50 protein-coding genes and 1 pseudogene (2 of these 51 only partly in view) are annotated in these 57,275 nt (G+C 72.1%); 27 read left to right on the top strand and 24 right to left on the bottom strand.

Features of this window, described 5'->3' with window-relative positions; genetic code table 11:
- Positions 1-1,540 carry the 3' portion of a beta-ketoacyl synthase N-terminal-like domain-containing protein gene (locus ACZ3I4_RS25765; protein WP_465384574.1) on the top strand. The gene continues 779 nt to the left of window position 1, outside the view, so 1,540 of the gene's 2,319 nt are visible here — the last part of the coding sequence; its start codon lies beyond the left edge, outside the window; the stop codon is at positions 1,538-1,540.
- A gap of 28 nt (positions 1,541-1,568) precedes the next feature.
- Here the strand turns inward: ACZ3I4_RS25765 and ACZ3I4_RS25770 are convergent, their stop codons facing one another.
- The 6 genes from ACZ3I4_RS25770 to ACZ3I4_RS25795 form a co-directional block, all read right to left on the bottom strand.
- Positions 1,569-2,588 (bottom strand): aldo/keto reductase, encoded by a 1,020-nt coding sequence (locus ACZ3I4_RS25770; protein ID WP_465384575.1) that lies wholly within the window; start codon positions 2,586-2,588, stop codon positions 1,569-1,571.
- 113 nt (positions 2,589-2,701) lie between these two features.
- Complete coding sequence (locus ACZ3I4_RS25775) at positions 2,702-3,118, bottom strand: VOC family protein (RefSeq protein WP_465384576.1); 417 nt, start codon at positions 3,116-3,118, stop codon at positions 2,702-2,704.
- Positions 3,111-4,661, bottom strand: a complete 1,551-nt coding sequence (locus ACZ3I4_RS25780; RefSeq protein ID WP_465384577.1) for a GMC family oxidoreductase — start codon at positions 4,659-4,661, stop codon at positions 3,111-3,113. Before ACZ3I4_RS25780 ends, ACZ3I4_RS25775 begins: the two co-directional genes overlap by 8 nt.
- A complete protein-coding gene (locus tag ACZ3I4_RS25785; RefSeq protein ID WP_465384578.1) occupies positions 4,658-5,026 on the bottom strand; it encodes a nuclear transport factor 2 family protein in 369 nt (122 codons plus the stop codon). Before ACZ3I4_RS25785 ends, ACZ3I4_RS25780 begins: the two co-directional genes overlap by 4 nt.
- 79 nt (positions 5,027-5,105) lie before the next feature.
- A complete protein-coding gene (locus ACZ3I4_RS25790) occupies positions 5,106-5,738 on the bottom strand; it encodes a nuclear transport factor 2 family protein (RefSeq protein ID WP_465384579.1) in 633 nt (210 codons plus the stop codon).
- A gap of 47 nt (positions 5,739-5,785) precedes the next feature.
- Complete coding sequence (locus ACZ3I4_RS25795) at positions 5,786-6,247, bottom strand: nuclear transport factor 2 family protein (protein WP_465384580.1); 462 nt, start codon at positions 6,245-6,247, stop codon at positions 5,786-5,788.
- 315 nt (positions 6,248-6,562) lie between these two features.
- Between ACZ3I4_RS25795 and ACZ3I4_RS25800 the strand changes: the two genes are divergently transcribed.
- Positions 6,563-8,455, top strand: coding sequence for an MFS transporter (locus ACZ3I4_RS25800; protein ID WP_465384581.1), 1,893 nt, complete (start codon positions 6,563-6,565; stop codon positions 8,453-8,455).
- A gap of 53 nt (positions 8,456-8,508) precedes the next feature.
- Here ACZ3I4_RS25800 and ACZ3I4_RS25805 read toward each other — a convergent pair whose 3' ends face one another.
- The 5 genes from ACZ3I4_RS25805 to ACZ3I4_RS25825 all read right to left on the bottom strand — a co-directional run bounded on the left by ACZ3I4_RS25805 (position 8,509) and on the right by ACZ3I4_RS25825 (position 13,383).
- On the bottom strand, positions 8,509-8,931 hold the full coding sequence (locus ACZ3I4_RS25805) for a PPOX class F420-dependent oxidoreductase (RefSeq protein ID WP_465384582.1): 423 nt from the start codon (positions 8,929-8,931) through the stop codon (positions 8,509-8,511).
- Positions 8,928-9,500 carry a carboxymuconolactone decarboxylase family protein gene (locus ACZ3I4_RS25810; RefSeq protein WP_465384583.1) on the bottom strand — a complete coding sequence of 191 codons (573 nt, stop codon included), beginning with the start codon at positions 9,498-9,500 and terminating at the stop codon, positions 8,928-8,930. The genes ACZ3I4_RS25805 and ACZ3I4_RS25810 overlap by 4 nt, the downstream gene beginning before the upstream one ends.
- A gap of 65 nt (positions 9,501-9,565) precedes the next feature.
- Positions 9,566-11,050: an MFS transporter gene (locus ACZ3I4_RS25815; RefSeq protein ID WP_465384584.1), complete on the bottom strand. Its 1,485-nt coding sequence runs from the start codon at positions 11,048-11,050 to the stop codon at positions 9,566-9,568.
- Complete coding sequence (locus ACZ3I4_RS25820) at positions 11,047-11,733, bottom strand: NADPH-dependent F420 reductase (protein ID WP_465384585.1); 687 nt, start codon at positions 11,731-11,733, stop codon at positions 11,047-11,049. The genes ACZ3I4_RS25815 and ACZ3I4_RS25820 overlap by 4 nt, the downstream gene beginning before the upstream one ends.
- A gap of 153 nt (positions 11,734-11,886) precedes the next feature.
- The gene (locus ACZ3I4_RS25825; protein WP_465384586.1) at positions 11,887-13,383 is read right to left on the bottom strand and encodes a sensor histidine kinase; all 1,497 of its coding nucleotides are present in this window, start codon (positions 13,381-13,383) and stop codon (positions 11,887-11,889) included.
- A gap of 249 nt (positions 13,384-13,632) precedes the next feature.
- On the opposite strand from ACZ3I4_RS25825, the gene ACZ3I4_RS25830 reads away from it, so the two are divergent.
- From ACZ3I4_RS25830 to ACZ3I4_RS25880, 11 genes are all read left to right on the top strand, one after another.
- Entirely contained in the window at positions 13,633-14,082 is a 450-nt protein-coding gene (locus tag ACZ3I4_RS25830) for a hypothetical protein (protein WP_465384587.1), read from the top strand.
- A 134-nt stretch (positions 14,083-14,216) separates the two neighbouring features.
- Positions 14,217-15,044: a type 1 glutamine amidotransferase domain-containing protein gene (locus ACZ3I4_RS25835; RefSeq protein WP_465384588.1), complete on the top strand. Its 828-nt coding sequence runs from the start codon at positions 14,217-14,219 to the stop codon at positions 15,042-15,044.
- Positions 15,041-16,642, top strand: coding sequence for a thiamine pyrophosphate-binding protein (locus ACZ3I4_RS25840; RefSeq protein ID WP_465384589.1), 1,602 nt, complete (start codon positions 15,041-15,043; stop codon positions 16,640-16,642). Before ACZ3I4_RS25835 ends, ACZ3I4_RS25840 begins: the two co-directional genes overlap by 4 nt.
- Before the next feature lie 17 nt (positions 16,643-16,659).
- A complete protein-coding gene (locus tag ACZ3I4_RS25845) occupies positions 16,660-17,334 on the top strand; it encodes a DJ-1/PfpI family protein (RefSeq protein WP_465384590.1) in 675 nt (224 codons plus the stop codon).
- Positions 17,331-19,139 (top strand): AGE family epimerase/isomerase, encoded by a 1,809-nt coding sequence (locus ACZ3I4_RS25850; RefSeq protein WP_465384591.1) that lies wholly within the window; start codon positions 17,331-17,333, stop codon positions 19,137-19,139. Before ACZ3I4_RS25845 ends, ACZ3I4_RS25850 begins: the two co-directional genes overlap by 4 nt.
- An 8-nt stretch (positions 19,140-19,147) precedes the next feature.
- Positions 19,148-19,492, top strand: coding sequence for an STAS domain-containing protein (locus ACZ3I4_RS25855; protein WP_465384592.1), 345 nt, complete (start codon positions 19,148-19,150; stop codon positions 19,490-19,492).
- Positions 19,489-21,609 carry a glycogen debranching protein GlgX gene (glgX, locus tag ACZ3I4_RS25860; protein ID WP_465384593.1) on the top strand — a complete coding sequence of 707 codons (2,121 nt, stop codon included), beginning with the start codon at positions 19,489-19,491 and terminating at the stop codon, positions 21,607-21,609. Before ACZ3I4_RS25855 ends, glgX begins: the two co-directional genes overlap by 4 nt.
- 9 nt (positions 21,610-21,618) lie before the next feature.
- Positions 21,619-21,942, top strand: a complete 324-nt coding sequence (locus tag ACZ3I4_RS25865) for an STAS domain-containing protein (RefSeq protein WP_465384594.1) — start codon at positions 21,619-21,621, stop codon at positions 21,940-21,942.
- Entirely contained in the window at positions 21,939-22,412 is a 474-nt protein-coding gene (locus tag ACZ3I4_RS25870; protein ID WP_465384595.1) for an ATP-binding protein, read from the top strand. Before ACZ3I4_RS25865 ends, ACZ3I4_RS25870 begins: the two co-directional genes overlap by 4 nt.
- Positions 22,381-23,610 (top strand): PP2C family protein-serine/threonine phosphatase, encoded by a 1,230-nt coding sequence (locus tag ACZ3I4_RS25875; protein WP_465384596.1) that lies wholly within the window; start codon positions 22,381-22,383, stop codon positions 23,608-23,610. The genes ACZ3I4_RS25870 and ACZ3I4_RS25875 overlap by 32 nt, the downstream gene beginning before the upstream one ends.
- A 1-nt stretch (position 23,611) precedes the next feature.
- The gene (locus tag ACZ3I4_RS25880) at positions 23,612-24,346 is read left to right on the top strand and encodes a MinD/ParA family ATP-binding protein (RefSeq protein WP_465384597.1); all 735 of its coding nucleotides are present in this window, start codon (positions 23,612-23,614) and stop codon (positions 24,344-24,346) included.
- Positions 24,347-24,364: 18 nt separating this feature from the next.
- Here ACZ3I4_RS25880 and ACZ3I4_RS25885 read toward each other — a convergent pair whose 3' ends face one another.
- The 3 genes from ACZ3I4_RS25885 to ACZ3I4_RS25895 are packed head-to-tail and all read right to left on the bottom strand — an operon-like array spanning position 24,365 to position 27,251.
- A complete protein-coding gene (locus ACZ3I4_RS25885; RefSeq protein WP_465384598.1) occupies positions 24,365-25,975 on the bottom strand; it encodes an RICIN domain-containing protein in 1,611 nt (536 codons plus the stop codon).
- A 2-nt stretch (positions 25,976-25,977) separates the two neighbouring features.
- Complete coding sequence (locus tag ACZ3I4_RS25890) at positions 25,978-26,625, bottom strand: type II secretion system protein (RefSeq protein WP_465384599.1); 648 nt, start codon at positions 26,623-26,625, stop codon at positions 25,978-25,980.
- A complete protein-coding gene (locus ACZ3I4_RS25895) occupies positions 26,622-27,251 on the bottom strand; it encodes a type IV pilus modification PilV family protein (protein WP_465384600.1) in 630 nt (209 codons plus the stop codon). Before ACZ3I4_RS25895 ends, ACZ3I4_RS25890 begins: the two co-directional genes overlap by 4 nt.
- A gap of 88 nt (positions 27,252-27,339) precedes the next feature.
- Here ACZ3I4_RS25895 and ACZ3I4_RS25900 point away from each other — a divergent pair, with 88 nt between their 5' ends.
- The gene (locus ACZ3I4_RS25900; protein ID WP_465384601.1) at positions 27,340-28,431 is read left to right on the top strand and encodes a DICT sensory domain-containing protein; all 1,092 of its coding nucleotides are present in this window, start codon (positions 27,340-27,342) and stop codon (positions 28,429-28,431) included.
- A 51-nt stretch (positions 28,432-28,482) separates the two neighbouring features.
- Here the strand turns inward: ACZ3I4_RS25900 and ACZ3I4_RS25905 are convergent, their stop codons facing one another.
- Both ACZ3I4_RS25905 and ACZ3I4_RS25910 read right to left on the bottom strand, forming a co-directional pair.
- Complete coding sequence (locus tag ACZ3I4_RS25905) at positions 28,483-28,767, bottom strand: hypothetical protein (protein WP_465384602.1); 285 nt, start codon at positions 28,765-28,767, stop codon at positions 28,483-28,485.
- Between the two features lie 34 nt (positions 28,768-28,801).
- Positions 28,802-29,248 carry an Hsp20/alpha crystallin family protein gene (locus tag ACZ3I4_RS25910; RefSeq protein ID WP_465384603.1) on the bottom strand — a complete coding sequence of 149 codons (447 nt, stop codon included), beginning with the start codon at positions 29,246-29,248 and terminating at the stop codon, positions 28,802-28,804.
- A 119-nt stretch (positions 29,249-29,367) separates the two neighbouring features.
- Between ACZ3I4_RS25910 and ACZ3I4_RS25915 the strand changes: the two genes are divergently transcribed.
- The 4 genes and pseudogenes from ACZ3I4_RS25915 to ACZ3I4_RS25930 form a co-directional block, all read left to right on the top strand.
- Positions 29,368-30,018 carry a hypothetical protein gene (locus ACZ3I4_RS25915; protein WP_465384604.1) on the top strand — a complete coding sequence of 217 codons (651 nt, stop codon included), beginning with the start codon at positions 29,368-29,370 and terminating at the stop codon, positions 30,016-30,018.
- A 37-nt stretch (positions 30,019-30,055) separates the two neighbouring features.
- Complete coding sequence (locus ACZ3I4_RS25920) at positions 30,056-30,487, top strand: dienelactone hydrolase family protein (protein ID WP_465384605.1); 432 nt, start codon at positions 30,056-30,058, stop codon at positions 30,485-30,487.
- A gap of 166 nt (positions 30,488-30,653) precedes the next feature.
- On the top strand, positions 30,654-30,953 hold the full coding sequence (locus tag ACZ3I4_RS25925) for a hypothetical protein (RefSeq protein WP_465384606.1): 300 nt from the start codon (positions 30,654-30,656) through the stop codon (positions 30,951-30,953).
- Between the two features lie 109 nt (positions 30,954-31,062).
- Positions 31,063-37,707 (top strand): annotated as a pseudogene (locus ACZ3I4_RS25930) (beta-ketoacyl synthase N-terminal-like domain-containing protein); the annotation flags it as partial.
- Positions 37,708-37,730: 23 nt separating this feature from the next.
- On the opposite strand, the gene ACZ3I4_RS25935 reads toward ACZ3I4_RS25930, so the two are convergent.
- Positions 37,731-38,171, bottom strand: coding sequence for a hypothetical protein (locus tag ACZ3I4_RS25935; RefSeq protein WP_465384607.1), 441 nt, complete (start codon positions 38,169-38,171; stop codon positions 37,731-37,733).
- A 185-nt stretch (positions 38,172-38,356) separates the two neighbouring features.
- On the opposite strand from ACZ3I4_RS25935, the gene ACZ3I4_RS25940 reads away from it, so the two are divergent.
- On the top strand, positions 38,357-40,939 hold the full coding sequence (locus ACZ3I4_RS25940; protein ID WP_465384608.1) for a PKD domain-containing protein: 2,583 nt from the start codon (positions 38,357-38,359) through the stop codon (positions 40,937-40,939).
- A gap of 83 nt (positions 40,940-41,022) precedes the next feature.
- On the opposite strand, the gene ACZ3I4_RS25945 is transcribed toward ACZ3I4_RS25940, so the two are convergent.
- Genes ACZ3I4_RS25945 through ACZ3I4_RS25955 form a run of 3 tightly spaced genes read right to left on the bottom strand, consistent with a single transcriptional unit; the run spans position 41,023 to position 42,405 of the window.
- Positions 41,023-41,976 (bottom strand): hypothetical protein, encoded by a 954-nt coding sequence (locus ACZ3I4_RS25945; RefSeq protein ID WP_465384609.1) that lies wholly within the window; start codon positions 41,974-41,976, stop codon positions 41,023-41,025.
- 37 nt (positions 41,977-42,013) lie between these two features.
- Positions 42,014-42,274, bottom strand: a complete 261-nt coding sequence (locus ACZ3I4_RS25950) for a hypothetical protein (RefSeq protein WP_465384610.1) — start codon at positions 42,272-42,274, stop codon at positions 42,014-42,016.
- Complete coding sequence (locus ACZ3I4_RS25955) at positions 42,253-42,405, bottom strand: hypothetical protein (protein ID WP_465384611.1); 153 nt, start codon at positions 42,403-42,405, stop codon at positions 42,253-42,255. Before ACZ3I4_RS25955 ends, ACZ3I4_RS25950 begins: the two co-directional genes overlap by 22 nt.
- A 189-nt stretch (positions 42,406-42,594) precedes the next feature.
- Here ACZ3I4_RS25955 and ACZ3I4_RS25960 point away from each other — a divergent pair, with 189 nt between their 5' ends.
- The 3 genes from ACZ3I4_RS25960 to ACZ3I4_RS25970 all read left to right on the top strand — a co-directional run bounded on the left by ACZ3I4_RS25960 (position 42,595) and on the right by ACZ3I4_RS25970 (position 45,593).
- A complete protein-coding gene (locus ACZ3I4_RS25960; protein WP_465384612.1) occupies positions 42,595-43,119 on the top strand; it encodes a hypothetical protein in 525 nt (174 codons plus the stop codon).
- Positions 43,116-44,114, top strand: a complete 999-nt coding sequence (locus ACZ3I4_RS25965; protein WP_465384613.1) for a glycoside hydrolase family 16 protein — start codon at positions 43,116-43,118, stop codon at positions 44,112-44,114. The genes ACZ3I4_RS25960 and ACZ3I4_RS25965 overlap by 4 nt, the downstream gene beginning before the upstream one ends.
- Positions 44,115-44,315: 201 nt before the next feature.
- Entirely contained in the window at positions 44,316-45,593 is a 1,278-nt protein-coding gene (locus ACZ3I4_RS25970) for a hypothetical protein (RefSeq protein WP_465384614.1), read from the top strand.
- Positions 45,594-45,626: 33 nt separating this feature from the next.
- Here the strand turns inward: ACZ3I4_RS25970 and ACZ3I4_RS25975 are convergent, their stop codons facing one another.
- Entirely contained in the window at positions 45,627-46,289 is a 663-nt protein-coding gene (locus tag ACZ3I4_RS25975) for a response regulator transcription factor (RefSeq protein WP_465384615.1), read from the bottom strand.
- Positions 46,280-47,914 carry a sensor histidine kinase gene (locus ACZ3I4_RS25980; RefSeq protein WP_465384616.1) on the bottom strand — a complete coding sequence of 545 codons (1,635 nt, stop codon included), beginning with the start codon at positions 47,912-47,914 and terminating at the stop codon, positions 46,280-46,282. The genes ACZ3I4_RS25975 and ACZ3I4_RS25980 overlap by 10 nt, the downstream gene beginning before the upstream one ends.
- 259 nt (positions 47,915-48,173) lie before the next feature.
- On the opposite strand from ACZ3I4_RS25980, the gene ACZ3I4_RS25985 reads away from it, so the two are divergent.
- Positions 48,174-49,604: a type 2 periplasmic-binding domain-containing protein gene (locus ACZ3I4_RS25985; RefSeq protein WP_465384617.1), complete on the top strand. Its 1,431-nt coding sequence runs from the start codon at positions 48,174-48,176 to the stop codon at positions 49,602-49,604.
- A gap of 15 nt (positions 49,605-49,619) precedes the next feature.
- Here the strand turns inward: ACZ3I4_RS25985 and ACZ3I4_RS25990 are convergent, their stop codons facing one another.
- Together ACZ3I4_RS25990 and ACZ3I4_RS25995 are read right to left on the bottom strand one after the other, a co-directional pair.
- Positions 49,620-51,134, bottom strand: coding sequence for a sensor histidine kinase (locus tag ACZ3I4_RS25990; RefSeq protein WP_465384618.1), 1,515 nt, complete (start codon positions 51,132-51,134; stop codon positions 49,620-49,622).
- 24 nt (positions 51,135-51,158) lie between these two features.
- A complete protein-coding gene (locus ACZ3I4_RS25995) occupies positions 51,159-51,512 on the bottom strand; it encodes a response regulator (RefSeq protein WP_465384619.1) in 354 nt (117 codons plus the stop codon).
- Between the two features lie 121 nt (positions 51,513-51,633).
- Between ACZ3I4_RS25995 and ACZ3I4_RS26000 the strand changes: the two genes are divergently transcribed.
- The 4 genes in view from ACZ3I4_RS26000 to ACZ3I4_RS26015 are tightly spaced (at most 37 nt apart) and all read left to right on the top strand, a layout consistent with a single transcriptional unit that may run on beyond the window.
- Entirely contained in the window at positions 51,634-53,121 is a 1,488-nt protein-coding gene (locus ACZ3I4_RS26000) for an ADP-ribosylglycohydrolase family protein (protein WP_465384620.1), read from the top strand.
- A 37-nt stretch (positions 53,122-53,158) separates the two neighbouring features.
- Complete coding sequence (locus ACZ3I4_RS26005; protein WP_465384621.1) at positions 53,159-54,013, top strand: hypothetical protein; 855 nt, start codon at positions 53,159-53,161, stop codon at positions 54,011-54,013.
- Positions 54,010-55,203, top strand: coding sequence for a fumarylacetoacetase (gene fahA, locus ACZ3I4_RS26010; RefSeq protein ID WP_465384622.1), 1,194 nt, complete (start codon positions 54,010-54,012; stop codon positions 55,201-55,203). Before ACZ3I4_RS26005 ends, fahA begins: the two co-directional genes overlap by 4 nt.
- 24 nt (positions 55,204-55,227) lie before the next feature.
- Positions 55,228-57,275, top strand: partial view of a helix-turn-helix transcriptional regulator gene (locus ACZ3I4_RS26015; RefSeq protein WP_465384623.1) — the 5' portion only. 613 nt of this gene lie beyond the right edge of the window; 2,048 of the gene's 2,661 nt are visible here — the first part of the coding sequence; it begins with the start codon at positions 55,228-55,230; its stop codon lies beyond the right edge, outside the window.

Raw genomic sequence — 57,275 nt, forward strand, 5'->3', positions numbered from 1 at the left:
GGCGCGGGCCGACGGCGACCGCGTTCATGCCGTGATCCGGGGCAGCGGCGTCAGCAACGACGGCCGCAGCGGGCGCAGCCTGGTCGCGGCCAGCTCGGCCGGGCAGGCCGCGGCCCTGCGGCAGGCCTACCACGACGCGGCCGTCGCGCCGGCCGGCGTCGACTACATCGAGGCGCACGGCACCGGCACGCCGGTGGGTGACCGCGAGGAGCTGACCGCACTGACCGAGGTGGTCGGGCGCACCCGCGACCCGCGGCAGCCGTGCCTGGTCGGCTCGGTCAAGACGAACATCGGGCACACCGAGGCCGCCTCCGGCCTGCTCGGGCTGATCAAGGTGGCGCTCGCGATGCGCCAGGGCGTGATCCCCCGCAGCCTGCACGTCGGCCGGCCGCAGCCGTTGCTGGCCGGGGGCGGGCTGCGCCCGGTGCCGGTCAACACCGCCTGGCCCCGCGGCGACCGGCCCCGCCGGGCCGGGGTCAGCTCGTTCGGCCTCTCCGGCACCAATGTCCACGTCGTCCTCGAGGACTGGGCGGACGACCGGGCCCCCACGGGCAGCGCGATCGTCCGCCGCCCGTTGCTCGGCTATGTGCTGCCGGTCTCGGCGCGCTCACCCGGGGCCCTGCGCGAAACCGCCCGCGATTTCGAGCGGCTGCTCGCCGGCGGCGCGGCCCTGGACGACGTGTGCCACAGCGCGGCGACCCGGCGCGACCACCATCCGGTACGCGCGGCGGCCGTCGCCGCCGACCGCAACGGGCTGGTCGCGTCGTTGCGCGAGATCGCCGCGGCGCCGATACCGCCGGTCGAGCCGGAATCCGGACCGGCCCGGGTCGTCTATCTGATGGCGGGCGAGGCCCCGATGGGGGAGCGGGTGGCGCGGGCGCTGACCCGGGCCGTGCGCCCCTACCGCACCGCCGCGGCCGAATGCGCGCGACGGGTCCGGGCCGCCGGGGTGGCCGACTCGGACGACCTGGCGGCGTGCTGGACCCAGCAGGTGGCGCTGGCCTCCGTCTGGCGGCACTGGGGGCTCGCCCCCGACCTCGTCGTCGGCGCCGGCTCGGGCCGGTACGCGGTCGCCTCGGTGACCGGAGTGCCCGCCTCGGCCTGGCCGGGGGACCGCCGGCCCGAGCACGCCGGCGCCCGGCAACCCCGGCGGGCCGCGCTGCCGGGCGTGGAGGACGGGCTCGGCCTGGTGGCCGCCGGACCCGCCCGCGCGGTGGCCGGTGACCCGGCGGCGGCGCTGCGAGATCTGGTCGCGCCGGACGGGCGGGTGGTCGTCATCGTGCTGGGCTCGGCCGGCCCCGAGGCGGCCGAGGTGCAACGTCAGATCAAGCTGGCCGGCGGCTCGGCCGAGGTGCTCGACCTGCACGAGCTGGCCGGCCGGGACGATCCGCTGTGGCTGCTCACCGCCCTGGGCCGCGCCTATGCGGCCGGCGCCGGCCCGGACTGGCGGCGGGTCCTGCCCGGCGGCCGCTACGTGGATGTGCCCACCACCGCGTGGCAGCACAGCAAGTACTGGCTGACCGACGCGCTCCCGGCCTGACCGTGCCGGAGCAGGGGCGCGCCCGGTCTCAGCGCCGGGCGCGCACCGGCACGTCGATGCGGTCGCGGAGGCCCGGGCCGTGCACCAGCGAGCTGATCTGCCCCAGGAACTCGGCCGGGAAGCCCAGTTCGAACGCCGACGCCGCGTCGAGCGCGTCCAGCTGGGCCCCGGGCAGCTCGACGTCGACACAGCCCAGGTTGTCGGCCAGCTGGGCCGCCGTGCGGGCGCCGACGATCGGGACCACACCGCGGGTGAGCAGCCAGGCCAGCGCGACCTGGGCCGGCGACGCCTTGACCTGCTCGGCCACCTCGGCCACGGCGCGGGCCAGGGCCAGCCGCTCGGCGGACTGCGCGCCCATCCGGCGTGGCTCGTCGGCCGCGCCCGGCAGGTATTTGCCGCTGAGCAGGCCCGCGCCGAGCGCCTCCCACACGCAGACGGTCATGCCCATCGCGCGGGCCATCGGCAGCTGCTCTCGTTCGACGTCGCGGCGGCTCAGCGAATACGGCGCCTGCAATGCGGCGAACGGGGTGAGCCCGCGCGTCTCGGCGATCGCCTGCCCGTACGCCCCCACCCAAGCCGGCGCGTCGGACAGCCCGACATAGAGCACCTTGCCCGCGCGGACCTGGTCGTCGAGGGCGCGCATGACTTCCTCGACCGGGGTCAGCCCGTCCCACGCGTGCACCCACAGCAGATCGAGGTAGTCGGTGCCCAGCTGACGCAGCGACCGGTCGAGCGAGCGCACCAGGTTCTTACGGTGGTTGCCGGCCGCGTTGGGGTCGCCCGGGCGCGCGCTCACGGTGTATTTGCTGGCCACCACCCAGTAGTCGCGGTCGGCCGCGACGGCCTGGCCGACCACCTGCTCGGACCGGGTCTGTGCGTAGTTGCTGGCCGTGTCCAGGAAGTTGCCGCCCGCCTCGGCGAACAGCTCGATCTGCCGCTGCGCCTCCTTCTCGGGCGTGCCGAAGGCGCGCTCGTCGCCGAAGGTGATGGTGCCCAGGCACAGCTGGGACACCCGCAGACCGGTGTTGCCGAGCAGTGTGTAGCGCATGCTTCTCCCTCGTCCAGCCCGGCGGCCCGCGCCACCGGGCAATCTGGACACTATCCGGGCCGGACGAGGGAGGGCGCCAGCACGAGTGCACGAAGTGTGCCGGGAAAACTTTTTCAGGAGTCGTGATATCCCTGGCTGACCTCGACCACCACACCGTCCGGGTCGGTCAGCCACACACTGCGCCAGCCGGGGATGAAGTCGTCGAAACTCAGCGGGCCCAGCGCGACCGGCACGTCTCCGGCCCGGTCCAGGAACGCGTCCAGGTCGTCGGTCTGAAAGGCCAGATGCCGTACGGTCCCGGGCGCGACCGGGCCGTCGTCGGTGCGCGGCGGCCGGTGGCCACCCGGCGGCACCCGGAACAGCTCGAGATAGACGTCGCCCTGGCGCAGGAAGACGATCTCGTCCTCGCCCAGCGGCACCACTCGCGCCGTCCGGAAGCCGAACAGCCGGCTGTAGAAACCGGCCGTCGCGCTCGTGTCGCGGCAGTTGAGCGCGACGTGCGACCAGTGCAGGGTGGCGGTCTCAGGCATGGCGGTCCTCCCGGATCAGATCGGCGGCCCGCTCGGCGATCGCGACGATCGCGGTGTGGCAGTTGCCGGAGGGCACGGCCGGCATCACGCTCGCGTCGACGACCCGCAGGCCGTCCACGCCGCGTACGCGCAGATCGGGGCCGACGACGGCGAGCTCGTCGACGCCCATCCGGCACGAGCCGGCCTGGTGGTGGTAACTGTCGGCCCGCTGCCGCACGAAGTCGCGCAACGCGGCGCGGCCGGTCACCTCGCTGCCGGGCAGCAGCTCACCCTTGAGCGAGGAGGAGAACGCCGCGGTCGCGAAGATGTCGCGGGCCAGCTCGACGCCCTGCACGAGACGGTTCACGTCGGCCGGCTCGGCCAGATAGTTGGGGTTGACCAGCGGGGGCGCGAACGGGTCGGTGCCGGCCAGGCGTACCCACCCGCGCGACTGCGGCCGCACCACACCGGGCAGGATGCTCACCGCGTTCGGGTGGCGGGCGCCGACGATGATGTCGAACGGCACGTGCACGAAGGCGATCTGGAGGTCGGGCGCCTCCAGGCCGGGCGCCGACGTGGTGAACAGCGCGGCCTCCGACAGGTTCTGCCGGCCCGGCGGCACCGGCTCCACCGTCTCGGCGATCAAGCCGGTGAGCACGTGGTTGTGGAAGTTCTCGCCGACCCCGCGCAGCGGTGACACGACGCCGATGCCGTGCCGGGCCAGCAGCTCCGGGTCGCCGATGCCGGAGAGCTGCAGCAACTTCGGCGACTCGATGGCGCCCGCGCACACCAGCACCTCGGACGCGCGTACGGAGACGACACCCGTCCCGTCCGGGGAGGCCACCGCGACCCGTCGCCCGTCGCCGTCGGCCGCTGCCGGTTCGCCCTGCCGATAGGTGACGCCGACACAACGGCCGTCGCGCACATCGAGCCGCATCACCTGCGCGTCCGGGCGCACGACCAGGTTGGGCCGGGCCAGCGCGGGCTCCAGATAGGACGCCAGCGCGCCCTGCCGCTTCCCGTCCCGCACATCCAGCTGGTGCCAGCCCGACCCGCTCATCGGCCCCGAGTTGAAGTCGTCCAGCCGGGGGAAGCCGAGCTCGTCGCAGGCCTCGAGGAACGTACGGGAAAGGGGGTTGGGGTCGTGGTCGCCGGCGCCGGTCACCGGTTGCGGGCCCTCGAGCCGCTCGAAGTAGGGCAGCAGATCCGCGTACGCCCACCCGGCCGCCCCCTGCGCGGCCCAGCCGTCGAAGTCCGACGGGTGCCCGCGCACGTGCATCATGATGTAGAGATTGCTGCTGCCGCCGGGCATCCGGCCGCGCGGCTCGTACGTCGCCCGTCCACCCAGCCCGGCCTGCGGCACGCTCTGGTAGCCCCAGTCCACACCGGACCCGAGCAGCGTGAACCACAATGGCGCCTGGTCGACCGCGGCCGGGATCCAGCCACCGCCCGCCTCCAGCACCAGCACCCGTACGCCGGGGTCCTCCGAGAGCCGATGCGCGAGCACCGATCCGGCCGTCCCCGCGCCGACGACGATGTAGTCGAACTCCTCCACCTCGCTCACCCCACGACCGCGGCGAACGGCTTGGTGTCGTGGAAGTTGGCCATGTACGTGATCCGCCCGCCGGTGATCCGGAAGTAGTTCACGACATCGGCCTCCACGGTCTCCCCGCCGGGCGTGCGGGCGGAGATGTGCGAGACGACCGCGGCCTGCTCGCCCTCGATCACCACGTGGCGGGGCTCGTTGCGGAACGCGGCGTACATGGCGGGGAAGCCGGCCATCATCTCGCGCAGTGTCTCGCGGCCCTCGACGTGACCGGCCAGCTGCTCGTCCATCACCTGATCGGCCGCGAACAGGTCGGTCCAGGCGTTCCAGTCGCCGGAATTGGCGAGCTCGTAGTAGCGGGTGACGACTTTCCTGGTGTCCATGAGATCTCCTGGATGTGGGACGGCGCCGGCGGCGGGCTGTGCACCCGCGGCCGGCGCCGTCATGCCGTGAAGCGTTGTGTCAGGCCCAGAACTGGTTGAACTCGGTCGTCCCCGAGCCGAAGATGGCCCCGCGGCCCTCGACGATCCGGCCCTCTTTCCACCGCAGCACGTGGGCCACCTCGATGGAGAGCTTGCGGCCGGCGTCACCGGCGCGCGTGGCCGAGTTGTGGCTCAGGTCGATCGACTGGTCGCCGCTGAGGAAGACGCCCGTACGCGTCATCTCGAACGACCCGCCGGACAGCTCACCCACGACCTTCATGAAGCCGAGGAAGTCGTCCAGGCCCTTCTTGGTGCCCGAGACAGCCGACTCGCCCGGCACGAGCCACTCGATGTCCGCGTCCCAGTACTGCTCGATCTCGGCGCGGTCACCGGTGGCCAGCGCGTCGTAGGCCTTGGCGACCCGGTCGGTGGTGAGCTTCTTGGCCAGGTCGGCCTGCGAGATCTGCACGCCGTTGGCGATCATCTCCTCGTTGGCCACGTTGCCGCCGATCGACCAGGCGCCCGGCTTGACCTCGTCGACGATCGAGAAGATGTACGGCTTGGTCACGTCGCCGAAGATGTCGACGAGCGTGTCGGCGAGCCGGGTGCAGATTTCTTCGCGCTGCTCCCGGGTGCTGAATCCCTCCAGCAGAGTGGTGCGGATGACCGGCATTTCCTGCTCCTTTTTCTTGGTTTTCCTCGAACGATCGGCGCGGTGGCTCAGGAAGCCCAGCGCTGCGGGATCGGTGCCAGCGAAATGGCGGTCCAGAAGAAGTTGTCGGCGCCGTACTGGTCGCTCAGATAAACCTGCACCTCGGCGATCCGGTCGTCCCGGATGATGTAGTGGGTGCAGTTCAGCGCGTCGAGCGTGGCGCCCTTGGCGGTGCCGTGGCCGCGGTGCACCTCGACGACCGTGTCGTCGCCCCACGAGTCGATGCGGATCAGGTCGACCTTGATCCCGCTCGCCACCAGGCCGCCGAAGAACGCGATGACCTCGTCCGGCCCGTTCTTGGCGCCGCCCACGGGGCTGCGGCCAGGCAGGTTCCACACCAGGTCGGGCGCGAACACCTCGTCCTTGATGGTCTTCATGTCACCGCGGTTGAAGCATTCGTACATCTTCTCGACCAGGCCGACGTTGCGGCGGCGGAGGTCGGCGGTGGAGTCCAGCACTGTCTCGGTCACGACTGCTCCTCGATCGACTGACGTTGGGCGGCGGTGAAAGCGTCCCGCCATTCGAATGCGGGCGCCGCCGACGGGAACAGTCAACTGAATGCCGGTCGGCAGCGGCAATGCGAAACGGCCGGGTGCCCGGCACTCTGCGATGTCCGAGCGATTCCGGACAGCCTCGCCGCGATATTCCGTGCACTCGCCGGAGCGCGGCCCGCGGGCGTTTCCTGGAATTGCCGATACCACCGTCGGCGCGACCTGGATAAGACCGCCGGACTCGCGGAGGCTGAGTCGCGTACGCACGAGGAGAAACAACGAAAGGACAAGGCCGTGACCGTAAGAAACGGGCACTGGACGGTGCTCTCGGTCGTGCTGGCCGGCGCGCTGATGGCCGTGATCGACGTGGCGATCGTCAACGTGGCGATCCCGAGTGTCAGCGCCGATCTGCACGCCGAGTACTCGCTGGTCGAGCTGGTCATCTCGGCCTACACCGTCACCTACGCCAGCCTGCTCGTCACGGGTGGCCGGCTCGGGGACGCGTACGGGCGCAAGCGTCTCTTCCTGCTCGGTCTGGCCGTCTTCACGGTGGCCTCGGCCGCCTGCGGACTGGCGCCCTCGATCGGGCTGCTCATCGCCGCCCGCGCCGTGCAGGGGGTCGGCGGCGCGCTGCTCTATCCCCAGGTGCTGGCCCTCATCCAGGTCACCTACGCCGGTTCCGAGCGGGGGCGGGCACTCGGCGTCTTCGGCTCGGTGGTCGGCATCGGCGCGATCGCCGGGCAGCTGCTCGGCGGGCTGCTGCTGGCGGCCGACGTGCTCGGGCTCGGCTGGCGCCCGGTGTTCCTGGTCAACGTTCCGCTGGGCGTGGTGGCGGTGGCGGTGGCCGCCCGTCTGCTGCCGCCCGACGGCCCGCCGAGCCGCACCCGGCTGGACCGCGGTGGCCTCGTCCTGGTGCCTGTGATGCTGGCCGCCCTGATTCTTCCTCTCGTCCGCGGCCACGACACCGGCTGGCCGATGTGGACGATCGTCTCGCTGGCCGCCGTGCCCGTGCTCTTCGCCGTCTTCCTGCGCCACGAACACCGGGTGGCCGCCGCCGGGGGTGAGCCCCTCGTCCGGCTCGACCTGTTCCGGCAGCGCGGATTCTCGGCCGGTGTGCCGATCGCCGCGCTGTTCGCCGCCTCGTACGCGGGCTTCCTGCTCTTGCTGGCCGTCTATCTGCAGGTCGGTCTGGGCATGCCGGCGCTGCGGGCGGCGCTCGTCTACACCCCCAACGCGGTCGGCTTCTTCGCGGCGTCGCTGGTCGCGGCGCCCGCGGCCCGGCTGCTCGGCCGCAACGTCCTGGCCCTCGGATACGGCCTGGGCGCGCTCGGCCTGCTCGGCGCGGCCGCCGTCGCCGCGACCTCCGGCAGCGCCCTGTCGGGCTGGGAGCTCGCCGCGCCGCTGCTGATCGCCGGCCTCGGCCTGGGGCTGGGGATGACCCCGCTGATCGGCACGATCCTGGGCACGCTGGAACCGTCGGACGCGGGCGCCGGGGCCGGCACGGTGACGACCACGCTGCAGGTGGGCAACGCGCTCGGCGTGGCCCTGCACAGCGTTCTGTTCTTCGGCCTGCTCGGCGTCGACCGGACGCCGGCCGGCTTCGCCCGCGCGTACGCCTGGACCGTCCCGGTGACCGCGCTGCTGCTGGTCGGGGCCGCGTTCCTGGCGCTGCGGCTGCCCGCGACGGCGACCCGGCCCAGCCACCGGCTGCTGGGCGGCCCGTACGCCGTCTATCTGGCCACGGGGGGCCGCCTGGGCGACCGCTCGTTCCGCCGCCTGCTCCGCCACGAGATCGATCGCCGCGAGGAGCGGATCGGCGAGGCGCCCGCGTCGCTGGGACCGTACCTGGCGTACCACTTCGCCGAGGCCGGCCGCCACCGCGAATGGCTCACCTACCTGGAGCACGAGGCCCTGACCGCTCCGGGAGCCGTGCCGCACGAGCAGCTGCGCCAGCCCGCCATCGACGCCCAGGTGGCCGAGATCCGGGCCCGGCAGGCGACCGGTGACCTGCCCGGCGGCATCGACCCGGGCCTGCTGCGCCTGCTCGTCTTCGCGCTGGCCAACTACCCGTACCTGCTGCCCCAGATCACCCGGATGGTGACCGGCCGCGATCCCGCCGACCCGGAGTTCGCCGCCGAGTGGTCCGCGCTGCTGCACCGGGTGGGCGCCCAGATCACCACGCCGTAGACGGAACCGGCCGGCTCCCCGTGAGGGGGAGCCGGCCGGACGGTGGGGTGGGGTCAGTCCTCGTGCCAGGGACCGTATCCGACCACCCGCTCCACCGTGGTGCGGATGACGAACCCGGGGGGCGGGTTGTCCATCGGGGGCCACACCACGTCCGGGCCGAGGTAGACACCGGCCAGGCGTTGCAGCAGCTCGGGGCAGCCGCCCTCGACCACCTTGGCCGTGCCGTGCAGCACGAAGTGGTAGGGCAGGCCGTCGGGGCTCCCGCCGCCGGGAACCATCGACATCGAGATGCGCGGATCCCGGCGCAGATTGCGGATCTTCTGCTGTTCGAACAGGTGGCCCGACACGATGTCGTCGCCTTCGAGACCGACCCACACGCAGGCCACCTGCGGGCTTCCGTCCGGGTTGAGGGTGACCATGTGAGCCAGATGGCCGCCCTCGATGGCCTCCCGTACGGCCGTCGACAGGGCGCTCACGACGCCACCCGCACCGGGAACCGGGCCGCGAAGTCCTCCAGCGGCGTCCGGGTGGCGTTGGTGGTGAAGCAGTTCAGCAGGTACCACCCGATCAGGGCGACCAGTTCGAGCGCCTGGCTGTGGTTCAGGTGCACCAGCAGCCCGTCCCAGGTGGAGTCGCTGAGCGTGGTGGTGTCCAGCAGCTCGTCGACGGCCCGGATGATCGCCCGGTCCCGCTCGTCCCAGACCGGGTCGTCGGCCGAGCCCCAGACCGAGGAGGCGCGCTGCTCCTCGGTGAAGCCGGCCGCCTCGCCGAAGACGACCTGGTGCACGCCCCACTGGTATTCGCAGTCGGCCTTGGCGCAGGTGCGGGCGACCGCGACCTCGCGGACCCGCACCTCGAGCGTGCTCAGCTCGGGGTCGAGGAAGAACCAGGCGAACGGGCGCATCCGCTCGCCCATCTCGGGGTGGTTGGCCAGCATCGTGCGGACCGTGTTGAGCGGCTGCACGTCGACGTTGGGCGGCACCCAGCGGGCCACACGTTCGGCGTCCTCGCCGGTGTACGGGGGGTTGAGCATCTCCAGACGCATGTCGGTTCCCTTCGGGTTCGGTACGCCGGCCCGGGCTCGGCATCGGGGCCCGGGCCGGCGGGCGGCTAGGTAGCCTCTTGCGGGGACGGCTCGAGCGCGCCGGGGACCGGTTCGACCGGCGGCGCCTCGACCGGTGGTGCCGTGGTGGCGCCCGGCCGCAGCATCAGCCACGCCGGGACGGCTGCGGCAACAACCAGCCCGGCGGCGATGAGGAATCCGAGCCGGAACCCGGAGGTCAGCGCGGAGGCGGCGGCCACGCCGTCGCCCAGCAACTGGTCGGTGCGCCACACGGCCAGCGTGGACAGGCCGGCGAGACCGATCGCGCCGCCCACCTGCTGGCTCATGTTGATCAGACCGCCGGCGATGCCGCCGTCGCGCATCTCGATGCCGGTGGTCGCGGTGACGAACAAGCCGACGATGGTGAAACCGCCGCCGACCGAGAGCAGGATGACCGGGCCGAGCAGGTCGGCCAGGTAGGTGCCGTTGGGTGAGATCATCGCGAACCAGAGGAACGAGATCGCCGATGCGGCCAGGCCGATCAGCATCGTGTTGAGCACGCCGAGCCGGCCGATCACCTTGGACGCGACGTTGGAGAACACGATTTGGCCCAGCGCCATCGGCAGGAACGCGAGACCGGCCTGGGTGGCGTCGAACTCCAGCACCTGCTGCAGATAGAGCGTCATGAAGAAGTTCATCGCCACCACGCCGGCCGCGAAGGCCATCATGATGATGTTCGCGCTGCGCGGCCCGGCCGCCCGGAAGATGCGGAACGGCACGATCGGGTCGGCGACCCGGCGCTCGATCATCACGAACGCGGTGAAGAGCACCACCGCGGCGGCCAGCGGCACGATGACCCGCGGTGAGCTCGCGCCCGCCTCGGCGATCTCGACCAGGCCGTAGATCAGCGCGGTCAGGCCGAGCGTGACGGTGAACGCCCCGCCCAGGTCGAACCGCGACTCCCGGCGCTCGGGCCGGCCGCCGGGCAGCACCAACGGCGCCAGCGCCGCGCAGGCCAGCACGAACGGCACGTTCACCCAGAACACCCAGGACCAGCCGGGGCCGTCGGTCAGCAGACCGCCGAGCACCACGCCGGTCGCGCCACCGGCGCCGGCCACCGCGCTCCAGATGCCCATGGCCCGGTTGCGCTCGCCGCCGTCGGTGAAGGTCACGATCACCAGCGAGAGCGCGGCGGGGGAGAGGATCGCCCCGCCGAGGCCCTGGAAGGCCCGCGCGATGATCAGCGTGGTGTCGTCGCCGGCCAGACCGCAGGCGAACGAGGCCGCACCGAACACGATCAGGCCGGTGACGAAGACGGTCCGGCGGCCGAACAGGTCGGCCGCGCGCCCGCCCAGCACCAGGAAACCGCCGAACGCGAGCAGGTACGCGTCGACGACCCACTGCAGGTTCTCGCGCGAGAAGCCGAGCGCCGTCTGGATCGTCGGCAGGGCGATGTTGACGATCGTGATGTCGAGGACGACCACGAACTGGGTGACTGCCAGCAGGGCCAGGGCGAACCAGCGCCGGTCCCGCGCGGTCTGAGAATCGATCATTGGAGTACCTCCGCGAGTGGGGCGTCGGGCGCGCGCTGGATCGCGATGCTCAGATGCGCGGTCCGGTAGAGCAGGAAGAGCCGGGAGAAGAGCGCGAGGAACATCTCCGGGCCGCGGGCGCTGGTCACGTCGCCGAGGTCGACGACCCGGCTCTGTGGCCAGCCGAACGAGCCCAGCACCTCGCGGACGTCGGACTTGGCCCGCGGGTCGTCGCCGCTGAGAAAGACGACGTGGTCGCCGGGCACGCGGGCCGGGTTCACCATCACGTCGTAGTTGATGGTGTTGAGCGTCTTGACCACCTTGGCGTCCGGGTAGGTCCGCTGGATCCGCTCGGCCAGGCTGTCGGTGTTGCAGCCGTCCAGTGTGGGCGGTTCGATGCGGCCGGACACGACGACGGCGTTGGCCACGTCGATCAGCAGTTTGCCGGCGAGATTGGCCGCGCCCGCCTGGGCGAGCGCGTCGAGGGTGTTGACCCCGGCCGTGCAGTTGACCACGGCCTCCGCCGACGCGGCGGCCGCGGCGAAGGTGCCGCCGGAGGCCCGCTCGCCGTTGGCCTCGACCCACTTGGCCATCCGCTCGTTGCCGGACGACCGCGAGCCCATCATGACCTCGTGCCCGACCGCGACCAGCTTGGTCGCAATCGCCTGTCCCACCTCACCGGTTCCGAGCACGGCGAAACGCATGGCGGATTCCTCCTCTTGAATATCGTGCGATGCGCCGCACGTTTCCGGGTGTATTCCCGGTCGCGGTTCGTCCCGCGTCTGTGGGCACCGTTTCCTCCATTCATGAATAGCATTTGTTGAATCCCCGTGGTCCTTGGCCGGACATCTGCGGCGCTATTGCGTCAAGTGCTCGAGAACGCGTCCGGCCCGCGTCGCGCCGGACGCTTCGGCGGCCGCCGGTCCGGCGATCGGCAGGCGTACGGCGATGCGGGTGTCGCCGGGCCGCGACGAGACCGCGATGGACCCGCCGTGCCGGCGCTCGACGATCTCGTGCACCAGGTGCAGGCCCAGACCGGTGCCCCGGCCCACGTCCTTGGTGGTGAAGAACGGCTGGAACATCCGGGCCTGCAGGTCCTCGGGGATGCCGCCGCCGGTGTCGCAGATCTGCACCTCGACCGTGTCGCCCTCGCGGCAGGTGCGCACCGTGAGCGTGCCGCCGTCCGGCATGGCGTCGGCCGCGTTGATGATCAGGTTGGTCCACACCTGGTTGAGCTCGCGTGGGTAGCCGCTGACCGCCGGGATCCCCGGATGCAGTTGCCGGCGCACCCGCAGCCGGGACAGCCGCTCGGCCAGGATGGTCAGGGTCGCCTCGAGGCCCTCGGTCAGGTCGAACTCGCGTTCCGGAGCCAGATCCAGGTTGGTGTAGGCCCGGGTCGTCTCGACCAGCGCGGTGATCCGGTGTGCGGCGGCCGAGATCTCGCCGGCCGAGCTGCGGGCGTGCAGGCGGGCCGCCAGCAGCTCGACGGCGGCGCTCAGCACCTCCGCGCGTACGCCCCCGGCCAGCCGGTCCAGCACCTCGGGCCGCACGCCGTGGTCGGCCAGGTCGTCGGCCAGCCCCTCCGGATCGTCCAGCCCGGCCCCGGCGAGCCGGTCGGCGAGTTCGTCGGCCAGGTCGGTGCCGGGCGCCGCGTCCGGGGTGGCCCGCAGCTCGCCCGCCACGGCGTCGAGCAACGCCCGCTCGTCCGGCGTGGCCCGGGCGCCCCACGCCTCGGCCGCGCCCAGGGCCTGCGGCAGCGACGCGCTCAGGTCGGCGGCCGAGCGCACCACGGCGGCGGCCGGATTGTTCAGCTCGTGTGCGAGCCCGGCGGCCAAGGTGCCCAGCGCGTTCAGCGTCGCGCGGTGCCCGGCCTGGGCCTCCGACGCGTGGATGCGCCAGGCCAGCACCGGCAGCAGGATGCGGCTGACCTGCGGGAAACGCGCGATCAGGGCGGCGAACTCGGCCTGGTCGTAGCGGGCCACGATGGTCGGGCCGATGGCCGTGGCGGTGGCGACGTATTCGATGCCCAGCATCAGCGGCATCTCGCCGGTGAACTGGTGGGCCGCCGCCGGCTTGCCGTCGTGCTGGGCGCCCGGCGCGGCCGCGGCCCGGTCGCGCACATGGCGGGTCAGGAAGCGTTCGGTGCCGTCGCCGGCGGTCACCGTGAAGATCAGCTCGCCGTGCAGCAGCACGAAGAACGCGCGCGCGGGCTCCCCGCGCGCGAACAGGACCTCGCCGTCGCTCAAGGTGTCGCGACGCCCGATCGTGATCAGCCAGCGGAGCTGCTCGTCCGTCAGCTCCGCGAAGAGGTCGACGTCCCGCAGGTCGCCGACGGTCAGCGCCTCCGCTGCCATCCGAGTTCCTCCCGGCGCGAGCTCAGGCGGCTCGCCGACCCATCCTCGGGCCATCCCGGCCGCGCATACAGAACGCGTTTGTGGTGGCACTGCCGGTACCAGGACGAGCGGGTGACCCGACGCAGTGCGGGCGCCGATCAGCCGGAGTACCACCGTGGACGCCGCCGCCTCTCGGCAGCGGCCCGCCACCCGGCTTCACTCGGCACTCGGGACGGCCCGCGCGGGGCCGTCGACGATGGAGGGAAACCGATGACAACCGAGACACAGCGCACGGCCGTACCGGCCCGGGAGATCGAGAAGTTCGTCGCCGACTGGTACCGGGCGCTCGATCAGCACGTGCCCTTCGACGAGGTGGCGGACTACCTGGACAGCACCGTGCGGTTCGTGTTCCCCGAAGTCACGGTCGACACCGTGGACGGTCTGCGGGAGTGGTACGAGCGGGTCACCCGCACGTTCTTCGACGAGGCCCACCGGGTCGATGTGGCCGAGGTGACCGGCGACGGCCCCGGCACGTACGCCGTGCACGTGGTCGTGAACTGGACGACCCGGGTCTGGGACGCGCCCGCGCCGGCCAGCCGGGTGCTCAGCTACGACGCCGACCAGAGCTGGGTCGTGACCCGCGGGGCGGACGGCCGGCTGGGTCTGCGCGACTACGTGGTCAACGGGCTGACCCCGGTCGGCGACACCCCGGCCTTCTGAGCGCCGGAGGTGACGAAGTGGTCGGCGCAGGCCCGGAAAAGGCCGGCCGACTTGTGCAAGTGAGTATCCCGCGCTTGCCGTTCCGCAAGCGCGGGAGTTCCACTTCCCGGGGCCAAACAAAAGGAGTGCGAGTCATGCCGAAAAGAATGCTGATCCTCTTGTCGGAATTCGGTTATTGGGGTGAAGAACTGCTCGGTCCGCTGACCCGGTTCGACGAGCAGGGCTACGAATCCGTCTTTGTCACCCCGACCGGCAAGCGGGCCCACGCGCTGCCGCCGAGCCTCGACCCCGGCTACGTCGACCCGCCGCTGGGCCGTGCGGTCACCACGGCCGAGGTGGCGGTCGGGGCCCGGGCGCTCGACGAGTCGACCCGGCTCGACGACCCGCTGAGCCTGGCCGAGCTGTTGCCCGAGCGGCCCTACAACAGCGCCGACCGCCCCCTGCGGGCGCTGGAGGCGTACTACCGCGATCTGGCGCTCGCCGTGGACGCGATCACCGCCGACTTCGACGCGCTCGTCATCGTGGGCGGCAGCGGCCCGATCGTCGACCTGGCCAACAACGGCCGCGTGCACGAGCTGATCCTTGCCTTCGTGCGGGGCGGCAAGCCGATCCTGGCCGAGTGCTACGGCGTGGCCTGCCTGGCCTTCGCCCGGGACTGGGAGGACCGCCGGAGCATCCTGTCGGGCAAGCACGTCACCGGCCACTGCAAGGAGTACGACTACAAGGACGGCACCGGCTTCCTCGGCACCGACTTCGTGATCGGCCCGCCGCCGTACCCGCTGGAGTACATCCTGCGCGACGCCACCGGACCCGACGGCGCCTACCACGGGAACGTGGGCCGCGAGACCTCGGTCATCGTGGACGCGCCGTTCGTGACCGCACGGTCCACCCCGGACTCGTTCCTCGGCGGCGCCAAGCTCGTCGAGGTGCTCGAGTCTGGCCTCGAGAGGTACGGCTGGTGACCGCGGCGCGCCCCGGCCGGGAGGCGATCTTCGAGCAGTTCGCGGCCGACGGCATCGACCGGATGTTCGGCAACCCGGGCACGGTCGAGCAGGGCTTCCTCGACGCGGCGAGCGAGGTGAGCGGGTTCGGCTACGTGCTGGCCCTGCAGGAGACGGTGGCGGTCGGGATCGCCGACGGGTACGCCCGGGCCCGGCAGGCCCCGGCGCTGGTGCAGCTGCACTCGGGCGTGGGCCTGGGCAACGCCATCGGGATGCTCTATCAGGCCAAGCGAGGGCACAGCCCGCTCGTCACCATCGCCGGCGAGGCCGGGGTGCGCTTCGACGCCCTGGACGCGCAGATGGCGGCCGACCTGGTCGCCATGGCCCGCCCGGTGACCAAGTACGCGACCCGGGTCCTGCATCCGGGCTCGGTGCTGCGGGTGCTGCGCCGCGCCGTGAAGATCGCGATGACGCCGCCGCGCGGCCCGGTCTTCGTGGCGCTGCCGATGGACGTGCTCGACGAGCTGACCGACGAGCCGGCCGTGGCCGGCAGCGTGCCGTCGCGCCGCTCGGTGCCCGTTCCCGACGAGCTGGGACGGGCGGCCGCGGCCCTGAGCGGGGCCCGCCGCCCGCTGATCCTGGCCGGCGACGGCGTCGCGGTCTCGGGCGCCCAGGCCGAGCTGACCGCGCTGGCCGAGCGGCTGGGCGCCCCCGTCTACGGGGTCGACAGCAGCGAGGTCAACATGGACAACACCCACCCGCTGTGGCGGGGGCAGCTGGGCCACATGTTCGGGGCGGCCAGCGCCCGCGTGGTCCGCGAGGCCGACGCGGTCGTCATCGTCGGCACCTACGTCTTCCCCGAGGTCTTTCCCCGGCTGGACAACCCGTTCGCCGAGGGCACCCCGATCGTGCACATCGACCTCGACGACTACGAGGTGGCGAAGAACCACCCGGTGACCGTCGGGCTGGTGGCCGACCCGAAACCGACGCTGGCCGCCCTGCTCGACATCATCGGGCGCGGGCCGCATCCGGCCGGGCCGCAGTGGCAGCTGCCGGTTCCGGCGGCCGACGCGAGCCCGCTCGAGGCGTTCGCCTACGAGCTGGCCCGGCAGAGCGGCGGTGACCTGACCGTCTTCGACGAGTCGCTGACCGCCTCGCCGGTGCTCGCCCGCTATCTGCCGGCCCGCCGTCCGGGCACCTTCTTCCAGACCCGGGGCGGCTCGCTCGGCGTCGGCATCCCCGGAGCGATCGGCCTCAAGCTGGCCCGCCCGGACGAACAGGTCGTCGGGTTCACCGGCGACGGCGGCAGCATGTACACGATCCAGGCGCTGTGGACCGCGGCCCGGCACGACGTGGCGGCCAAGTTCGTGATCTGCAACAACCACCGTTACCGGCTGCTCGACCAGAACATCGAGCAGTACTGGCGGGAGCGGGGGATCGCGCCGCACGCCGCCCCCGAGGGCTTCGACCTCTCGCACCCGGCGCTCGGCTTCACCGCCATCGCCGCCGGGCTGGGCGTGCCGGGCATGCGGGTCGAGAAGGCGGGCGACGCCGAGGAGGCGGCCGGCCGGCTGCTCGCCGCGGACGGCCCGTTCCTGGTCGACCTGATCACCGACTGACGACGGGAGGTACCGACATGGACGAGATCGTCCGCCGCGACGGCGGCCGCCTGGCCGGCCACACTGTCGCGATCCTGGTGGAGAGCGACTACGTCGAACCGGAACTGCACTACTACCAGCGCCGCTTCGCCGAGGAGGGCGCGCGCACGCTGCTGCTGACCCGGCTCTGGGGGCAGCCGCGGCTGACCTTCACCGGCCACGAGTACCGGGCGCCGATCGAGGTCGACGGCGACCTCGAGGCGGTCACCGACGACCAGCTGGGCCGCCTGGACGCGCTGATCGTGCCGTCCGGCATGGTCTCCGACCGGCTGCGCTACACCGAGGACGTGCGCTCGACCGCGCCTGCCGTGCGGCTGCTGAGCCGGGCGTTCGACCGGCCGTCGGTGCTCAAGGGCGTGATCTGTCACGGCATGTGGCTGGCCGCGCCGATCCCCGAGGTGGTGCGCGGGCGTCGCGTCACCTGCCACAACAACCTGATCGGCGACGTGCGCAACATGGGCGCGCTCTACACCGATCAGGACGTGGTGGTCGACGGCGACCTGGTCACCGGGCGCAGCGCGGCCCACTGCCACCTGTTCGCCCGCACGCTCATCGACCTGATGGCCGCCCGCGCGTCGCTCGCGTCGCCCGCCGCGCCGTCGTTCCCCCTGCACCGGCTGCCCCGGGCACGCACCCTGCGGAGCGCGACATGACCGAGCACTCCTACTCCGATCTCGTGGCCGGTTACGTGGCCGGCTACGACGCGGCGACCCGGACCGCCGAGCTGCGGACCAGCGACGACCGGACCGCTTGCGTGCGGATGACCGGCTCGACCGCCGCCGAGCTGCTGCGCAACCTCGGCGACCCGTACGCTGACGCGGCCCACGGCCTCGACGAAATGCTGGTGCCGGGCCGCTACCTGCTCGCGTACGGGACCTACTACCCCGACGACGACGGCCGCACCATGGAGGCCCAGCGCGTCATCCTGGTCGGCCGCCGCCCGTCGGAGTGGGAGTTCGAGGATCCGGACTGGTGGAGCCGGCAACTCGTGTCGATCGCCCGCTTCTACCGCCGGGCCCAGTTCGGCGCCGGCCCGATCGACTACCGCGACTACCGGACCGTGCTGCGGCTGGGCGGCGACAAGACCGGCGAGCACGTGCAGGAGACCGACACCATCTCGCGGCTGGTCTACGGCATGGCGGCGGCCTACCTGCTCACCGGCGAGGACGATTTTCTCGAAGTGGCCGAGCGGGGCACCGAATATTTGCGCGAGCACATGCGCTTCGTCGACCGCGACGAGGACGTCGTGTACTGGTATCACGGCATCCGGGCCGGCGGCGCCCGCGAGGAGAAGCTGTTCACCTCGGAGTTCGGCGACGACGCGGACGCCGTGCCGATGTACGAGCAGATCTACGCGCTGGCCGGCCCGGCCATGACGTTCCGGATCACCGGCGACCCGCGGATCGCCGAGGACGCGGCCGGCACCATGCGGCTGTTCGAGAAGTTCTTCCACGACGACGAGCAGGGCGGCTGGTACTCGCACATCGACCCGGTGCTGCTCGATCCCGATCAGGAGTCGCTGGGCGCCAACCGGGCCCGCAAGAACTGGAACTCGATCGGGGACCACGCCCCGGCGTACCTCGTCAATCTGTGGCTGGCGACCGGGGACGACCGCTTCGCCGACATGCTCGAGGAGAGCTTCGACCTGATCGTGCGGCACTTCCCGCGCGACGACAGCCCGTTCGTGCAGGAGCGCTTCCACCGCGACTGGACGCCCGACCGGCAGTACGGCTGGCAGCAGGACCGCGCCGTGGTCGGCCACAACCTGAAGATCGCGTGGAATCTGACGCGGATGAACGGGATCCGTCCCAAGCCCGAGTATCGCGACGCGGCCGAGCGCCTCGCCCGGACGATGCCGGCCGTGGGCAGCGACCGGCGCCGCGGCGGCTGGTACGACGTCGTCGAGCGGCAGGCCGAGCCGGGTGGCTCGCACCGCTACGCGTGGCACGACCGCAAGGCGTGGTGGCAGCAGGAACAGGCGATCCTGGCCTATCTCGTCCTGGCCGGGCAGGACGGTGACGACGAGTTCCTGCGCCACGCCCGCGAGGCCGAGTCGTTCTACAACGCGTTCTTCCTCGACCACGACGAGGGCGCCGTCTATTTCAACGTGCTGGCCAACGGCATGCCCTATCTGCTCGGCACCGAGCGGTTCAAGGGCAGCCACTCGATGAGCATGTACCACTCGACCGAGCTGTGTTTCCTGGCCACCGTGTACGGCCGGCTGCTGCTCCGCGGTGAACCGCTGACCCTGCACTTCAAGCCGCGTCCGGACGGGTTCGCCGACCGGGTGCTGCGGGTGGCGCCGGACGCCCTGCCGCCGGGCCGGGTGCGCCTGGAATGGGTCGAGATCGACGGCGAGCCGTACGGCGCGTTCGACCCTGTCGCGATGACGGTGAAACTGCCGGAGTCGGATCGCGACCTGATCGTGCGGGCACACCTGATGCCCGTCGACGACTAGGAGAACCGATGGCTGAAATGCGGATAGCCAAATACATGCGCGGGCCGGTCACGGTGGTCGAGCTCAGCGGCGAGCTGGACAGCGGCACCGCCTCGCACGGGCGCGAGGAACTGGTCGAGCTCGTCTCGCACGGCGGCATGGTGCTGCTGGACATGAGCCGGCTGGTCTACATGTCCAGCGCCGGCCTGCGGGTGATGCTGCTCATCTATCGGGAGGCCACGCGCAGCGGGACCCGGGTCGGGCTCACCGGCATCCTGCCCGACATCGAGTCGATCATGCTGGCCACCGGGTTCCTGCACTTCTTCACGGTGACCCGGACGCTCGACGAAGGCATCGAGGAGCTGGACGAATGACGCTGACCGAGCGCATCGACGCGTACCCGACCCACCGGATCGCCGGGCATCCCGTACGCGTCGGCCGGGCCCTGCCGTTCGGCGCCACGCTCGTGCCGGGCGGGGTGAACTTCTCCGTCTTCAGCAACCGGGCGACCGCCATGACCCTGGTGCTGATGCGGCCGGGGGAGCCGGAGCCGTACGCGGAACTGCCGTTCCCGCCCGAGTTCCGCATCGGGGGCGTGTACACCATGACGGTGTTCGGCCTCGACCCGGAGACGACCGAGTACGGCTTCCGCGCCACCGGACCCGACCCGGCCGGCCCGGCCGACCGCTTCGATCCCGGGCAGGTTCTCTGCGACCCGTACGCCCACGCGCTGTCCGGCCGGGAGACCTGGGCCGGGCGGGTCGGCGAGGCGGTCGGAGTGCCGTACCGGTCGAGGATCGTCTTCGACGACTTCGACTGGGAGGGCGACCGGCCGCCGCACCTGCCCGCCGAGGACCTGGTCGTGTACGAGACGCACCTGCGCGGCTTCACCCGGCACTCCAGCTCGGGCGTGGCCGCGCCCGGCACCTTCGCCGGTCTGGTCGAGAAGATCCCGTACCTGAAGGACCTGGGGGTGAACTGCGTCGAGCTGATGCCGGTGTTCGAGTTCGACGAGGGCGACAACGTCCGCACCGATCCGATCACCGGCGACCAGCTCGTCAACTACTGGGGTTACAACACGGTCGGCTTCTTCGCGCCCAAGGCCTCCTACGCCGCGACCGGGCGCTACGGCATGCAGTCCGACGAGTTCAAGAACCTGGTCAAGGAGCTGCACCGGGCCGGCATCGAAGTGATCCTCGACGTCGTCTTCAACCACACCGCCGAGGGCAACGAACTCGGGCCGACCATCTCGTTCCGCGGCCTCGACAACGGCACCTACTACATGCTCACGCCGGACGGGAGCTACTACAACTTCAGCGGCACGGGCAACACCTTCAACTGCAACAACCCGGTCGTACGGGGGTTCGTGCTGGACTGCCTGCGCCACTGGGTGTCCGAGTATCACGTCGACGGCTTCCGCTTCGACCTCGCGTCGATCCTGGGCCGCGCGCCCGACGCCAGCCCGCTGCCCAACCCGCCGCTGCTGGAGACCCTCGCCTACGACCCGGTGCTGCGCGACTGCAAGCTGATCGCCGAGGCGTGGGACGCGGCCGGGCTCTATCAGGTCGGCAGCTTCCCCGACTACGGCCGCTGGTCGGAGTGGAACGGGCGCTACCGCGACGCGGTCCGCCGCTTCCTCAAGGGTGACGAGGGCATGGCGGGCGAGCTGGCCACCCGGCTGGTCGGCTCACCCGACCTGTACGCGCCGCGCGGGGCCGTCGCGTCCGTCAACTTCGTCACCGCGCACGACGGGTTCACGCTGCGCGACCTGGTGTCGTACGACGGGAAGCACAACGAGTCCAACGGCGAGGACAACCACGACGGCGACGACTCCAACCACTCGTGGAACTGCGGCGCCGAGGGGCCGACCGGCGACCCGGCCGTGCTCGCGTTGCGGGAGCGCCAGACGCGCAACGCGCTGCTGATGCTGCTGCTCAGCCGGGGCGTGCCGATGCTGCTGGCCGGGGACGAGGTGGGCCGGACCCAGCACGGCAACAACAACGCCTACTGCCACGACGACGAACTGTCGTGGTTCGACTGGCGGCTGGTCGACGAGCAGAAGCCGCTGCTCGACTTCGCCCGGGCTCTCATCGCGTTCCGCCGCGCCCATCCGGTGCTGCGCCGCCGGTCCCACCCGACCGGCGAGATCACCATGGGGCACTTCCCCGAGGTGAGCTGGCACGGCATCTGGCCGTGGCAGCCGGACTGGTCGGAGCCGAGCCGCCTGGTCGCGATGATGCTCTACGCCGCCGGGCCGCAGGGCGACGACTGCGTCTATCTGGCCGCCAACGCACACTGGGCGCCGCATCGCGTCGAGCTGCCCGCGCTGCCGGCCGAGTGGCGCTGGCACCTGTTCGCCGACACCGGCGCCGGCGCCGTCCACCCGCCGGGCGACGAGCCGCCGGTCGAGGGCGGCACGGCCCTGCTGCACCCGCGCTCCACGGTTGTCCTGGTGGCCCGGGGTCCGGGCACCATCCGTACGAGGAAATGAGCCTTTGCCATGCCCTTTCACGCCAAGCTGTCGGTCGACGACGGCACCGTCACGATCCGGCTCACCGGCGAGCTCAGCTCGTCCACCGCCCCACGGCTCAACCAGCTCATAGCCGACGCGTCGGCGCACCCCGTCACCCGGCTCGTCCTGCTGGTCGACCAGCTCACCTACATCTCCTCGGCCGGCTTGCGCTGCCTGGCCGTCGCCCATCAGCGTTTCGGGCCGTCGGTGCCGATCGTGCTGGTCGGCGTGCGGCCCGAGGTGGCCGAGACGATCCGGCTGACCGGGCTGGACCGCACCGTGATCATGCAAGACGCCCTGGAACCCCGGTGAGACCCGGGCCGATCGTCGTGCCGAGCGGCACCGCGTCGGCCGGGGACGTCACCGCGTACGTCGGGCGGCTCGCCGACGGCGGCGAGCTGACCCGGCAGCAGGCGTACCGGCTGCGGCTCGCCGCCGACGAGATCACGACGAACATCGCGGTGCACGGGTACCGGGGCACGACCGGCCCGGTGCGGCTGGACGGCGGGTGGGACGTGCGGTGCGTGTGGCTGTCCATCGAGGACGAGGCGCCGCCGTTCGACCCGCGCAGCCACGACGCGTCGCCCCGCCTGGCCGAGGGCATCAGCGGCGGCCGGGAGGGCGGCTTCGGGCTGTTCCTGGCCCTCGGCGGGCTCGACGGCTTCCGCTACGAGCACGTCGGCGGCCGCAACCGCAACACATTGATCATGACCCGGTCCGCTGCGGCCGGGCACGGGGACGGAGACACCGATGAACACCAATGTCGCGTTGATCGTCGCTGAGGAGCGCGGCAGGCCGGTGACCGAACTGGAGGAGGCCCTCGGCCGCGACGGCTTCGAGGTGCACCACAGCGAACCGGCTCAGCTGCTGCTCGACCCCGAGATGAGCGCCCGGGCCGACCTGGTGCTGGCCTCGGCCGCGCTGGGCCTGCAGAAGGTCGCCATCATCGACCGGCATCTCACCGCCAAGCGCGGCCCGGCCACCCTGCTCGTCTTCCCGCAGGGCGACAACGCGCAACTGGAGACGTGCGTGCGCGGCGGATTCGACTTCGTGGCCCCGCCGTACCTGCCCGCGCTGCTGCGCAACCGCCTGTCCACCTGTCAGGACCGCACCCAGCTGGCCGTGGCGGTCGAGGAGATGGCCGCGGCCGTGCAACTTCAGGAGTACGAGCGTGAGTTGTCGATAGCGCGCGAGATCGCCTCCGGATTCCTGCCCGAGTCGCTGCCCAGCCGTCACGGATGGGAGTTCTCGGCCCGTCTGCGCCCGGCCCGTCAGGTGGCGGGCGACTTCTACGACGGCTTCGAGCTGGTCAACGGCCGCCGGCTCGGCTTCGTGGTGGCCGACGTCTGCGACAAGGGGGTCGGGGCCGCGCTGTTCATGGCCCTGATCCGCACGCTGCTGCGGCACACCGCCCAGCACACCGGCGCGTGGTCGCCGATGGACACCGACCTGCTGCCGTCCGACAGCAGCGACCAGCTCAGCGGCCCGGCGCTGTCGGTCGGGGCCGGCCCGCTGCAGCACGCCGTGCTCGGCACCAACCGGTACATGGCCTACAACCACCTGCGGCAGGGCTACTTCGCCACGCTTTTCTTCGCGGTGCTCGACCCGGCCACCGGCGGGCTGCTCTACATCAACGGCGGTCACAACCCGCCGGTGCTGTGCCGGGCCGGCGGCGAACTGGAACTGCTCGACCCGACCGGCCCGGCCGTGGGCGTGATGGCCGAAAGCACGTACGGCGTGGGCCGGGCCCATCTCGAGAAGGGCGACACCCTGCTCATCTACACCGACGGGGTGGTCGAGGCCCGCAACCTGACCGGCGGGCAGTTCGGGCTCGACCAGCTCTGCGGGCTGGCCCACGACCGGCCCGACTCGGCGCACGCGCTGCTCGACCACATCGACGACCGGCTGCGTGACCATGTCGGGGCGGCCGAGCAGTTCGACGACATCACCATGCTGGCCCTGCGCCGGACGGAGGGATGACATGCGGCCCAGCATCGTGGTCGTCCGCAGCTGGCGCGGCGGCACCGGCAAGAGCACAGTGATCAGCCGGCTCAGCCACACCCTGGCCGCGCGCGGCCTGCGGGTCGGTCTCATCGACGTCAGCCTGCAGGCGCCCGGGCTGCACGACACGGTCGGCGTCGGCGAGGAACGGCTCACCGGCAGCCTGCTCGACTATCTGATCGGCGACCGCGAGATCGAGGACGTCCACCACGACGCCAGCCACCTGCTGCAACCCGGGGCGGGCCGGCTCTTCCTCATCCCGGCGCTGCAGAACGCCAAGAACATCGGCAACCCCGCCTTCGGCCGGTACGACCCGGGGCTGCTGCACGACGGGTTCCGCCGGCTCATCACCCGGCTCGACCTCGACGTGCTGTTCGTCGACACGCACGCGGGCATCAACTACGAGGCCCTGTACGCCATCATCGCGGCCGACATCGACGTGCTGGTGGCCCGGGGCGACGCCCGGGAACGGCCGGGTGTCCGTCTCGCCGCGGCGATGTGCGCGCAGATCAGCCACCACCGCTCGATGCTCGTGCTCAACATGGTGCATCCGAGCGCCGACGCGGAGGCGCTGCGGGCCGAGGTCGAGGGAGACTGCGGCCTGCCGGTGACCGCGGTCATCCCGTACGCCCTGGAAACCGCGGACACCGACCGCGCGTACGGCGATCTGGCCGACGTCCTGACCGGCGCCATGGCCGAGGGACATCCGCTGTGATCCCGCCGCCGCGCTAGATCATTTCTCCTGGTAATCGGAGACTACCGAGCTCAGGATGCTCGGCGAGGCGTTCCACTTCTGCAGGTTGATGCCGCTGCAGGCGCCGAGCACCAGCTTGCTGATGTGCATGGCGGTGAACTGGTCCCAGAAGTCGGTGGGTGAGGGCATGAGGCAGTAGGGGGCGGCCGCCGAGGTGCCGAAGGTCGATTCGATCCGGTACGAGTTCTGGCTGATGCCGGTGAACACGGTCCGGGTCCACATCTGGTTGGGCGGCACGGCGCTGCTGAGGGTGCACGGGGTGACCTTGACGTACTGGCCCCAGGCGGTGGAGCCGGGGCTGTAGAGGCAATAGGTGGTGACGCCGTCGCTGCCTTTGAGGTAGACCCGGCCCTGCGCCGAGGTGGCGCCCACGGCGACCAGGGGCAGGAACCAGACCTGGTTCCATTGGATGATCTTGTTGGGGGACTGCTTGCACGGGAAGACCACCAAGAAGGCGGCATTGACGTTGTTGCTGGTGACGTCGAGGCAGCGGCCGAACTGGTCGTAGTTGACCAGCTGCTTGGTGACGTCTCCGGCCGCCCCGGTGCCCGCGCTGGCGTCCGGGAAGAACGTCTTGTATTTGGTGTAGTCGCCGGACACGCCGCTGCACGGGGTTCCGTCGGTGCCGTCGCCCTGGGTGCCGGCCACCCGGTTCGCGTTGCCGGCGATGACGTTGTTGATGACCACCCTGGGCGGCAGGGTCGTCCAGTCGACGTTCATGCACTTGCCGTTGGGGTTGGCGCCGTCGGTGGTGCCCTCGAAGTTGTCTCGGTTGTTGAGGCTCCAGATCTGCACGCGCTTGGTCGCGTCGCAGTCGGCGAAGGTCACCTGGGTCTTGTCGACGCTGGCCGCGGACAGGCAGGCGCCGTTGGGGAAGTAAGTGGAGCCCTCGCTGTTCTTGATCTGGACCTGCAGCGTGGGGTTGTAGGTGAAGACCTGCTTCGGGTCGGAGGCGTCGCACGTGGCCAGAACCAGGGGCGACCCGACCGTCAGCGGCGTGGACCCGCCGACCTCACGCGGCGCGGTCATGCACTGGTCGCTGTTGTAGACCTTGATCGTCCCGCCGGGCACGTTGGGCTTGGTGCGGCTCTGGAACAGATAGGTGGCCAGCAGCGTACGGCTGGCGGCGCCGACGGTTCCGGTCGAGGCGATCAGGGCGTACATCGGCACGATCGACGGCCCGCCCCCGCCGCCGCATCCCAGCCGGTTGGCCCGGGCCCAGGTCTCCGGGTCCGCTCCGGCCGGGGGAGTCAGCGTCAGGTAGTAGATGTTGACGGCGAATGCGGCAGCCTGATCGGCGCTCACGGTGCCGGTCAGCTTGAGGCTCGGGCCCGACGGCGTGGCCGCGCAGGGAACGCTGGACAGGGCGGCGTCACCGGCGGCGTTGATCGGCACCGACCGCAGCTGGGCCAGGCTGGTCTCGATCCCGCTCTGGGCGGCGCTGATCGCCGCCGCGCGGCTCGTGTCGTAGCGGGTGGTGCTGAGCTGACCGGCCACGACCGCGCCGAGCAGGGCGGCCGCGCCGACCCCGACGATGCTCAGCAGCATGGCCAGCGGCAGCGATCCGCGCGAGTCGCGCAACCTGGTCATGATCACGATCGCGCCGAGGTGTGATAGCAGGGCTCGGCCGCCGGCGGGAGCGGCTGACCGGAGGCGTCCAGCGCCGTGCTCGCGTACGTGTTGAGCGCGGTGTAGGTGATCGCGCTGGTCCGGCGGAGCGTGTTGGAACGGGCGGCCATCCGGATGCCGAGCATCTGATGGTTGAGCGCGGTCGTGGGCTGGGTGCGGACGAAGGGCACGGTTCCGGCGACGGTCGTGAGATTCGAGGCCAGCGGCAGCCACGCGCTCGGGCTGATCGAGGACGCCACCGTCCACGACCGCGACTGCAGTTGCAGACTCTGCGGATCCGAGCCCGCCAGACGCAGCTGGATGCATCGTTTGACCTGGACCCGGCTCCCCGGTTCGGCCGCCATGACCAGATATTCCACGTACGGCGTGCCGCCCTCGGTGTGCACGGCGGAGATCGAATAGGCGTACCGGATCGTCTTGTCCAGCTGCAGCAGGGCGATGCTCAGCTGTGACTGGGCCGACGAGTCGGCCTCGATGGCGGTCGCGGTGCGATAGATCTGCAGGACCGCCGTGGTGAAGATCGAGCCGATCACCGAGACGATGCCGAGGACCACGAGCATCTCGACGAGGCTGTAGCCGGACTCGTCCCGGCCCGCGGTGCGGCCCGTCATCCCACGAGGAACGGGTCGACGATCGCCGTGCTGAACAGAGCCGCCTCGGCGTGGGCGCAGGTGTTGGCCGGGCACTGCGTGTCACTCCAGGCGACCGCCACGACCAGCCGGACCAGCGGCGCCGACGTGACCGCGGTGCCGCACGCCAGACCGGCGGCGCCGGAACCGACGGGCGGCTGCCAGCAGGCGCCGAGGTAGTAGAAGCGCCGGAAGTTCACGCCGTCGAGCTGTAAGATCTCGGGGTCGCCCGGGGAGTCCACGACCGAGCCGTCCGGCTGCGGACCGGCCTGCGGCACGGCCAGGGTCCCGGGTCCGGCCGCGTCCCATCTGGTCGCCCCCACACCCAGCAGGGCACCGGCCTGAGGCGACACGACCTCGGCGCACGACCCCGCGCACTGCTGCCGGCCGCCGAGCAGCCCCGAGCCGCGCATGCCGCGGGCCTTCTCCATCCCGTCGACCGCGAGCCGCACCGCGGTGTCGCGCTGCGCGGCGTACCGGCCCGCCTTGCGCGAGTTGACCAGGAACACGGTCAGGGAGGTCATCACCACCGTGATGATCCCCAGGGCGACGATCAATTCCACGATCGTGAAACCGTCGTCGCGTCCGCGCCGCGCTCCCGCACCCACACCTGACCGATCGGCCGAGCTCGCGGTCTTGCTTAGCCCGACTCCGGCCCCGGATGCGGTGACGGTGCGGTGACCCTAGGCTTCTGCCGTGCCCGACGCTCCGGCCGCGCAGCGGCTGACCAAAAGAACGCTGGTAACCATCTCGCACGCGCTGGAACGGGCGGCCCTCGCGGCCGCCGAGGACGGGCCGATGGTGGTCTTCGCCCTGTTCCAGCGGCTGCCCTACTTCGAACGCGAGCGCCGGGTCTACGAGCGGATCGCGGGGCAGGCCGCGGCCACCGTGGTCGGCCTGGTCGCGGAGCAGGCTCCCGACGTGCCGGCCGGCACGCATCCCGTGCTGCTCGGCGAGCAGGAGGAACTGGCGCGGGAATGGACCGTGGTGGTGCTGACCCCCAGGTTCGGCGCGCTGCTGGTGGCCCGCGACCTCGAGGAGTTCCAGGCCGGTGCGGCCACACTCGAGAGCGGACGCGTCTTCGAGGGTCGCAGCAGTTTCCGGCGCGACGAGGCGCTGCACGAGGTGCTCCGGCTACGTTCCCAGCTGAGCAGCCGCCTCTCCCCGGCGGCGTTGTCGGCGGTCGACGCGGTGGTCGGCCGCGTGCGGGAACTGCCGCCGGCGCCGGGCGAGAGCCGCACCGACGCGGCCCTGCACCTGTTCACGGACCGGGCCGAACGGGACCACACCCGGCTGCGGGCAAGCCCGGCCGCGAGCCAGGACGCCACCGCCGACACCGATCTGGCCGGCCGGGCGGGGGTCCAGCGGTGGGCGGGACAGACCGGCGTCACGGCCTCCGGGGTGCTGCCGGTCGCGGTTCTGGCCCTCCGGGTCCAGCACTCGGCGGGCAGTCAAGAGGGTCCGGTCGGGCGTACGGCCACACGGCAGCAGCAGGCCGCGGTCGAGTTGCTCGTGGCCCGCCTGCGACCGGCCGACCGGGCGGTCAAGACCGGCCCCGACGACTTCACGCTGTATCTGCCCGCGCTCCGGCACGAGGAGGCCGTGGCCTTCGCGTACGGGCTGGTCGCGGATTTCGAGGCGGCCGAGGCGCGCAGCGCGTTCCTGTCGGCCAAGGTGACCGTGGCGCTGACCGTCACCCGCAGCCGGCCGCTGCCCGAGGAGGAGCTGCGCAAGGCTCTGGAGTGGGGGATCGACCAGCAGGCGCCGGTGGTGACCATCGACGGTTGACGCCGATGCGGCCCGCCGGCTGAACCAGCCGGCGGGCCGCACCGCGGGGTATCAGGGTGGAGGTCGTCCATGGTCGGTGTTCTCGTCTGTCTCCTCCTTGTCCGGTCGGGCCGTCGCCGGCTCAGCGGGCGGGGGTCGTCTCGAGGGCTCCGGACGTGCGGTGGGCGCCGGGGAGCCCGGCGGTGGGTCGCTCCACGAGGCGGCGATCAGCTCGTCGAACTCCGCCTGAACCAGGTCGGGGTCGCTGCTGACGAGCTCCGCGAACGCCTCGTCGAAGCCGTGGTCCCATTCCGGGGACAGCGCGGTCCGGGCCCGCACCACGAGGTTGCCGATCATTGTCACCACCCGTCGCGCGGGACGATCTGTCGTGTCAGCCGGCGATGACCTTCTGCTCGCCGGTCCGGCCCGCCGTCACGGCGACCTTGCGCGGCTTGGCCTTCTCGGCGATCGGGATCCGCAGAACCAGGACCCCGTTGTCGTACGCGGCGTCGATGTGCTCGGTGTCGAGCGCGTCGCCCAGGAACAGCTGCCGGGAGAACACGCCGAGGGGCCGCTCGGTCAGCTGCGTGACGGCGTTCTCGCCCAGGTCGATCGGGCGGCGCTCGGCCCGTACGGTCAGGACGTTGCGCTCGACGTCGATGTCGATGCTGTCGGCGCTCACGCCGGGCAGGTCGAACGCGATCACGAACTCGTCGCCGTTGCGGATCGCGTCGACGGGCATCGTCGTCGGACGGGACCAGGTGCCGGTCGCCGTGGTGCCGAAGAACTGCTGGGCGAGGCGGTTGACCTCGGTGAAGGGTTCGCTGCGCATCAACATGGTGCCACCTCCTGCGGTCTCGACTGTGCCGGTCAATGCGCTAAGGTTTTTCTAGCACGTCATCGTTCCGATGACAAGTGGCTTGTCATCACTCCGATGACAATTTTCGGGAGGCGCTTGTGTCAGATCTGATCGCCGACGACGGCCGGCGGGACCTCGCCGCCGTCACGGCCGCCCTCGCCGTCACCGCCGACTCGATCAGGCAGAGCGCCGACGGGGAGAACCCGGTCGATCCCGCTCAGTTGCTCGACGCTCTGGTGCTGCTGCGTTGGGCGCAGGCCGAGCTGACCGCCCTCGAACCGGTCCTGGTCACCGCGGCCCGGGCGGCCGGCGTCTCCTGGCAGAGCCTGGCCCCCGCGCTCGGCGTGGCCAGCCGTCAGGCCGCCGAACGCCGCTACCTGCGAAGCACCACGGCCGACGCGGACCCGGGCGCCACCCGCGACGCCCGGGTCCAGGCCGAACGGGACCGGCGGGCCGCGCGCCGGGCGGTCACCCGATGGGCCAACGACAACACCGCCGACCTCAGGCGGCTGGCCGGGCAGGTGGTGGCCCTGACCGACCTCGGCGACGGCGCCGCCGAACCTCTCAGCCGCCTGCACGACGCGCTCGGCGCCCCGGACGCGTCGGCCCTGCCCGGCCTGCTCGCCGACACCCAGCCCCACCTGCCCCGGCATCCGGAGCTGGCCGCCCAGATCGACGCGGTGACCGAAGAGACCGACCGCATCCGCCGGCAACCGGCCCGGCCGGCGCGCGGCACCCCGGACGCATAGTCAACGCCGCCCGGCGTCAACAACGACAGGAGAAGTCATGCCCACCAAGACGCTGCACCTCCCCACCGCCGACGGCCAGGCCGACGCGTTCGCCACTTTCCCCGACGACGGGGGGCGACACCCGGCAGTGCTGATGTACCCGGACGGCTTCGGCATCCGGCCCGTGCTGCGCCAGATGGCCTCTGAACTGGCCGGGCACGGATACTACGTACTCGTCCCCAACGTGTTCTATCGGCACGGCCCAGCCCCCGTGATCGAGCTTCCCGACCACATCGGAGAAGAAGCCCGGCCCGCGATCTTCGCCCGGCTCATGCCCATGATCAAGACGCACACCGCCGAACGGACCCGGACCGACGCCGCCGCCTACCTCGGGTTCCTCGCCACTCAACCCGAGGTCAGTGCCGGACCGGTCGCGGTGACCGGCTACTGCATCGGCGGCCCAAGAGCAGCGCGCCTGACGTCAGCGTGACCATGAAACGAAGATGCGGTCGGGGCGCCCGGCTCGACGTCGCCTCCACCTCATGATCCAGATCGATGACAGACACTCTTGCGAGCCTAATCGTTGGGCCCAAGGGGCTCTCCAAAGTTCTTGTGCCAGAGCCTGGAACTCGCGTACGGAGCCGAAGGACTGAGCCGTGCCTGACCGACCCGAGATCGTCTGCATCTGCGGCTCTGCCCGGTTCGTGGAAGAGATGCGTGCGGCGAACCGCGATCTGACCCTCGCGGGTGTCATCGTCGTCGCGCCGGGCGAAGCGGGCGGGATGCTCACCGACGAGCAGAAGGCGGCGCTCGGCGCGCTTCACCTGCGCAAGATTGACCTGGCCGACCGGGTTCTGGTCGTCAACCCCGGCGGGTACATCGGCGAGTCCGCGAGCCGGGAGATCGCGTACGCCCAGGCCGCCGGCAAGCCGGTCTCGTACACCGATCCGGCCTGACCAATAGCGTACGGGCGGTGACCCTCCGTCCAGATTCGACGGTCGGCGCAAGATCGGGCATGGTTGCCGGGTGCTCGAGACGATCCCGGAACTGCTGCGCCGTCACGCTGATGAACGACCCGATCACGCGGCGTATGACGAGCTGACGTTTGGCCGGCTGGAGGAGCGGACCCGCTGGTTCGCGGCCGAGCTGGTGGCGCGCGGGCACGAGCGGGGCGAGGCGGTGCTGATCAGCCTGCCGGCCGGGGCGGACATGGCCGTGGCCGTGCTCGGGACGGTGCGGGCGGCGGGGGTCGGCGTGCCCGTGAACCCGCGGGCATCCACCGCCGAGCTGGCCGCCTTCGTCGAGGACTGCCGGCCGGCGGTCGTCGTGGGCGCGCACGGCGTCACGGTCGACGAGCTGGTCGAGGCCGGACGCGGCGGGACGGCCCGCGATGACCTGGGGCCGGATGAGGACACGTGGATCCACTACACGTCGGGCAGCACCGGGCATCCCAAAGGCGTGGTGTCCAGCCAGGGCGTGTGGCTCGCCAACACCCGCCGCATGTTCGTTGACCACCTCGGGTTGACCGGGAATGACCATCTGTTGTGGCCGCTTCCGATGTTCCACGCGCTCGGCCACGCGCGCTGCGTGCTCGGCGTCGTGGTGCTCGGGGCGCGGGCGACGATCCTCGATCATCCGTCCGACGGCGAGCTGATCGAGGCGCTGGAACGGGTGCGGCCGACCGTGCTGACCGGCGTTCCGACGACGTACCACGGGCTGCTCTCGGCGCTGGGGGAGCGGACGATCGAGGTGCCGTCGCTGCGGATGTGCGTCACCGGCGGGGCGCCGTGCCCGCCGTCGATGCGCGTGGCGGTTCGCCGGGCGGTGGGGGCGCCGCTGGTGAACAGTTACGGCAGCACCGAGACGTGCGGCGCGATCGCGATGGAGGCGCCGGGCCAGGAGATCGTGGCCGACGGCTCGGTCGGGCGGCCGCTGGCCGTCGTGCGGATCGCCGACCCCCGTACGGGCGGCGAACTGCCCGAGGGGGCCGAGGGCGAAGTGCTGGTGGGCGGCACGGTGATGCGCGGCTATCGCGGGCAGCCCGACCTGGACGGCTGGTACCGCACCGGAGACCTGGGACGGCTGGCCGGCGACCAGTTGGTGCTGACCGGGCGGGCCGGTGACCTGATCATCCGGGGCGGCGCGAATGTGCACCCGGCCGAGATCGAGAACGTGCTGCGGACCCTGCCCGGGGTGGCCGACGTCGCCGTGGCCGGGCGGCCGCACCACCGGCTCGGGCAGGTGGCCGTCGCCTACGTGGTGGCCGCCGGCCCGCGCGTCGATCCGGCCGCGCTGCTGCAGGAGGTCCGGACCAGGATGTCGGCCGCCAAGGCGCCCGACGAGATCCGGCTGATCGGCGCGATCCCCCGGACGGCCTCGGGCAAGGTGAAGCGGCCGGAGCTCGGGTCGGGGCTGGAGCCGGCCGATCCGATCGCGATCGTGGCGATGGCCTGCCGCTATCCGGGTGGCGTGGCCTCGCCGGAGGACCTGTGGTCGCTGGTCGACAAGGAGATCGACGCGATCACGCCGTTCCCGCGCGACCGCGGCTGGGATCCGGACCTCTACGACCCGGATCCGGGCGCGGCCGGTCACACGTACGCCAAAGCAGGGGGGTTTCTCGACAACGTGACCGATTTTGATCCGGCGCCGTTCGGCATCGGACCGGTCGAGGCGCTGGCCATGGATCCGCAGCAGCGGCTGCTGCTGGAGACGGCCTGGGAACTGTGGGAGCGCGCCGGGATCGACCCAGCCACCGTGCGCGGCAGCGACACCGGCACGTACGTGGGACTGATGTACCGCGACTACGCGGGCCGCGTGGCCGAACCGGACGCCGAGCTGGAAGGGCATCTCGGGCTGGGTTCGGCCGGCAGCGTGGCGTCGGGCCGGATCGCCTACACGTTCGGGCTCACCGGCCCGGCCGTCACCATCGACACCGCCTGCTCGTCGTCGCTGGTGGCGCTGCACCAGGCGGCCCGGGCCCTGCGCGCCGGCGACTGCTCGCTGGCCGTGGCGGGCGGGGTGACGGTGATGAGCAACCCGGGCCCGTTCGTCGCGTTCAGCCGGCTGCGCGGGCTCGCCCCGGACGGCCGGGTCAAGGCGTTCTCGGCCGACGCCGACGGCACCGTCTGGTCCGAGGGCGCCGGGCTGCTGCTGCTCGAACGGCTCTCCGACGCGCAGCGGCACGGCCATCCCGTGCTCGGTGTCCTGCGCGGCTCCGCGGTCGGCTCGGACGGCGCCTCCAACGGTCTGGCCGCCCCGCACGGCCCGGCCCAGCAGCGGGTGATCCGGGCCGCGCTGGCCGACGCCGGTCTGCACGCGTCCGATGTGGACGCGGTCGAGGCGCACGGCACCGGGACGCTGCTCGGTGACCCGATCGAGGCGCAGGCGCTGCTGGCCACGTACGGCCGGGACCGGCCCGCGGGCCGCCCGCTGTGGCTGGGCACGGTGAAGTCGAACATCGGCCACACCCAGGCCGCGGCCGGTGTCGCCGGGGTCATCAAGATGCTCGAGGCGATGCGGCACGACAAGTTGCCCCGCACCCTGCACGTCGACCGGCCCAACACCCATGTCGACTGGACCGCCGGGGACGCGGCGCTGCTCACCGAGTCGCGCCCCTGGCCCGCGTCGTCGGCGCCGAGGCGGGCCGCGGTGTCGGCGTTCGGCATCTCCGGCACCAACGCCCACGTGATCCTGGAGGAGGCGCCGCCCCGGCCCGAGGTTTCCGGCGATCCCGGGGACGGGCCGCTGCTGCTGTCGGCGGCAGGCGAGACCGCGCTGCGGCGCCACGCCGAGCGTCTGCTGGAGCACGGCGCGGTTTCGCCTGCGGCGCTGGCCACCAAGGCCGCGCAACGGTTCCGGGCCGCCGTGCCCTCGGGGGACCGGGCCGCGCTGGCCGCCCTGGCCCACGGGCGCGCGCACCCGGATCTGGTGCTCGGTGACGGCCGCCCCGCCGGCCGGGTCGCGTTCGCCTTCCCGGGGCAGGGCGCGCAACGGCCCGGCCTGCTGCCCTTCGACGTCTTCCGGGCGGCCTACGCCGAGGCGATGGCCGCCCTGGGCGATCCGGTTCCGGCCGGAGCCGACCTTTCCCGTACGGAATACGCCCAGCCCACCCTGTTCGCGTACGGCGTGGCCGCGTACCGGCAGATGGTGGCCTGGGGGGTGCGGCCGGACGTGCTGGTCGGGCACTCGATCGGCGAGCTGGCGGTGGCGCACGTGGCCGGCATCCTGTCGCTGCCGGACGCGGCGACCCTGGTGTCGGCCCGTGCCCGGCTGATGGGCGCGCTGCCCGAGGGCGGGGCGATGGTCGCGGTGGACGCCACCGAGGACGAGATCCGCCCGCTGCTCGGCGAGGGCGTCGACCTGGCCGCGATCAACGGGCCCCGGTCGGTGGTGCTCTCCGGCGACACCCCGGCGGTCGAGGCGCTGGCCGCCGCCCTGCGCGACAACGGCCACCGGACCACCGCCCTGCGGGTCAGTCACGCTTTCCATTCCGTACGCATGGAGCCCGTGCTCGCCGAGTTCGAGCGGGTCGCGGCCACGGTGACGTACGGGGAACCGGCCGTGCCCATCCTGTCCACCGTGACCGGCCGCCCGGCCACCGGCGACGACCTGCGCTCGGCCGGGTACTGGGCGCGGCAGCTCCGGCAGCCGGTGCGCTTCGGCGCCGCCGCGGCCGCCCTGCCCGGCCTGGTCGTCGAGATGAGCCCGGCCGCGTCGCTGGCCCCGCTGATCCCGCAGGGCGTGCTCGTCGCGTCGGCGGCCGGTGCGGCCGCGCTCTGGGCCCACGGCGTCGACGTCGACCGCGCGGCGCTGCTCGGTCCGGCGCAGCCCCGGGTGGCCGCGGCCCTGCCCACCTATCCGTTCCACCGCAAGCGGTTCTGGCTCGACAGCACGGTCCCCTCCGCGCGCCGCACGACCGGCGGGCTCGACACCGTGGTCGAGGTGCCCGGCAGCGGCGAGTTCGTGGCCACCGCCCGCCTGTCGCCCGAGACGCAGCCGTGGCTGCGCGACCACCGGGCCGGCGGCGAGACCATCGTGCCCGGCACCTGGTTCGTCGAGCTGGCCACGGCGTTCGGCGCCCAAGCCGGCCGGCCCCAGCTCGACGATCTGACCATCATCCAGCCGCTGCCGGTCGGCGAGGCCGAGATCGAGCTGCGGCTGGTGCTGCGCGACGGCGGCGCCCTGGAGATCTACGCGGGCGACCAGCAGCACGCGTCCGGCCGCTGCTCGCCGCACGCCGGCCCGCCGCCGTCGTGGGCCTGGGCCACGGCGTGGCCGCCCGCCGCGGAAACGCTGGACCTGAGCGGGTTCTACGACGACGGCGACTACGGGCCCGCCTTCCAGGGCGTGACCGCGGCCTGGCGCGACGGCGACACGGTGTACGCCGAGGTCCGCCTGCCCGCCGCGGCCGGCAGCAAGCCGGGGCTGCACCCGGCGCTGATGGACGCCGCCCTGCACCCGGCCCGGCTGGCCGGCGGCCGGGACGCGACCCCGCGGGTGCCGTTCGTCTGGTCCGGGGTCCGGCGCTTCGGCGCCGGGACGCCCGCGGCCCGGGTCCGGCTGACCATGACCGGCCCGGACGCGCTGAGCGTGCAACTCGCCGAACCCTCGGGCCGGGCCCTGCTCGAAGTGGACCGGCTGACCCTGCGCGCCCTGCCCGCCGCGCTCTACCGCCCGGCCTGGACGCCCGCGGCCGAGGAGGCGCCGACGCTCGACGCGGACTTCCCATCCGCCCGGACACCGGCCGAGGTCCACGACCAGTTCTGGTCGGCGGCCACCCGGCTGCGGGAGGCGCTGACCGGGGCGTCGCGGGTCGTGGTGACGACGAACTCGCCCGTCGTCGCGGGGCTGACCCGGGTCGCCGCGGCCGAATACCCGGGCCAGGTCGGGCTGGTGCTGCCCTCCGGTGACGGCATGCCCCGGCTGGTGCGGGCCACCGCCGACGGTCCGGCGACCGGCTTCGGCGACGGCACGGTGCTGATCACCGGCGGGTCCGGCGCGCTGGCCGGAGTGCTGGCCCGGCATCTCGTCGCGGCCCACGGCGTACGGCATCTGCTCCTGGTCAGCCGCAGCGGCACGCCGTTCGAGGTGGAGGGCGCGACCGTCACCGTACGTGCAGCGGATGTGGCCGACCGGGACGCGCTGGCCCGCGTCCTGGCCGAGGCCCGGCCGCCGGTCACCGCCGTCGTGCACACCGCCGGCGTGATCGACGACGGCCCGCTGGCCACCCTCACCCGCGACCGCGCCGACGCCGTCCTGCGGCCCAAGGTCGACGCGGCCTGGCACCTCGACGAGCTGACCGGCGCCCTGGCCGCGTTCGTGCTGTGCTCGTCGGCCTCCGGGTTGCTCGGCAACGCGGGCCAGGCCGCGTACGCCGCCGGCAACTCCTTCCTCGACGACCTCGCCCGGCGCCGCCGGGCCGCCGGGAAACCGGCGCTGTCACTGGCCTGGGGACCACTCGCCCTCGACGGCGGCATGCCCATCGGCCGGACCCGGATCCGGCCCATGACCCCGGCCGAGGTGACCGCCGCCTTCGACGCCGCGCTGCGCTCCGACGAGCCGGTGCTCGCGCCGCTGCACCTCGCGTCCCGCCCGGCCGCCCCGGCGCCGGCCCGGGACACCCCCGACCTGAACGCCCTGACCGGCGACGAGTTGCGGGCCGCCCTGGAAACGCTGGTACGCGACGAGGTGGCGGCCGAACTCGGCCACACCGACGCGGCCACGGTCGACGTGCGGGGCGCGTTCACCGACCAGGGCCTGGACTCGGTCAGCTCGATCCAGCTGCGCACCCGCCTGGTCGCCGCGACCGGGGTGGCCATGCCCGCCACCGTGGTCTTCGACCACCCGACTCCCGCCGCGCTGGCCGGCTGGATCGCCGGTGAGGTCGGCCGGGCCCCCGCACCCGCGGCCGAACGGCAGCACTCGCTGCCCGAGATGTTCCACGCGATCGCCGCCACCGACCCCCGGCTCGCCGTCAACCTGCTGATCAGCGCCTCCGGACTGCCGATCCCGGCCCGGACCGCTCCGGGCGAGCCGCTGGATCTGCGCGACGACGGCCGGTCCCGGCCCGCGATCGTCGGTGTCCCGTCGTTCGGACCGGCCGGGGCGGCCGAGTTCCACGGCCTGGCCCGCGCCCTCGGCGGCGCGTCGGTGCTGGCCCTGCCCGGCTTCGCGGCCCGAGCCCACCTGCCCGGGACCCGCGACGAGCTGTTCGACCGGTTGGCCGCGGCGGCCCGGTCGGCGGCCGGCGACCGCCCGCTGCTGCTGGTCGGGCGTTCCAGCGGCGGGCTCCTGGCACACGCCGTGGCCGCCCGCCTGGAGGAGGCGGGCACTCCCGCCGCCGGGCTGGTGCTGCTGGACACGTACGAGGTGGACCTGGGTTTCGACGCCCACGAGTGGATCGCCGCCCTGGTCACCGCGGGCCTGGGCCGGCTGCGCGGCCGGCTCGACCCGGCCGCCGAAGAGACCGCGCTGCTGGCCGTGGGCGCCTACCTGCGCATGATGCACGGCTGGCGTCCCGGCCCGCTCACCACGCCGAGCCTGCTGATCGCGGCGGCCTCGTCCCGCGACGGCATGCCGGAGGGGGAGTGGCGGGCGACGCGCTCGGGCCCGCACGAGCGCGTCGAGGTCCCCGGCGACCATTTCACCATGCTCGACGACCACCCCGGCGCCGTCGCCGCGGCGATCCGGGCGTTCCTGGCCCGTGCTTGAGTCGTGAATCGGTCGGGGCCGCGTCAGGCCGGGCTGAACTGGATGAGGACTGACGCGGTCGGCAGCTCGTCCGGGGCGGGCGGCGCCTCGGTGCGCCAGGCCAGCCGTACGTTCCATCGCCGGCCCGGCGGAAGGCGGTAGGCGTCGGCGATGCTGCCCGCCGTACCACTGGAGAACCCGAGGATGCCCGACTCGAAGGCCACCTCGAGGACGTCGCTGCGGTCCCAGCCGGCCGGGTCGAAGCCGGGCGGACCGTCCCACGTCTCCAGCCGGGTGTCGCTGCCCAGCACCACGACGTCGTCGATGTTCTCGACCACCACGTATCCCGGCGTGGAACTGACCCAGCCACCGAGTTCGTGCGGCGGGGGCGGCACGTTACGCCGGTCGTTGCTGTCGTCGATCATCGCGAACAGTCGATAGTCCACATCGACATACAGCTCGGTGTGCTCGACCAGCGTCGCCATGCTGACCCTCCCCCCGCTCGGCCGACTACGAGGATAGCGATCTCCGCCCGACCGTGAGTGTCCGCTTGCTTACTCTCCCTTGCATCGACGTACGTCGTTGGCTGAACTACTCCCGTCATCACCTATCCACGGGGGAGTTAGCGCTGATGCGACGATGGTTCCTGCCTGCGACAGTTCTGATATCGATGCTCGTAGGCCTGATTCCGGGTTCTCCGGCCCACGCCGGGCCGAGCCCGGACCAGACGACTCGCAAGCTCATTCCGTACGTCATCTCCGACCCGGATCTCATCGAGCACCCCGAGCGGGTGAGCGAAGAGTTCCGCAAGAACCTGAACCTTGACAACCTCGGCATCAAGCCGGCGACCGCCGACGGGCCCTCCAAGTCGACCAGACCGCAACCGCGAGCCGCGGCGGCCGGTCCCGAGAGCTACGTGGTCGACTCCGGGCGTTTCCCGCGCGGATCGCTGCCGGACGACGTGTACGACTACGCGACGCCCGAGCAGTGTGAGCAGCACAGCGACGAGGCCAAGCGCGAGCAGGGCTGGATCAAGAACCGTTACTCCTACTGCCAGAGCCACATGGTGTACATCGGGGCGATCGAATGCGGGCTGTTCCCGCCGTCGTGCAAGACAACCGGTGAATACCTCTCGCAGAACATGCTGCGCGGCGAGGGCAAACAGGGCGGCCACAACAACGACCCCAGCAAACTGCGGTGGGCAAGCTTCACCCTCGACGTCGACGTCCTGTGGGCCCGGGGGGTGTTCTCGGCGCCGACCGCGAAGATGAAGGCCACCATCGAGTGTGACGGCGGCTATCGTGATCCCGTCTTCGAGGTCGACGACGACGACGCGTGCTTCCCCGGGCCGGACGACGACACCGAGAAGACGATCCCGGGGTGGCGGGCCGACAATTACGCGTTCTTCGAGCTGATGTCCGATGCCCGTGAGCCGGCCGCGGCGAACGGCGAGCAGATCGCGACGGGCGTGTTCCACATCGAGTACGACTTCGACCTGCCGGGCTGGTACTTCCAGTTTGTCGACACCGAAAGCGAACAAGGCGGTATGCGCTTCGACAGCGCGTGGTATCTGAGCAGCGCCCGTGCCCGGCAGCTCGGATCGGTCTTCGACCGCGCCGTCCCGGGCATCTTCCTCAGCACGACCGACCCGGCCGTCAAGGGTGCCGCCGTGCACATCGAGGAGGCCCGCGCGAACCCGCCGGCCAGTTGGCCGCCCAACCCGAACAAGGTCCTCCGTGGAGGGACCGCAAGCGACCCGCTGCACCGGATCCCGCGCGCCAAGAGCGCCGAGCACCGGTTCCGCGCGGACCGCAACCGGACTGTCTCCACCAACACCTGCGCGCGCACCTCGATGCCGCCACCGCCGGACGACCCGACCGTCCCCAACTGGGACTGCGACGAGTACCCGATCGCGGCCACGTACGAGGGCTCGGCCGGCCCGGAGTTCCACGACGAGGACCTCGAGCGCGGCCGGCCGGTGCAGCTGCCGGACAACTACTCGGTCCGGTTCGTCGCCCGCGCCGAGAACCAGGAGGCCGGTGGCCGCATCGGCATCTGGATGGAGAACGACCGGCTCCTGGACTACGACAACCTGTTCATCCCGGTCGGCGACGGCAACGTCAGCAGCCCTCCGCCCGACGACCCCGACGTCGACGACGTGCCGGTGGTCAGCGCCGGTCCCGACCGCCGCGGCAACGAGGGCGGCCCGGTCGGGTTGAACGGCTCCGCCCGCGACGACGGGGGTGCCCCGAGCGCCCGGTGGTCGTACACCGCCGGCTCCGACGTGGACGCGGGCGCCACCTGCGCCTTCGAGGACGCGGGCACCCCGGTCACGACGATCAGCTGCACCGACGACGGCACCTTCACCGTCATGCTCACCGCCGACGACGGCGTGAACGGGGCGGTCAGCGACAGCGCGACGGTAATCCTGAGCAACGTCGCTCCGTCGCTCCGGGAAACCCCCGCGCCGAGCCCGCTGCGAGCGGCCGCCGCGGCCACCGCGGTCGTCGCGCCCACCCAGTGGCCGGTCCACCGGGCCCGTACGGCGGTCGAACTGAAGATCCCGTTCAACGATCCCGGCACCAACGACACCCACACCTGCACCGTCGTATGGGACGACGGCCGTACGGAATCCCTGACCGCCACGAACAACGTCTGCCAGGGCACACACACCTTCACCGACGCCGGCATGTACAGCATCGACGTCACCGTCCGCGATGACGACGCCGCCACCGACAAATCCGGCAGCATGATCGTCGTCTACGACCCCGACGCCGGCACAGCCAACATCGACGGCTCCAGCGCCACCCCGGCCGGCGCTCTGGTCAGCGTGCCGGACGCGGCCGGCCAGACGTGGCTGCACAACACCGCGCAATACCAGACCAGCAGCGCCACCACCCCGGTCGGCCAGGGCAAGGCGTGGACGGATGGGACGAGCTTCCGGCTCGAACCCAGCTCGCTGGAGTGGCTCGTGCTCACCAAGGACGGCAAGGTCGCCTCCCGCGGTACGGGCACCCTCAACGGCCGGTCCGGCTACACCTGGGTGATCTACGGCTGGGACGCCTGCTCGCCGGGCCGCACCGACTGCGTCGGCATCCCCACCGACCGGGCCCGCCTGGTCGTGTTCGAGACCGCCACCGGGACTGTCGTCTACGACCACAGCCCCGGCAGCACCGAGTTCGACGTCGACCGGATCGCCCCGCGCGACCTGACCTCCGGCGCCGTCCAGCTGCACCGCACCGGAACTCGCTGAACCGCTGTCCGGCGCCGGCCGACCACGGCCGGCGCCGGGCCGGGCTACGGCGGCTTTCCTCGTCGCTGCGGCCCTCGACCTGGTCAGGGTGTGGCCGCCGCGACCAGTTCCTGATAGGCGGCGACCCCGTCGGGGTCGGCGTAACCGCCCGCGGGCACGGTGGTGGCGCCCAGATACCAGTTGTCGAGCTGCCAGTAGCTGATGATGCGGAATCCATGGGTGGTCAGCCAGGCGCGTGAGGCCCGGATGGCCGGCCCCCGCGACGCCCGGGTGCCCTGGTCGTCGTCGATGCCCCACTCGGGCAGCGTCAGCGGCCGGCCCAGCCCGGTGAAGGCGTTGTACCAGCGGATCATCCGCGGGTCGGCGCCCACGCTGACCGGGTCGTCCGGTTCGCTGCCGCGCGTGCTGGCCTGCCAGTAGAGATCGAGCCCGTACGCGTCGGCGGACGTCGCCGGGACGATCCAGTCCCGGATCTCGTTGTCGCCGCCGGTGCCGTTGGCGGTGACCCGGGACGAGCCCGTACGCCACTGGTAAGACATGTAGATGGGCACGACGTTGACGGCCGGGTTGACCGCCTTGGCCACCGAATAAACCCGCTGGAACGCGGCGACGAACTGCACGCCGGTCATGTCGTTCTCGGGCTCGTGGTTGTAGGTCAGATAGCTGTCGGCCGGCATCACCGCGGCAATGTTCTGAATCTCGCTGTCGCAGGTGCCGACGGCCACGGCGCCCGGCGAGCAGGACGTCTTGAACGAATACCAGAGCGTTCCCCCGTACGAGCTGTGGCAGCTGAGCGCATCGGCCGGCGGCAACTGACCGGCGCTGGCAAAGACCCGGCGGATCCCGAGATTGCCCAGGTGAGTCCGTTCGTCGAGGAACCCGGCGCAGGTGTTGCCGCTCCCGACGGTGTCGGCGGCCGACGTCGTCGCCCCCACCGCCGGCGTGGGCAGCGCGGCCCGGGCCGGGGCCGGCACGCCCGCGGCGATCAGGAGGGCCGAGACCGCGACCGCGAAGGATCTGAATTGAGCATCCGACATGACCGTACGGTAAGGGTATCCATCGATAGATCGCCATTTAACGATCTGAATGTGGCATGCGGCGCGCCCGGCCGCGCAGGTTGAGCGCGGCGCGCAGCCGCGGCCGCAGGCCCTGATCGGCCAGGCCGCGCCGGGCCGCGCGGACGGCCGACCAGGCCTCCTGCTCGTCCACCGGCGCCATGCCGCCGGACCAGGCCGCCCGGTCCACGACCGGGCCCAGCCGGAGCAGTCCGGCCGCGACCGGGGCGGGTGACCGGCCGGCCAGATCCCGCAGGGTCATCGCGGAGGAGACCGGCATCCCGTACGCCCGCAGCCGGGGCGCCAGCGCATGTCCTCGTCGTTGACCCGGATGCGGAGAGCCTCGAGGTGCTGGTCGACCACCGCCGCTGGGGCGGGCAGGGCCGTACCGAAAAGGACGGCAACTGTCACGGCGAGGACTGTCAATCTCGCATTCATCGCACTCTCCACACCCAGACGACGAGATGGCGGCGACAGCTAAACATCGATGAGATTGCGAATAGAGGGATTGGCCGGAAGCGGCCATCGGGGCCATTTCCGCAATGGACGGGAAATGTATTGGCGCCGCTATAACCGAACTCGCCGACTCCGGGAGGAAAGATGAGATCGTCGAGAACGAGACGGGTGGCGGCCGCGGTCGTCGCCCTGATTACCGCGGCCGTCGCCGCTGTCCCGCCGACTGCGGCGGCGGCCCGCGCCGCGGGGCTCGAGTCCTCGCTGGAGGACCGGGTCCGTGCGGCCGCGGTGGTCGGGGTGGTGGCCCCGGACGACTGGCTGGTACTGGGCGAACGTGACTTCGTCTTCGAGATCTGGGAGCACGCGCAGGACCTGCCCGAGGCCGAACGGCAGGCCCTGATCGAGCGGGAGGCGCGCAAACTGGCCGCGGCCATCCTGGGTGTGGTGGCCACCGAGGCCATGCAGGTGCTCAGCGACGAGAACTTCGTACGCTGCGTCTGGAACAGGGCGGGACCGCCGCGTTCACCCGGATCGCCGGGCGCTTCACCGTCCCGGCCGGCGCCGCCCGGGCCAACGTGCTGCTGCGCGCCACCGACTTGGCCGCCGGCAGCCGATTCGCCACGACCGCGTGTGGCTACCGGCCCAATCCGTCGCCGGACGTGCGGGTGACCGGCGTGCCCGGCAACGCGACCGGCACGCTGACCTGGACCACCACCCGCACCGACATCGTCGGCTGGAACATCGGCCGCGACGGGACGGACACCCGCAACAACGGCCCGTGGGCCAACGACGTGGCCGCCGGCGTCCGCAGCCAGCAGTTCAACCTGCTGCGCAACGACACCACGTACTCCTTCATCCTGATCCCGCGGACGGCCGCGGGCCCGCTCACCCCGGTGAGCGTGAGCGTCACGCCGAGCCTCAACCCGCCGCCCGTCGACGGGGCCGGCGGCACGGGCGACGGAGTGGAAGCGGCTGTGCGTCATGGCTGGGGTACACCACTGGCTCAGTACAGCGACGAGTTCGCGTACGCCGGAAGGCCGGATCCGGCCAAGTGGAGTGACGCCGACGAATGCTGGAAGAACCCGCACGCGTCCGGCGGCCAGCGCTGTGCCAGCGCCACCACGGTCGACGGGGCCAAGCTGGTGATGACCGGCTCGGCCAACGGCACCACCGGCTGGTTGCAGAACGACTGGAAGACCAAGTACGGCCGGTGGGAGGCCCGGGTGCGGTCGCGCAACACCGGGTCGAGCAACGGCCGCACCTATCACCCGCTGCTGATCGTGTGGCCCGACGGTGACAAATGGCCGGACGAGGGCGAGTACGACTTCCTGGAGAACCAGGAGCCCGGCGCCGCCTGTGCCGAGGCGTTCCTGCACTACCCACACCCGAAGGACGGCGACAAGATCTATCAGGAGCACGCCCGGCACTGCGGAACCGCGCTGAGCGACTGGCACAACTTCGCTGTCGAATGGACCCCCGAGCACGTACGCGGATTCGTCGACGGCGTCGAATGGTTCCGCTATTTCGACGGCGCCACGGCCAAGCACCGGGCGATGCAGACGATGGCGTCCGGTCACCTCACCATCCAGCTGGACAACTTCGACGGCACCAAGATGACCCCGGCAACGTACGAGGCCGACTGGGTGCGGGTCTACCCGGTCTGAGCTCTCGCCGGACCGCCGAGCCACTCGGCCGGTGGCCGCGAGCGCCGGGCCCGGACCTGGTGACAGGTCCGGGCCCGGTTCGGGGAACAGCCCCGCAAAGGATCACCGAAATGCCTATTGCCAACCGTCGGGCGCGGGGCGCAACATTCACGCAGATCCATGCGAAGAGCCGAAACCACGGGGGTAATCGTGCATTTCCGCATGCGTGTCGTCGCGTCCGCGGCGACCCTGCTGAGCCTGTTCACTGTCGCGGCGGCGGCACCGTCGTTCGCCGCGCCCACCCCAGCTCCGCCGGTGGCGGAATCCGCCCCGGTGCCTGTGCCGGAGGCGCCGCCGACCAAGGTGACCGAGCCCAAGTCGCTGCCGGTCGACGAGGTGAAGTCCAAGAACGACTGCGCCGCGGTGCGGGCCGATCCGGCGAAGTTCCGGCGGCCCGGGCACAACCAGGCCGCCTGTGTCACCGGGGCGGTCAAGACCGCGGCGGCCGGCATCGCGCCGGTGTCCTGCGCCGGCCGCACCGCGAATTCGTACTCGGTGAGCGGCCGGACCAACTACTGCCTGAACGCCCACCGCCGGACCTTCCAGACCGTCGGCACGACCGGTCAGGTGACCGGCACCGCCACCGTCGAGATCAGCACCGAAGCCACGCTCGTCGTCAACCGGTTGACCTTCACCGAGGCGTGGTACGTCACCCTCGTCGCGGGCACCGGCCGGCTCGCCACGATGTCGGTGGCGCTGAATGTCGCCTGCGGTGAGGGCTGCACGACCCGGTATTCGCCGCTCGGTTCGCAGGCGCTGACCGTCGGCGCCACGGTGTCCGGGACCATCACCTACACCACACTGCCGGCCGGCCGCAGCCAGTACCTTCCGCAGTATTCGCTGATCGCCACCAACCCGGGCAACGACGCGCTGCCGGCGGGCCAGTGGAGCCTCCCGGCCTCCATGGCGGTGCGCTGCGACCGGGTGATCTCCCCGGCCGGGTGCATCGAACCGTGGTGGATCCCGTGGTTCTACGTTTCCTTCGCGCAGTCGCCGGCCAGCTATTACACGGTGCTGTGGGCGGAGACCCGCACGCCGGACAAGTGGGGCGCCTCGGGCTATGTGGTGCGCCGGCTGTCGGACACCGCGCTGGCCGCGACCAACCACACCTTCATGTGTGACGACGGCACCTTCGTCCCGTCGCCGGACACCGAGGTCGACACCTGCTTCGACTACCCGAACCCGGCCCACTACGAGCACGGACGCCTGCTCGGCATCTCCAGCCCGAGCCAGGACTGTGCCGAGGTGCGCTTCTACATCAGCCCGACTACCGGCAAGTGGGTCAGCAGCACCCGCGGAGACATCGACGGCACCGAACGGTGTGTCCGCTCGCACGTCCCGGAGGCCGATGTGCAGGCCTATTACCGGCAGCTGGATACCTTCATCGTGGCCAACCGGATTCTCGACAACGACGGCTACCTGATCGGCCAAGCCGTCTGAGCCGCGGCTCCCTTCCTGCGCGGTCGGGTGTTCTCAGCCGGGATCGGTGGCGCGATGGCGCAGGTAGGCGAGCACGGCGAGTACTCGCCGGTGGGAGTCGGGATCGTCGGTGAGGCCGAGTTGCAGGAACGCCTTGGTGATGTGCGATTCGACGGTCCGTTCGGTGATGTGGAGTCGCGCGGCGATGGCGTGGTTGGACAACCCTTCGGCGACCAGGCTCAAGACTTCGGTGGCGCGCTCGCTGAGAGCGTCGAGAGGATCGGCGCTCCGGCGGCGCCGCAGGAGGCGGGAGACGATCGTGGGGTCGACGACCGTTTCTCCTTCGGTGATACGCCGGAGCGCGTCGACGAGCACGGCGACGTCGAAGACGCGGTCCTTCAGGAGGTATCCGACGCCCTCGGGCCGCTCCTGGATCAATCGCATGGCGTAGCTGGGCTCGACGTACTGAGAGAGGACGAGTACGCCGACTCGCGGGTAGGCGGCTCGGATGTGTTGCGCCGCGACCAGCCCTTCGTCGGTGTGGGTGGGTGGCATGCGGATGTCGACCACGACGACGTCGGGACGCGACACGTCGACCATCGACACCAGTTCCCCGGCGTTGCCGGCCTGACCGACGACCTCGTGGCCTTGTCCGGTGAGCAGGTGGACGAGGCCCGCCCGGGTCAGCATGGAGTCGTCTGCGACAGCTATCCGCATGGGATCTCCGCGTGCAGGGTTCCGTCCTTGTAGAGCAGGGTGCCATCGGCGGCGCCGATCCGATCGAGTAGGTACTGCGAGGGCGCGCCCTGCGTGCCGTCCAGATGGAGGACCAGGGTGTCGCCCAGCGTGCCGGCCCGGACGGTCAGGCCGGCGGGCCGGTTGGCCGCCAGGATCTCGGTCACGACCAGGTAGGCCGCCTGCTCGGCCGCGGCCGGAAGCCGGCGGTCGGGCATGGCGTCGATCCGGATCACCGCGGTGGCTTGATCGGCGAGCGTCCAGAGTGCGGCTTCGAGGCCGGATTCCTCCAGGATGGCCGGGAAAATACCGTGGGCCAGCTCCCGCAGGTCGGCCAGGGATCGCTGCGCGGCCTCGATCAGCCCGTCAAGGGCCGCCGCTTGGTCGCCGCGGACGGAGGGGCCCGATCGGGCCAGCCGGAGTTCGTAGAGCACCGCCAGCAGCCGCTGCTGAGCCCCGTCGTGCAGGTCGCGTTCGATGCTCCGGCGGGCCGAGTCGGCCGCCCCGATGATGCGCCGCTGGGAGGCGCGCAGATCCTCGAGGTGGGCGTTCAACTCGGCGTTGAGCCGCTCGTTGTCGATGGCGAGCAGGGCAGCGGATCCGATCTGCCGGCGCAGCGCGCGATCGTCGATGAGATTCTGCTCGTGCGAGACGACCGCCAGCGGGGCGCCGTCGCGGACGATGGACGTCAACGCGCGGTCCGGGTCATCGCCTGGCTTTACCTGACGCCCCGACCGGTCGACGTACCGCTCGACGCGCGGCAACCAGTAGGCGACTCGCAACGACGGGTCGCCCAGCAAACGGGACAGCGTCGCCTGCAGCGATCCGGTGCCGTGCGGTCGGTCGAGCTCGTTGACCAGGGTGACGAAGGCGGCCCGGCGCCGGCGCCACCGCCACAGGACCCAGGTGAGGCCGGCGGCGAGCGCTGTCAGAGCACCCGCACGGGCCAGGAAGAGGCCCGCGAACAGGTCGCGTTCCGGGCCTTCGGCCGGATCGCCGAGGCGGGCTGCGGCGAAGACAGCCTCGGCGGTGGAGGCGAGGGCGACCGGCAGGATGATCGGCCATACGGTGGCCCGGGCGAGCGCCGTCGCGGCAGCGAGCTGCCAGGTGACCGCGATCAGCGTGCAGAAACCGATCACCACGACGAGGGCCAGCCCGGCCTGCTCGATCAACGAGGCCGCGCCCGAGTTCCCGGCGAGCAGGAACGTGTTGTCGGTACAGTCGCTCCAGCACCGCCGATCACGAAACGGGTCCCACGTGATCGCGTAGCCGACACTGACCAGCGTGGTCAGCGCGTAAGCGGCCGCCACCGCGACGCGGCGGGGGACACCGATCACCCGGCCGGTGGGAGCAGCCGCCGCGATGTGCGCGAGGATCGGGACCAGAAACGGCCCCGCGACAATGCCGACGCTTCGAGCGAGCGGCGGCCCGCCTTCCCAGCCGACAAGCGCGGGAGCAAACCAGGCCGCCGAGCCTAGGAAGCAGAGCCCGGACAGCGAGCCGGTCGCCGGATCGCGGAAAGCCAGCCACCCGGCGGCGTCCAGCCCCAGCCCGGCGACGACAAAGGCGACGGCTGCCACGGCGGATGCGGCGGCGTACGTCGTCACCACGTCACCGTGGTGTGCCAGGGCCACCAACGTCAGCGCACTCCAACAGCCACCTGACACAGCCAGGAGTAGCGTCGGTGACGCCCGTCGCCGCATGGGCCGATTCTCGTCCTTTTCCGGGTCCGGGGCGACTGTGGCCAGCCACGATATTTCGCCGGGCACGACTGAGGTCAGCCACGATGTGCGGACGCCGCCACCTCCCTAACGTCGGTCTCATCGGCGACGAAAGGACAGGACGATGAGGCAACGGGATCGGAAGATGGCAGCGATCGCGGCTGTGGTGGTGGTGCTGGCCGCATCCGGGTGCACGGACGACGCCGGCAACAAGGCCGGCGGGAACTCGCCACCTGTGACGTTACGGATCGGAACCAACGATGAGCCCGGCCGGGCCTCGGCCCGCGCGATCGAGGAGTTCGCCCGTCAGGTGGGCACGAAGTCACACGGACGTATGCGGGTCGAGCCGGTCTGGCAAGCGGCCGGAACAGATGTCGGCACCGGCTGGGATCAGGCAGTCGCCCACCTGGTTATGAAGGGCGACCTGGACATGGGCATGATCCCCACCCGGACGTGGGACACCGAGGAAGTGCTCTCGTTGCGCGCTCTCCAGGCGCCGTTCCTGGTGGACTCCGACGGCCTGGTGAAGCAGGTGGTGACCGCGGATCTGGCCGGTGAAATGCTCGCCGGACTGGACAAGATCGGCGTCACCGGCCTTGCTCTGGTCCCCGAGAGCACCCGCCACTTCTTCGGCTACGGCAAGTCTCTGCTGTCGCCGGCCGACTTCCGCGGGTCGACCATCCGGGTTCCGAAATCCGACACGAGCTACGCGCTGTTCCGTGCCCTCGGCTCGACCCCGACCGACCTCGACCGGGCCGAGCCCCCGCTCGCCGGCGCCGAATCCTCCTTCGAACTGGTGCCGGGCGAGGCGAGGAACGTGACCGGCAACGTCACGCCGTACTCGAAAATCAACTCGGTCGTCGTCAACAGCAAGAAATTCGCGACCCTCGACGAGGCACAGCGTGGCCTGCTGCGCGACGCCGCGATGGCGACCCGCGACTGGGGAGTGCAATCCATGACCGCCACCGCCGATGCGGCCAAGCAGTTCTGCCGGGACGGGCATACGGTCGTCCTGGCCACGCCGGCCGGCCTGGCCGCGTTCCGGCGCGAAACCCAACCGGTCTACGCCGAACTGGAGAAGGACGCGCAGACCGCGGCGTTCATCACCGCGATCCGCAACCTGGCGTCCCGTACGGATCCGGGACCGTCGGTCGCCGCATGCGGGCCCGCGGCCGCCGCCACCCCGTCCACCCAGCCGGCCGCGGCCGCCTTCCCCGACGGCACGTACCGCAAGACGGCTTCCGAACAGGCGATGCTCGCCGCCGGGGTGAACGGCCGTGACGCCAAGGACCACGCCGGGCTGTGGACGATGACCTTCGACAAGGGAGCCTTCGCCGTGCAGCAACGGGGCTATCCGGTCGGCCACGGCGTCTACTGCATCGCGGGCGGCACCGTCACGGTGGCGGAGGGACGATCCCGATGCGGTGGATCGGACGGACGCGAGATCTTCGTGGCCACCTGGCGGGCGGACAAGGACCTGTTGTGGTTCGCCGCGACCGGAGGCGTCAACGACACTCCGCCGGGCGCGCTGACGAAGACGCTCTTCGGCGGCGACCCGTGGACGAAGATCGGCTGACCGTTGCTTGCTTTCTCAACGCCGGCCGCCGAGCGGAAACTCGGCGGCCAGTGTCGTGCCGGCTCCCGGCTCGGAGTCGACCCGCAACGCACCTCCGACGGACTCCACCCGGTCCATCAGGCCCTGGATGCCGCTTCCACCGGCGACGGCCGCGCCGCCTGCCCCGTCGTCGGCCACCGTGACGACCAGGGCGCCGAACCGCACCGTTACCTCGATCCGCGCCGCCGACGCCGCGCCGTGCTTGGCCACGTTGGTCAGCGCCTCGGCGCACAGGTAGTAGACGGCCATCTCGATCTCCGGGTCGAAACGCTGATCCGTCACCGACAGCTCGACCGGAACGGGACAGCGACTCGACAAGGCCGCCAGCGCCGACGACAGTCCGCCGGCGAGTTCCCGCGGGTACAACCCGCGGGCCGCGTCGTGCAGATCGGCCAACGTCCGCTCGAGCTGGTCCGCCGCCCGCGCCAGGTGGGCATCGTCGTGCCGCGGCATCCGGCGGAGCTCAGCCGACATGCCGGCCAGCCGGGCCTCGGCCGTGCCGGCCAGCCGCTGCTCCAGACGTCGCCGTTCCTCGTCGACGGCAAGCTGCAGCCGGCGGCGCGACGCCGACACGTCGGCGACACGGGCGCGGATGCCCGCCTGCAGCTCGGCGTGCGCCGACGTCAGCCGGTCGGCCGCGGCCACCGCCTCCGCGATGGTCGAGTCCGCCCAGCGGGCGTCATGGAGCAACGCCGCGAACGGACGACCTTCCCGATCAACTTTCGTCAACGTCTGTCGGCCGGTGGCCGTCAAGGTCAGCACCCCGCCCGCATCAACGTACGCGCCGCGTGACGCCTGCCAGTATCCGAGACGCACAGCCGGGTCGCCGAGCAGGTCGGCCAGCGCGTCGCGGAGCGGTTCGGCCCGGACGCGCCCGAGCTCGACGACCAGGTCGGTGACGGCGGTGACGCCGGCGGGACGGAGACCGGCCCACAGGACGCCGACCCCGACGATCAGCGCCGCCTCGTACGCCAGCAGCGACGGCAGCACCGCTTCGGCCGGCCACACCCGACTGGCGACCGCGGCCGACAGCACCACCACGGCGAGGCCCGTGCCGACCTGACCGGCGATCGGCCGGACGCGCTGCCCGCGCATGCCCACCACCGAAACGCCGAGCGCGATGCCGCCGGCGATCAAACTGGTTGCCGGATCACGCCAGATCGGAGTCAGCACCGCGGCGGCGTAGCCGAGACACACGACCAGCCGGCCGCCGCGGGAGGCGGCACGCCAGCCCGGGTACGCGACGAGGAGGTGAACCAGCACCCCGCGATGCCAATAGGTGGCCGCCGGCCAGAGCGTCCCGGCGAACCACGCCACGCCCGTCGCGGTAAGCAGTAGTCCCGTGCCGGGCACCCGGGCTACCAGCGCCGCCCCGGCGACGAACAGGACGATACCCACCGCCAGATCGGGAAGCCACAGCACCGGCTGATCGAGCCCGAACGCCCAGGCGTCGGCGACCGTGCCACCGGCGATACCGATGGCGGCGGTCAAGAACCCGGCTCGACGCATCACGATTCAGCCGATCAGCCGCCGCAACGATGCTCCGCTCACGTCGGCCTTGGCCAGGAATCCCCGTACCGGGGCATCCATCAGCCGGGCGCCGTACGCGACCCGATCTCGGCTGGACACCAGGACGACCAGCGGCGGATCCGGCATCCGCGCCACCGACTCGGCCACCGCGAACCCGTCCATGTCCGGCAGCCGGATGTCCAGCAACACCACGTCCGGGCTCAGCCGGCCGACAGCGCGGATCGCCTCGGCCCCGGTGCCGGCCACACCCAGCACGACGAACCCGTCCGCCTCCAGCAGCGCCCGCACCGAGATCCGATACTCGGCATGGTCGTCAACCACCAGAACGGAGCGGGCCACAGCGCCATCATCCGCGCATCTGGCAGTCCTGCACATCGTGGCGAGCCACAGTCCTCACCCCGCCGACTCGGTGCGGATGAGGCGCCGGCGCTTGAGGGATGGGTTCGGGGACAATTGGGGCATGGATCGAAGTGCGCCGCGGCTGACGGCGGTTCAGAGTGATCGGGCGGCCGGGGTGCTGGTCGGGGCGGCCTGCGGGGATGCGCTCGGCGTCCCGTACGAGTTGGCCGCTCCGCCGCCGTCCGGGCAGGCGCCGGTGATGTCCGGCGGTGGGCTCGGTGACTACGCGCCGGGGGAGTACAGCGACGACACCCAGATGGCAGTCTGCATCGCCGAGGTGGCGGCGACCGGTGCCGACCTGCGATCAGGCGGGGCGCTGGACCGGATCGCCGCCAATTTTCTGCGGTGGCGGGCTCAGGGGGCGACCGACATCGGCATCCAGACTCGGCGCGTGCTGGGTGCGGTCGAGGGGCACAGCGAGCGCGGTCTGGCGGCCTCGATGGCGCAGGCCGCCCGGGTGCTGCACGAGGAGACCGGCAAGAGCGCCGGGAACGGGTCCCTCATGCGTACGGGAGTGGTCGCTCTTGCTCATCTCAGTGATCCGGTCGCGATGGCCGGGGCGGCGCGGGCCGTCAGCGAACTGACCCACTCCGACCCGCTGGCCGGCGACGGGTGCGTGCTGTGGTGTGCGGCGATCCGGCGGGCGGTGCTCGACGGCACGTTCGACGGTCTGCGCGAAGGTCTGGAGCTGATCCCGGTGGAGCGCCGCGAGCAGTGGGCCGGCTGGATCGACCAGGCCGAACTGCACCCGCCGGATCACTTCCCGGACAACGGTTTCGTGGTGACGGCGTTGCAGGCGGCGTGGTCGGCCATTTCCCGTACGCCGGTGCGGGCCGACGATCCCCGGGCCGGTGTGTTCGCGTGCGACCACCTGCGGGACGCCCTCTACGCGGCGGTCGGCGCCGGGCACGACACGGACACCGTGGCGGCCATCGCGGGGGCGCTGCTGGGCGCGCGCTGGGGCACCTCCGGCGTACCGCTCGATTGGCAGCGGGCCGTGCACGGATGGGAGCGTAAGCGGGCCGCCGACCTGATCGCGATGTGCCTGCTGACCGCCGGCGGCGGGACGGCGGACCGGCTGGGCTGGCCCGGTGTTGAACGCATGGAGGCGCCGATCCCGCAGGCCCTGCTGGTCGCCCATCCCGACGACGACGGGGTCGTCCTCGGCAACCTGGTCACCGACGCGGTGCAGGCGGGAGTGACCGCGGTGGTGTCGCTGTGCCGGGTCGGCCGGGCGCAGTTCCCGGGTGTGCCCGCCGCCGACCAGGTGCAGGTGTGGCTGGTCGACCAGCCGGGGGCCAACGCGAACACCGCGTTCGCCCTCGATCAGGCGGCCCGCATGGTGGCCACGCTGCGCGGGGAGGGGCACCGCGTGCTGCTGCACTGCGCGGCCGGTCAGAGCCGCACCCCGGCCGCGGGCGCCCGTTACGCGATGCTGCGCGCGGGCAAGGACGGCCAAGCCGCGCTGGCCGGGATGCAGGCGCTGATCGGCGACCACGGTTTCTACGTCAACAGCGAGCTCCGCCGGATCGTCACCGCTTTCGGCTGACCGCGGGACAGCGCCGATCAGCCACTACCATGCGAACGTGGACTCCGATGTGACCGGGCGGATCCCGGCGGTCGTGGCCGGGCTGTGTGACGACGCCGCCATCTTCCCGCCCGGGCTGGCGCCCCTGCCCGACGCCGTCCGCGCCTATCGCGACCGGCGGACGACCTGGTTTGCGGACCTGGTCGGGCCGCTCGTCGTCGGCGCGTCGGCGCTCCCGCAGCTCGCGCGGCTGCTCGACGGCGATGCGACGACCGGCGGTCCGCTGCCGCTGTCGGTCACTCTGCCCGACGGCCCGGCCGGGCTGTCCCGGGTCCTCGCCGACGTGGCGGAGCTGCCGGTGGAGCTGCGGTCGGTCGAGGTCGCCGTGCCCGGCGGCGTCACGCCGGAGGAGCTGGTCGATCAGTTCGGTGAGATGCCGGGGCTCGAGGTCTATGTCGAGGTGCCGCGAGACGACCGGCGCCTCGCGCTGATCGGCTCTCTGGCGGGCCGGTACCGGGCCAAGTTCCGCACCGGCGGCGTCCGGGCCGAGCTCTATCCGTCGGAGGCCGAGCTGGCCGAGTCCATCGCGGCCGTGGTGGCGGCCGGGGTGCCGTTCAAGGCGACCGCCGGGCTGCACCACGCGGTGCGCAACACCGACCCGGGCACCGGCTTCGAGCAGCACGGTTTCCTCAATGTGCTGCTGGCCACCGATTCTCTCGTCCGCGGCGGCGACCAGCACGACGCCCGTACGCTGCTGGCCGAGCGGGACGGCAAGACCGTGGCGGGGCTGGTCCGCGAGCTCGGCGAGGCCGGCGGGGCGCGGTCGGCCTTCACGTCGTTCGGCACGTGCAGCATCACCGAACCGCTCGGCGAACTGGTGGAGCTGGGCATCATCGAAGGAGCCGCGCAGTGACTGTCATCGACGTGCCGGACGATTCGCTGTTCGGGCCGGCCAATCTCCCGTACGGGATCTTCACGGTGAGCGGCGAGGGCAGCGGCGACGCCCCGCGGGCCGGTGTCCGGCTGGGCGACACGGTCGTCGACCTGGCGGTCCTGCTCGACGACCCGATCTTCGCGGCCCCGTCGCTCAACCCGTTCCTGGCCCAGGGGCCCCGGCGCTGGGCCGAAGTGCGCGAACGGATCCGCGGCGCGATCGAGGGGCCGGTGCCGGAGCGGGCCCTGCACCCGGTCCGCGAGGTGCGGCTGCACCTGCCGTTCGAGGTGGGCGACTACGTGGACTTCTACGCCTCCGAGCATCACGCCTCGAACCTCGGACGGCTGTTCCGGCCCGACGCCGAGCCGCTGCTGCCCAACTGGAAGCACCTGCCGGTCGGCTATCACGGCCGCGCGGGCACCGTGGTCGTCTCCGGCACCGACGTGGTGCGCCCGTGCGGGCAGCGCAAGGATCCCGGCGAGGCCGGCCCCAGTTTCGGGCCGACCCGGCGGCTGGACATCGAGGCCGAACTCGGGTTCGTCGTCGGCGCGGGCTCGGCCCTGGGCCGGCCGGTCGGCGTGGACGACTTCGCCGGCCACGTGTTCGGGGCGGTGCTGGTCAACGACTGGTCGGCGCGTGACCTGCAGGCCTGGGAGTACGTGCCGCTCGGGCCGCACCTGGGCAAGAGCTTCGCCACCTCGGTCTCGCCCTGGGTGGTGCCGCTGGCCGCGCTCGAGCAGGCCCGGGTGCCGCTGCCCGGCCAGGATCCGCAGCCGCTGCCCTACCTTCGTGGCCGCGAGGACTGGGGTCTGGACGTCGACCTGGTGGTCGAGTGGAACGGCGAACCGGTCTCGCATCCCCCCTACCGCGACATGTACTGGTCACCGGCCCAGATGCTGGCCCACATGACGGTCAACGGCGCTTCCGTACGGACCGGGGACCTGTACGCCTCCGGCACCATCTCGGGCCCGGCCAAGCACCAGCGCGGCGCCTTCATCGAGCTCACCTGGGGCGGACGGGAGCCGGTGACGGTCAAGGGCGAGGAGCGCACCTTCCTGCAGGACGGCGACGAGGTCAGCATCTCCGCCACCGCCCCGGGCCCGGACGGCACCCGGATCGGGTTCGGGCGCGTGACCGGCACGATCCGGCCCGCGAACAGCGCCCGGTAGAGCGGCACGACCGTCGGCCGGGGCATGGTGGAGATCGTCGGGCGGGACGACCAGGCCGGGGTGCTGGGATCGATGCTCGGCGAGGTGATCGAGCGGCGTGGTGCGGCGCTCGTGCTGCGCGGTGAGGCCGGCATCGGCAAGTCGGCGCTGCTGGAACACACGGTCGGGGCCGCGCGGGAGCGTGGGCTGCGGGTTCTGCGCGTCTCCGGCGTCCAGGCCGAGGTGCTGATCCCGTACGCCGGGCTCGAGCAGCTGTTGCGGCCGTTGCGCCCGGCCGGGGCGGGAGCCGCCTCCCCGTACCGCCGGGCTCTGGAAGTCTTGGATCTGCTGGCCGGCACGGGCGGGCCGGTGCTGCTGGCCGTCGAGGACGCGCACTGGCTGGACGCCGCGACCTGGGACACGCTGACGATCCTGGCCCGGCGCGTCGAGTCGGACCCGGTCGCGGTGATCATGACCGTGCGCGACGGTGAAGACATCGACCGGAGACTGACGGCGGCCGGTCTGCCCGAGACGCGGCTGGAACCGTTGTCGGCGGCCGACGCGGGCCGGCTGCTCGACCGTACGGCCCCCGGCCTCACCGGCGTGCTGCGCGAACGGGTGCTGGGGGAGTCCGCGGGCAATCCGCTGGGGATTGTCGAGCTCGGAGCTGCGGCGGCCCGTCTCGGTGGCTCGGCGCTGCTGCCGTCGTCGCTGCCGCTGAGCAGCCGGGTGGAGCGGACGTTCGCCGGTCTGGTCGCCGGCCTGCCGCCGATCACCCGCGAGCTGCTGCTCGTCGCCGCGCTCGACGACGCCGGCCATCTCGACGAGATCCTGGCCGCGGCGGCCGTTCTCACCGGCGGTGCCGTGCCCGCCGAGGCGATCCAGCCCGCCGTCGCGGCCCGGCTGGTGACCGTGGACGACGGGTACGAGCTGCGGTTCCGGCATCCGCTGCTGCGCTCGGCGCTGCGTCAGCAGGCCCCGCCCGGCGACCGGCGGCGGGTGCACGCGGCCCTGGCCGAGGTCGTCCCCGGCCGGTCCGACCGGAGGCTGTGGCACCGCGCGTGGGCGGTGACCGGGCCCGACGAGGCGCTGGCCCGCGAGCTCACCGGGGCCGCCCTGGGCGCGACCGAGCGGCAGGCGGTCTCGGTGGCGCTGGCCGCGGTCCAGCGGGCGGTGCAGCTGAGCGAGGATCCGGCCGAGCGGGGCAGCCGGCAGATTTGGGCGTGCGATCTGGCTCACGAGCAGGGCGACGCCGACACCGTACGCCGCCTGCTGGCCGAGATCGACGAGGCGCCGCTGCGCCGGGCCGACCGGGCCCGGCTGACCTGGATCCGTGACTCGTATTACCCGAACGCCTGGTCCGGGCCGCAGCGGCTGCTGGCGTACGCGAACCTGATCGACGAGATGCGTCGCGACGGTGAGCGGGGCTTCGCGGTCAAGGCGCTCACCGAGGTGGCCCTGCGGGTCTACTACTCCAGCGTGCCCGATCCCGTGGCCGACCGGTTCGCCCAGGTCACCGCCGCGCTGGGTCTTCCCGCGGGCGATCCCGGCCCGGCCGCCGTCCTGCCCCTGGTGTCGCCGGCCGTCCACGGCGCCGCCGCCCTGGCCCAGCTGCGGCTCCTGGTGCACCGGATGGACCTGACGCCGTCGCAGCGCAACGACCTCGCCGTGGCGGCCTGGGCCGTCGGCGCGTTCGAGCTGGCCGGAACGTTCGCCCTGTCGGCCGCGGCCGACTTCCGGGCGCAGGGCCGCGTCGGCGCGCTGGCGCAGGCGCTCAACACGGCCGCGGCGGCGCGCGCCGGCCTCGGCGACACCCGGGGAGCGCTGCCCCTGGCGGCCGAGTGCATAGCGCTGGCCGGCGAGGCCGGGCAGCCGATGTGGGCCATGGGCGGCGGCCTGACCATGGCCCTGGTCGAGGCGATGCGGGGCGACGTGGCCGCCGCCCGCAACCGCTGCGATCGCGCCGAGCAGACGATCCACGCCGCCCGGATCCTTCCGATGCTGGCCCTGGTGCAGCGGGCGCGGGGCGTGGCCGCGCTGGCCGAGGGCCGGGCCGACGACGCGTTCCGGCAGCTGCTGCGCGTCTTCGACCC

It is taken from the genome of Actinoplanes sp. NPDC021490, from assembly GCF_055562135.1.

Bases quoted from the DNA above. Each gene is read 5' to 3' on its own strand.
- ACZ3I4_RS25770 (WP_465384575.1), bottom strand. From the start codon at position 2,588: ATGCGCTACACACTGCTCGGCAACACCGGTCTGCGGGTGTCCCAGCTG.
- ACZ3I4_RS25775 (WP_465384576.1), bottom strand. From the start codon at position 3,118: ATGCCTGAGACCGCCACCCTGCACTGGTCGCACGTCGCGCTCAACTGC.
- ACZ3I4_RS25785 (WP_465384578.1), bottom strand. From the start codon at position 5,026: ATGGACACCAGGAAAGTCGTCACCCGCTACTACGAGCTCGCCAATTCC.
- ACZ3I4_RS25790 (WP_465384579.1), bottom strand. From the start codon at position 5,738: ATGCCGGTCATCCGCACCACTCTGCTGGAGGGATTCAGCACCCGGGAG.
- ACZ3I4_RS25810 (WP_465384583.1), bottom strand. From the start codon at position 9,500: ATGCGTCTGGAGATGCTCAACCCCCCGTACACCGGCGAGGACGCCGAA.
- ACZ3I4_RS25815 (WP_465384584.1), bottom strand. From the start codon at position 11,050: ATGATCGATTCTCAGACCGCGCGGGACCGGCGCTGGTTCGCCCTGGCC.
- ACZ3I4_RS25820 (WP_465384585.1), bottom strand. From the start codon at position 11,733: ATGCGTTTCGCCGTGCTCGGAACCGGTGAGGTGGGACAGGCGATTGCG.
- ACZ3I4_RS25825 (WP_465384586.1), bottom strand. From the start codon at position 13,383: ATGGCAGCGGAGGCGCTGACCGTCGGCGACCTGCGGGACGTCGACCTC.
- ACZ3I4_RS25830 (WP_465384587.1), top strand. From the start codon at position 13,633: ATGACAACCGAGACACAGCGCACGGCCGTACCGGCCCGGGAGATCGAG.
- ACZ3I4_RS25835 (WP_465384588.1), top strand. From the start codon at position 14,217: ATGCCGAAAAGAATGCTGATCCTCTTGTCGGAATTCGGTTATTGGGGT.
- ACZ3I4_RS25845 (WP_465384590.1), top strand. From the start codon at position 16,660: ATGGACGAGATCGTCCGCCGCGACGGCGGCCGCCTGGCCGGCCACACT.
- ACZ3I4_RS25850 (WP_465384591.1), top strand. From the start codon at position 17,331: ATGACCGAGCACTCCTACTCCGATCTCGTGGCCGGTTACGTGGCCGGC.
- ACZ3I4_RS25855 (WP_465384592.1), top strand. From the start codon at position 19,148: ATGGCTGAAATGCGGATAGCCAAATACATGCGCGGGCCGGTCACGGTG.
- glgX (WP_465384593.1), top strand. From the start codon at position 19,489: ATGACGCTGACCGAGCGCATCGACGCGTACCCGACCCACCGGATCGCC.
- ACZ3I4_RS25865 (WP_465384594.1), top strand. From the start codon at position 21,619: ATGCCCTTTCACGCCAAGCTGTCGGTCGACGACGGCACCGTCACGATC.
- ACZ3I4_RS25875 (WP_465384596.1), top strand. From the start codon at position 22,381: ATGAACACCAATGTCGCGTTGATCGTCGCTGAGGAGCGCGGCAGGCCG.
- ACZ3I4_RS25880 (WP_465384597.1), top strand. From the start codon at position 23,612: ATGCGGCCCAGCATCGTGGTCGTCCGCAGCTGGCGCGGCGGCACCGGC.
- ACZ3I4_RS25885 (WP_465384598.1), bottom strand. From the start codon at position 25,975: ATGACCAGGTTGCGCGACTCGCGCGGATCGCTGCCGCTGGCCATGCTG.
- ACZ3I4_RS25890 (WP_465384599.1), bottom strand. From the start codon at position 26,625: ATGACGGGCCGCACCGCGGGCCGGGACGAGTCCGGCTACAGCCTCGTC.
- ACZ3I4_RS25905 (WP_465384602.1), bottom strand. From the start codon at position 28,767: ATGATCGGCAACCTCGTGGTGCGGGCCCGGACCGCGCTGTCCCCGGAA.
- ACZ3I4_RS25910 (WP_465384603.1), bottom strand. From the start codon at position 29,248: ATGTTGATGCGCAGCGAACCCTTCACCGAGGTCAACCGCCTCGCCCAG.
- ACZ3I4_RS25920 (WP_465384605.1), top strand. From the start codon at position 30,056: ATGCCCACCAAGACGCTGCACCTCCCCACCGCCGACGGCCAGGCCGAC.
- ACZ3I4_RS25935 (WP_465384607.1), bottom strand. From the start codon at position 38,171: ATGGCGACGCTGGTCGAGCACACCGAGCTGTATGTCGATGTGGACTAT.
- ACZ3I4_RS25940 (WP_465384608.1), top strand. From the start codon at position 38,357: ATGCTCGTAGGCCTGATTCCGGGTTCTCCGGCCCACGCCGGGCCGAGC.
- ACZ3I4_RS25945 (WP_465384609.1), bottom strand. From the start codon at position 41,976: ATGTCGGATGCTCAATTCAGATCCTTCGCGGTCGCGGTCTCGGCCCTC.
- ACZ3I4_RS25950 (WP_465384610.1), bottom strand. From the start codon at position 42,274: ATGCCGGTCTCCTCCGCGATGACCCTGCGGGATCTGGCCGGCCGGTCA.
- ACZ3I4_RS25960 (WP_465384612.1), top strand. From the start codon at position 42,595: ATGAGATCGTCGAGAACGAGACGGGTGGCGGCCGCGGTCGTCGCCCTG.
- ACZ3I4_RS25970 (WP_465384614.1), top strand. From the start codon at position 44,316: ATGCGTGTCGTCGCGTCCGCGGCGACCCTGCTGAGCCTGTTCACTGTC.
- ACZ3I4_RS25975 (WP_465384615.1), bottom strand. From the start codon at position 46,289: ATGCGGATAGCTGTCGCAGACGACTCCATGCTGACCCGGGCGGGCCTC.
- ACZ3I4_RS25985 (WP_465384617.1), top strand. From the start codon at position 48,174: ATGGCAGCGATCGCGGCTGTGGTGGTGGTGCTGGCCGCATCCGGGTGC.
- ACZ3I4_RS26000 (WP_465384620.1), top strand. From the start codon at position 51,634: ATGGATCGAAGTGCGCCGCGGCTGACGGCGGTTCAGAGTGATCGGGCG.